This window comes from Candidatus Phytoplasma pruni, assembly GCF_013391955.1.
Classification (GTDB): domain Bacteria; phylum Bacillota_I; class Bacilli_A; order Acholeplasmatales; family Acholeplasmataceae; genus Phytoplasma.
In genome coordinates, this window is sequence record NZ_JABUOH010000030.1 from 1 (window position 1) to 57,374 (window position 57,374).

Consider the following 57,374-nt stretch of genomic DNA (forward strand, 5'->3'; position numbering starts at 1 on the left):
TTAATTTTGGTATAATATAAATAATTTATTTTTATAGAACTTTATTTTCATTAGAAAAGAATAAATTATTTCTTTTTAAAATGAATAATTTTTAATAAAAATAATAATAGATAAAAAAGGTATATATGAGTAACTCAGGCAGACGTTTAGAAGAAACGAAAATTATTAATATAAAAAATTTTACATTGTTTTTGACATTATCTTTTATTTATTCTTTGGTAGATGTTGTTTTTAGCAGTGGTGATTATGACATTAATTTATATGCAACAGGAGTTCACGGTATTGGTGATGCTATTGCTAAAGTTTTAAAAAGTATTTTCAATATTGAAAATCCTTTATTTATTGGTTTTTTTGCAGCTTCTTTTTATGGAATTGTAAACGGAATTTTATTAATTTTAATTTCTTTTCCGAAATTAGATCGTAAATTCAGTATTACCACTCTTTTAAATAGTATTTTTATTTTATTTTTTATACTAACATTAACTTATTTAATTAATGATTTAAATTGTTTGAAACTTAAAAATTTTTTTAATGTTTCCCCTTCAAAAGGTGGCGGTTTTGGTCTTTCTTTAGTGAGAGTTATGATTGTTGCCACCATAGGAGGACTTACTTACGGAACTCTTATCGGAAAAGGCAGTTCTAGTGGTGGAATAGATATTATTTCTAAGTATTTAAACATTTATAAGAAAAAAGATATATCTGCAATCACTTGTATTTTGAATTATTTGATCGCTATTATCTCCACTTTATTAATTTATTTTGGTACCAAAGAATTCCAATGGGAATCTATTATTTTAACTAATTTAGTTAAAATACCTTTAAACACATTTTTCATATATTTAGCTATTAAAAAAACTAAACCTAAAAAAGAAATTAAAAACCAAATTTAAATAATTTATTTTTAAAGAAAGAAAATGATTTAAAAATGAAATATATTTTAAAAGAATTTGAATTATATCTTTCGGATGAAATTATTTTATCTTTTAATACGGTTAAATCTTATCTAACTGATGTTAAACAATATCTAATTTTTATAGAAAATGAATTAAAATTGAAAGATTTTAAAGCAATTAATAAAGAACATGTTTCTTTGTTTTTGTCTCATATAGCCAATAATAAACGTATAGGGAGCAAAACCTTAGCGAGAAAAATTATTGTTATTAAAAAATTTCATCATTTTTTATTATTAGAAAAAAAAATAGATTATGATATTTCTTTAATGTTTAAAATACCTAAAATAGATAAAACCTTACCGGCGGTTTTATCTACGGAAGAGGTGTTTTCCTTTTTAGAACAAGTCAATAAAAATGATTCTATTATTGAAATAAGAAATAAAGCTATTTTTGAATTGATGTATGGTTCAGGTTTGAGAATAACCGAACTGTTAAATTTGACTTTAAATAATCTAGATTTTAAACAATCACAAATTATTATTTTAGGAAAAGGTTCCAAAGAAAGGGTTGTTCCTATTTCCAAATATTCTTCAAAAATAATTAAAGAATATTTGGCCCTTTCACGTAACTTTTTATTAAAAGATAAAAAAAGCAATTTAGTTTTTTTAAATAATAAAGGTGAACGATTATCGAGGCAAGGATGTTATAAAATATTCAAAAAGATTATCAAATCAGTAGGGTTACCATCTAAATCCTCCCCTCATACCTTGAGACACTCTTTCGCCACTCATTTGTTAGAAAATGGCATAGATTTGAGAACCTTACAAAACATTTTAGGTCATGAAGATATTTCTACTACTCAAATTTATACTCACATTAGCCAAAAACGCTTAAAAGAGGTTTATTTTCAATTTCACCCTCGCGCTAAAAAGACCAAAAAAATTCCTCCAGTTAAAAAGACTAAAAAGAAGAATAACTTGGATTAAAAAAATTTACAAAAGGATTTTAAAGTGAAAATGCATTCTTTAAATTTATTATTTTATTCACAATTATTTTTTTTAGAACAAAAAAAAGCTTCTTTAAAAAAAGATTGTCAAACAAACAATTATCAATTTATTAATTATAAATTAGAAAACGATAATTGTTTACAAGTGATTGAACAATTAAAACAAGAACTATTTACGAATTCTTTTTTTTTCAATAAAAAAATTATTTTTATTGAAAATATTTCTTTATTATTTCTTCAAAAAGATATCTCTTTTTGGCTTGATTATATTGAAAAACCTAATCCTAATATTATTATGTATATTACTGCCGAAAAAGATAATTTTCCCGCTCATATTAGAGAAAAAATAAAAAAAACCTTTAACGAAGAAAAAATTATTAATCTTTCTGAAAAAGATTTAATTCCGTACGTTGCAGATCTTTTTAAAAAAGATAATTTTTTTATAGAAAAAAAAATAATTCCCCAATTAATTCAAAAAACTAACGGTAATTTATTCTTATTAAACGAAGAAATTAAAAAAATTAAGTTATATCATCATTCGGATAGAGTTATTTTTGATATGAAATCAATAGATAAATTAGTTTACTCCGAAGAACAAAATATTTTTTCTTTAATTCATTCTATTATTGATATTAAAAACCCTATTGATGGTTTTTTAATTTTTAAAGAAATGATGAAACAAAAAACAGATGTTTTTTTAATTATTCATCAAATTTTGAAAAAACTACAAGATTTTATTATTGTTAAAACTTTAATAAATAAAAAAAAAAGCCCCAAAGAAATAGCTTTTATTTTAAAATTCCCTCCCACTAAAACATATTATTTAATGAAAGAAAGTCAAACCTTGAACGAAGAAAAAATAACTAATTTATTTTTATCTTTATTAGATTTATCGTATCAAATTAAAAAAGGAGTTTTAGATCCTAAAATTAATTTAGAAATGTTTTTTATGAAAAAAATCTTTATATAAGGGCTTGTTTAATCATTTCTAACGAAACATCGCCTTTTCTAATAACTTCCCAAGAAGGAGTAGTTGTATCAATAACTGTGGAAGAAACATTAGAATTTGTTTGTTTATTAGGGTAAATATAATCTACTTGATCTTGATATTTATCAACTATTTCTTCAAAATTATTTAAAGGTGGTTGACCGCTGTCATTAACAGAAGTCACTCTTAAAGGTCCTTCATCTTTTAATATTTTTAAAGCTAATTTATGATTAGGAATTCTGATTCCTATTTTTTTTTCTTTAGTTAATTGATAAAAAGAAGGAGTAGTGTTCACGATTAAAGTAAGAGCTCCTGGCCAAAAAAAAAGACTTATTTTGATAATTTTGAGGTCTATAAGAGCTATCTTTTTAATTTGTTCTAATGAATAAAATAAAATAGCTATCGGTTTATTAAGATCTCTTTTTTTAATTTGATAAATCTTTTTTAAACTTTCTGTATCATTGATTTTAGTACCTATACCATAAACAGTATCAGTAGGGAAAATAATAATTTTATTTTTTTTAGTCATTTTTTAAATTTCTTCTTTTAATTTTTGTTTTTCCATTTCATCAATTAAAGGTTCAATAACTAAATCTATTTTACCTTCCATAAATAAATCTAGTTTTTGAAGTGTTAAACCTATTCTATGATCTGTTACTCTATTGCTGGAATAATCATAAGTTCTTATTTTTTCACTTCTTTCGCCTTTACCGATTAAATTCTTTTTAACATCATTTTTATCTTTTTCTTGTTGAGATTTCATTTGATAAAAGATTCTGTTTTTTAATAATTGAAAAGCTTTATCTTTGTTTTCATGTTGACTTTTAGCCGTTTGAGAAGCCACGCTTAAACCTGTAGGCAAATGAGTCAATCTAACAGCTGATTTAGTAGTATTAACTGATTGACCACCTGGACCACTAGAATTATAAGTATCCACTCTAATATCGTTCCAATTGATATCTAATTCAATATCTTTGGTTTCAGGAATCACTAATACTTTCACAGTTGAAGTATGTGTTCTGCCTTGACTTTCTGTTTCGGGTACTCTTTGAACTCTATGAACACCAGATTCATATTTTAAAAAGGAATAAATATTTTTACCAGAAATCATTAATTCGACTGAACTAATTCCGTTTTTTAAAGTTTGAGTGAAATTAATGATTTCTGTTTTCCATTTTTTATTTTCCGCGTATTTCATATAAGTACGAAATAAATCTGAAGCAAAAAGGTTGGCTTCTCTACCGCCAATGCCACCTTTAATTTCCATAATAACGTTTTTTCCGTCATCTTCATCTTGTGGTAATAATAATTTTTTTAATTCTCGGAGTTTATTTTGAATTTCTTGTTTTAATTCTTCTTTTTCTGTTTTAGCTAAAAGAATTAATTCATTATCTTTTGGTTCTTCTTTTTTGATGATTTGTTCAGTTTTTTTTAATTCTTCTTCTAAATTTAAATATTGATCATAAACAAAAACAATGGTTTGTAATTTATGATATTGTTTTAAAAGTTCAACGTTTTTTAAATTTTCTAAATTATCTGATATTTTTTTTTGTAAATTTAAATAATTTTCTTTTATTAAATTTAATTTATCAAACATTATTTTCTCCTTGCTAGATTATTTCTTTTATAAAAAAAATATCTATTGATGCTGCTTGTTAATTTAGAAAAATTATTCCGGTATTATATCAATTTCTTTAAATAAAAGGTAATCTAAATTTAAATTAAAATGTTTCGTACCAGTCGCTCCTTGACGGTTTTTAGAAATAATTAATTCAGTATGACCTAAATCAGCTAAAGGAACGTCTTTTCTGTCTTTGTTATAATAATGTTTTCGATATAAAAACATCACAATATCGGCATCTTGCTCAATGCTACCAGAATCTCTTAAGTCAGATAAAATAGGTCTTTTATCTTCTCTTTTTTCTACTTCTCGGGAAAGTTGTGATAAAGCTAAAACAGGTATTTTCAATTCTCTAGCCATTTCCTTTAAACTCTTAGAAATATCAGAAACCTCTTCTTGACGGTTGAAAAAACCTTGATTATTAGTTTTATTAGCTTTTCTGATTAATTGCAAGTAATCAATAATAACTATATCCAATTTATCTTGTTTTTTTAATTGTCTACATTGGGATCTAATATCTAAAATATTAGCTGCTGCTGAATCATCAAAATATAAATTTAAATCTTGTAAGGTTTCGATCGAATAATTCACTTGTTTTAATTGTTGTTGATTCAATATCCCTAATTGAATGTTTTTATGAGAGATTTGACTTTTAGCACTGATCATCCTAGAACCTAATTGTTCGTTAGACATCTCTAAACTGAAAATAGCCACAGAAGCCTTACCATTTTTATTTTCTTGAGCAATATTAACCGCTAGATTCATCATTAAACTACTTTTACCCATGGAAGGTCTAGCTGCTAAAATGATCAATTCTTCTGGTTTTAAACCTAAAGTAATTTCATCTAAACCGGCATAACCAGTTTTTAAACCAATAATATTATTATCTCTTTTATTTTCAACAGTGAGTTTTCTCACTTCTCTTAATAGATCTTTTAAGAAGATAAATTTATTACTTTTTTTATTTTTAGAAATTTGAAAGATTTTTTCTTCCGCGCTATTTAAAAATTCTTCATGATGAATTTCAGGATTAATAAGCCCTTCGTGAACAATAGCAGAAGCTGTTTTAATAATGTTTCTTTTTAAAGCCGCTTCATGGACCAAATCAATATAAGTATCTAGATGATTTATAGAAGGAAAAATATTAGTTAATTTAATTAAATAATTCGTGCTACCTTCTATTTTTTGGTTTTTGTTTTTTAATACAAGTGAAACGGTATAAAAATCAATTTGTTGAGATTGTTGGTATAATTCTATCATTGCCATAAAAATAAATTGATGATTAATATTAAAAAATTCTTCTGGTTCTAAACGATCCATCACATTAACTATTTGACTAGAATCTAAAAAAATAATACCTAAAATAGATTGTTCTGCTTCTAAATGATAAGGAAGTTTTATATTTTCATTCATTTTTATTTTCCGTTACATTAATAATAAAGGACGCTGTTATATCTTTTTTCAAAACTACTGAAGCTTTGTAGATTCCTAAAGAGTTGATTTCGCTGTCTAAAACAATTTTTTTCTTGTTAATTAAAATATTGAATTCTTTAAAAAATTCATCCACTATTTGTTTCATAGTGATTTTTCCGTAAATCTTTCCTTTAGGACCAACAGTAATTTTTAAATTAATTTGCTTATTATCAATATCTTTTTTTAATTTATTCATTAAAGCAGTATGTTCTAAATCTTGTTGTTCTTTTAGTTGTTTGTCTTTTTCTATTTGTTTAATGTTTTTATCATTAGCTAAAAGAGCCTTTTTTTCTTTAATTAAAAAATTACCATAACCTAGAGTAACTTCAATAATGTCATTTTTATTACCCTTATTTTTAACATCTTCTAATAAAATTACTTTCATATTTTTAGCCCCTTCTTTATATTCTAACGCTAATATATTTTTTAATGTTCCTACGATGATATCAATATTGCTTTCTTCTATTTGAGTTGCCGCACTATTCATATGACCGCCGCCGCCCATTTGTTCCATAATAATTTGCACGTTAACATTATTATAAGATCTAGCACTAATGCCTATTTCTTTTTCTTGTAAACGACCAACAACAAAAGCGGCATCAATATTTTGAATATTTAACACATTTTCAGCTACTTTCGCTAAAAAGGAACGATTTTCTACTATTTCATCACTTTTAACAATAGCGAATCTATCCATATAAATTTCCATATTAGAGATTAATTGGTTCATTTTTAACATTTTAGAAAATTCTTGTCTAAACCAAAATTTTACTTTATCACTTTCTGCTCCCATAGAAATTAATTGCGAAGCGGCTTCTAAAGTTCTTGAATTAGTACGATAAGTAAAATAGTTAGTATCTATTACCATTCCGCCGTACATAACACTAGCTTCAAAAGGAGTAATATCTATTTTTTGGTTTAAAAAATAGATTAATTCAATTAACATCTCTACCGTGGAAGAAGAGGAAGAATCTATATAAGCAAAAGTGTTAACGATGATTTCATCAGAAGATCTATGATGATCAATAATGATCGTATTAGGTGTTAAAGCTAATAATTCTGGACTGTTAACGATTTCTTTGCTTTGTGTATCTAAAATAACTAATAAAGAATTTTTATTAATGATATTTTTAGCTTTGGCGGTGGTGATAATATGTTTAGATAATTCCGGTTCTTCTTTTAATAAATTTTGATAAATAATTTTAAAATTTTGATCCATCTTTTCTTCGTCTAAAATAATGTAATGTTCGTAATTATCATTAATAGATAAAGCTATTTTATAAAAAGCAATCATTGAACCCAAAGAATCTAGATCAGGATTAATATGACTCATAAAAAAACAATTATTATTTTGTTCTAAAAGATCTCTGATAATTTCTGAGTTCACTCTAGCGGACACTTTGGAATTAGTACTTAAAGAAGATTGAGTCGCACCGAAATATTGAATTTTTTGGTTTTCAATATTAACAACTACTTGGTCTCCGCCTCTTTTTTGTGCCAATTCAATCGCGCTTTGAGCGTAAGAAGCTAATCTATTATAAGGTAAATTATAACAAGCTACACCCATAGAAAGAGTGATTTTTAACTTATATTTATTAGAAATATCACGGATTGTTTTTAAGATAGAAAATTTATCACTCATGATATTTTCTAATTGTTGACGGTTTAATAATAATAAAAATTTATCATCTGATAATTGTTTTAAATAACCTTCATATAATTCTACAAAATCAGATAAAACACTTAAATATTCCGCTTTGATTTGAGATTGTTCCGAAAAGTCCCAATTTTTTAAAGAATCTTCTATATTATCAAAAGATAAAAACACTAAAACAGGTGTTTTTTGGTGATAAAGATTTTTAACCTGTTCTCTTTCGGTAACATTAAACAAATAAAAAAGATTAAATTCTTTATTATATAAACAATCAAAAATTTCCTCACCAATTGTTAAAATAGTTTGGGTTTGGTTGGAGTTTAATAATTCTTTCATTTCAGGGTGTAAATTTTGTAAAGGAGTGTTAATAGTCGGTTTTTTAAAGATTTTATCAGCGTAAGGATTAATCCATTGCATCTCATTAGAAAAAGAATCAATCACGATAATTCCTATCGGTAATTCATTAAAAACTTCTTCACCAATTTGATTAACAAAATAAGATAGTTTGGACCATAAGGAAAGTCTGTTTTGTAATTTTTTAATTTTTAAATGATTTTTAAAATTAAAATAAATGCTAAAAAGGACGAATAAAAATATTATTTGACCTAAAAGGCTAAAAAATAACTTCCAAATATCGCTTTTTATTTCTTTAAATTTTTCTTTAGGATCCACAATTATTTCTTTAATGTGATTATAATCATAAATAGCTAAAATAACGAAGACAGCAATTAAAAGAATAATTAAGAAGTATTTTTTATAATTGAGATTTTTTTTTCTCAATGATTTGAACATAATTTTTTGTAAACTCACTTTTCTATCATAAATTTTATTTTGAAAAATAATTTATTTTTAATGGTAAAAATAATAAATTCTCAATATAAAAAATAAAACAAGCATTATCAACTTGTTTTATTTTTTTTATGATTATTGTATTACAAAAGGCATTAAAGCCATGTGACGAGCTCTTTTGATAGCTATTGCTAAACGTCTTTGCCATTTAGCAGATGTTCCAGTAGTTCTACTTGGTAAAATTTTGCCTCTATTAGTAACAAATTTACTTAATAATTCTACATCTTTAAAATCGATTCTAGTCACTTTGTTTTGAGTAAAGTAACATACTTTACGACGTTTTTTAAAAAATTTCTTTTTACCTGATTGCATAATCTTTTAACACTTCCTTACATTATCGTTATTTAGTTAAATTAAAAAGGGAATCCATCATCTTCATTAATATTAAAGTCTTCTACTGCTGAATTCTGGGAATAATCACCGTCATTATCTTTGTTTTTTCTAGATTCTAAAAACTGAATAGAATCACATTGAATTTCTGTTGTGAATTGTTTTTTATCCGTACCATTGTCAAAAACGCTAGTTCTAATTTTACCTTCAACACCGATTAAAGCGCCTTTAGTAATATATTTAGCTAAATTTTCGGCTTGTTTGTTCCAAACAACACAACGAATAAAATCAGTTTCTCTCACGCCTTCAGAGTTAGTAAAAGTCCTATTAACCGCTAAATTAAAGCGTACTAAAGGAATATCACCGTTAACAAAACGTAATTCTGGATCTTTTGTAATTCTACCTACTAAAACTGCTCTATTAATCATTTTAATTATTATCCTCTAATTTTATTGCCATATATCTCATTATTTCTTCAGATATATTAGCTACACGAGTAAATTCAGCTACAACTGTGCTGTTAGCATCAGCTAATAACCAAACATAATAACCTTTGTTGAATTTTTGAATAGGATAAGCTAATTCTTTTAATCCCATTTCTTTCAATTCTGTAACTTTACCCTCTTTTGTAAAAATACCATTAACGTTATCAATAATTTTTTTTACATTTTTTTCTTCTAAATTAGGTTGTAAAATATACATTACTTCATATTTATTCATGATGATAACCTCCTTTTGGTCTTTTGCGGTCTTGTTTAATTCACAAGACAAGAATTTTAAAGGTTTTTGGATTAAAAAAACCTTTAAAAGAAATACTGATAATATTCTCTAGTATTCCTTAAATTAATCATTGTTATTTTATTTATATAAAAATAAATCATAATATTTTTTTATTAAAACAAAATATGGAAAAATAATATTTTTAACAATGCATAAATATACATTAATTACCTATTTATAATTATTGTATCTATGTTTAATTTTAACAGATAAAAAAATAATTTCAACGTGTAAATGGAATTATTGATCAATTTTTTTAAAAAGAATGTTTTTTTCTCTTAAATAGTAGTTTTTTTAAAAAAATTATTACTTGAAGATCTAAAAAAATAAGAGGTTTTATTAAAAAACCTCTTATTTATCTTGTTTATTCTAAATCTAATTTAATTTGGTCTAATTCTTGCATTAAATCAACAGTTTTAAGAGCTACAGTGACTAATTGAGGCAATAAATAAGAATCTCTTGATTTAAACACCATTGGTTGACCTTGTAGTTTATATTGGAGAGCTTTTTGGGGAATATAATATTTCATAGAACGATATTTGATGTAATCTGAAGGAATATTATCTTTAGTTTTAATATCGATAATTTCGCTTGGTTCACATTTTTCATAATTAAGGTGTAAATCCATTAATTTTTGTCCCACTTGTAATAATTCTTTAGTTTGTTGATCTGTTAAAGGCGGAATAGTAGGTAAATTATTTCTTAAAAAGTTTTTCGCTTTTTCTTGATATTCTGAATGATTTAAAACAGCATACAAAATAGCCATCCATTCTTTATCATTATAAGGTTCTCTAGGGATTATTTCGCTCATAGGGAAACATTTTGTTTGAGGGAAAATATGCAAATCAGGCATTTTATCCACCATTAAGACACTAAAATGTTCGGTGGAAAAACTCACACAAAGAGAAATATTTGTTTTTGCATAATGTTTATGTTGGTTTCCAAGGCTTTTTATAATTGAAGGTTCTAAATAAAGAAATTCTTTTTTAAAAGGGCGGCGCAAAACTTTAGTGATTTTATTTTCGTCAAAAACAATAGGAATATTGTTGATAAGGCGCCTCCTTAAAACATCGTGCCACTTTATAACAGACGGATTTTCTTTCGCTTCTTTGTTTTCGCGACAAACATTATAATAGTCAATAAAAGGTTTCATTTTATTTTTTACTTCATTGACGCTATTTCCATAAACAAAATCGTCTAAACCGCTTACAATTCCGTCATCACGTTGTTTAAAATAAAATTTATCTTTTGTGATAGGAAGTTTATAATTAGGTTGAGGCGCTAATGGTTGCCATTTTTTCGGCGCTTCTTCATCTTTAAAAAACCAATGTCCTTCTTCGTTTAAAGTGATAAGTTTGAAAAAATCACTTTTTTTATAATTGTCTTTAAGATAATTATCTTTGTCTTTGTTAGACGAACCGTCCGGAACTTCAGCATAATACGTTTTATTTTGTTTAACTTTATTTTCAGCATTTTGAAAACATAAAAGCAAAGCCACACCTTGAGTATTACCAGTTTGCGTTTCAGTTTTAAAAATATTTTCGCCTTCTTTGAAAGTATTAGCGCCAATACCAGATTTACCTTTTAAATTAACAATATAAATTTCATCACATTCCTCAGTCAGGCTTCTTCTGAACCCCTCCACTGATTCGTACAAGAATTGATTAGGCAGAACCATCGCTGTCCACCCTTTGCCTGGGTTTTTTTCGTCAGAAGATTGACTGTGATCCAGGCTCCAACGGACAAAACGACGATACATATTATATAAAGAACGTTTGTTGGATTTGTTAGTTTTTTGGATAAAAGTTTCTTGAATGCGTTCATCTACCCAATAATCATTCTTATCATCATCATTTTTAGAAATGTATAATTCTTTTGTTTTACCGACGTCTTCTTTTTGTCCTCCACGCCATGGTGGATTAGTAATTATAATAGTAAAATTAGAGGTTTCCGACCTATTTTGATTAATAATAGCACTTTCTTCCTTTTTAACACTATTATTATTTTTATGATGTTTTAAACTATCGCCCCAATGGACTCTTGTAGAAAGCTTTTCTTGTCCCGCCGCCATCGCTAATCTAAAAATATTAATCAAATAAGGGATAAATTCGATTTCTCTCATATTAACGTTATTTTGATAATAACTTTCTATTAGATGTTCTGGTAAAACCTGTCTGAAAAAATGAACCATAAAAGCCCCGGTGCCGGCTGCTGGATCGATAATTTGTATATTTTCGGCTTTATTCCAGTTGATATCGCTAACATGTTCTAAAATTTTCCATAAATGTTCTATGACCCAACTCGGAGTATGCCACATACCATTTTCAACTGTTAAATCGGGATAAATAGCCTTTAATAAACCGTTATACACTTGTGTAAATAGATGGTCTTGGTCTTTCGTGCTTAAAGAATCCAGTTCTTTACAAAAATCATCAGTAGTTTCTTTGGCTATTGCGTTAACTTGTTGATATATACCTAATTTGGTTAAATAATTATCAAAATCAGCAGATAAAGCGAAATCTACTTTATAAATATTTTTGAAAATAGGAGAAATAGCGACATATTGGGTTAAAACTTCAATAGTTTTTTCTTTGTTTAAAGCCTGTTTATCGTAACTCAAAATTTGACCAAATTCGCGGGAAATTTCTTCAAAATATTTTTTTGTGCTTTTTTGATCAATTAAATTTCTTACTTTGGTGATCATACTTTTCATATTAGAAATCCAAGCTTGCCAAGTAATGTTAGACATTTTGCTAACTTCTAAATAAATTTTACTAGATAAATATTTGATAAGTTTGGCGTTTTTTTGTTTGGCTTCTTCATCGTTTGTTTTTGTTGTTTTTGATGTGCTTTGTAAGAAGTTTGCGTTTGATTTTCTTACGTGTTTATCTGTATTTTTCTCCGCCACATTAGGATTAGTATTAATATCTCTTCCATCAGCTTTTAAAATAGAGGCGTATAATGTAAAGATATTTTCATCAACAGGAATAATATCAATATCATCCATAACTAAAGGCAAAATAATAGTGGCTTTTTTATTGGGATTATTCGGATCTTTTCTTAAAGCTCTACCAACAGCTTGAACAATATCAATATAGGAACTTTTAGCATCAAAAAAAGCGATCGTATCACAACTAGGAATATCTACTCCTTCAGTTAAACAACGACAATTCCATAATAAAAAAGGCGTTTCTTTGGTTAATTTAACTAACTTTTCTTGACGTCTTTTCGGCGACATAATACCTTCAATATAATCAGTTTTTAAATCATAAGAAGTAGAGGAGCTTCCGCCATCCATTTCGTTTAAATGTTTGATGATTATTTCCATTGCTTCCATGGATTTTCTCGCCCGATTAGCGACATGACTACCTACAAAAGAAATGGCTGATTGAGAACCACTTTTTTTCATCGCTTCATAAATACCTATCATATTAGCGACTTTACGTTTTTTCTCGTTCAGATAGTATTTTTCTGCCGCCTCTTTTTCTTCGGGAGTGTTTTCGGGTTGTTTCACTCGTTTATCAATGTTTAAATATTTTAATTGATCTTTTTCAATTAATTTTTTTAAAACATCTTCAGTAGCATCTTTATTGAAACGAGGGATAATAACGTCATAATCTACTAAAATATCTCTTTTAATAGCTTCTCCTAAAGGCAAAGAATAAAAAGTTTTACCATAAATGTCCGCAGTACTCATGTCATAATTATCTTTAATGTGTGTTTTGGAGTTAGGGTTGGGTTCATAAATTTTAACAGTCGCTGTCATGTATAAAGCTTTTTTAGCCTTGATATCGTCATGAAAAGTAAAATTTTTACTTTTGTCATTTGGTACCGTATGATGGGCTTCATCAGAAATCATTAAATCAGCCGCCATTAAAGAACCGTTTTTTTGTTTTTCTGCGATTCTTTCATAAGATTGGTAAGTACAAAAGACAATAACATAACGATTTTCGTCTCTTAATAATTGAAAGTTTTCGGGGTTTAAAAGATGTTCTACATTAACGACAGTCGAAACATTACTATCGTCTGTTTTCCCCTTGGAATTCATCATTTCTTTTTCTTTACTACAAACAGGAATAACATAAGTATCTGGATCATCAAAATAATGCATACTTTGTTCTAATAAATTCAACCAAGGAACGAAATAAAAAACTACTCCTCCTTGGGGCAATAAGGTTTTCATAATGCTTTTGGAAACAAAAGTTTTACCCGTTCCACAAGCCATTTCTAAAATACCACGATCATTGGTTTCATAATGTTTGACAGCCCCTTCTAAAGCCTCTTTTTGATGAGGAAGCAAATCAACAGTCGGATCTTTTTTTAATCTGGTTGGGGCTTTATTTTTTTTATCCTCTAAAAAATTAATTACTTCAGAGCCATCGAAAAACTCAATATTAAGTTGATTTAATTCGCCTTTTAATTGAGCAGTTATTTTTCCTTCACCGAAAACCACTAAAAGACCTAAATCATATTGACGTTCTTCATAAAGATCTAAAAAAGTCGCTACATCTTTGTAATCAATTACTTTAGAAGCGTAGTTTTTCACTTGAACGGCAACTTTTTTATCAAAAGAATCAGCTACAAAATCAATCCCTTTATCATTTTCAGGTTGATGAATATTGGTAAAAGACTTAAAGTTAGGATGAGTTTTTAACCATTCTTTGGTCGCTTGTTCAGCCAAATAACCTTTAGAGCGGTTTTGCGCTGACATCTTTTCTTGTTCCATTTTTTTCATTCTATTATATGACAAATCGTTCACAATTGAAAGGTCCCATTCTTCTTAAATTTCTTTTTTATAAAAATAATTTATATTTTCTAATTATACACAAAAAAAAAAAAAAACAAGTCTTGCGGCTTTTTTAATTGAAAAAAATGACAATAGCCCCTTTTTATGGAATATTTTAATTTTTTAACTTTAAGATGTCATTTTCTTATAAAACGAGATCTAAGTTATAAAATTAGGTCATAGATAAGTTTTAAAAAAGGGTATATAATAATTCCCCAGAGGATGTAGAAAACGTTGGAACCAAATATATATACCAAAACATACCAACAGGATCGTTAAGGAACTCTTTTAACCTCTGAAAAAACAACCAAAACCTTTCCAATAAATGATGAAAAGATTATTTTGATATAAAATATTAAAGTCAACAAAAACATTCAAATAAACGACCAAAAGAACTCCTAATTAAGCAATCAAACCTTCCCATAAAATCAATAAACAAAAAAAGCCGATAAAAAAACAAAAAATATTGACTTATTTTAAATAAAAAGGTATAATAAAGTTAATAGAAAAGGAGAATAGTAAAATTATGACAAACAAACCTCTCAATGTTTTAGATGTAGCTAGTTATATTGTTGAATATGCTAAGAAAAATAAAATTACAGACTTAACTAATATGAAGTTGCAAAAATTAGTTTATTATTCTCACGCTCAATATTTAATTGAAAACAATTACAACCCTTTAATAGATAACCCTATTGAAGCTTGGCCTTATGGACCAGTTATTCCTGATTTATATTTTTATTGTCGTCAATTTAAATATGATCCAGTAGAATCAATTGAATACGAAAATAAAAAGAAATTGAATGAAAATCATATTAAAGTTATTGACAATGTGTTAAATGCATACAGTTCTTGGACTGCCAAACAATTGAGTGAAAAAACTCATTCTGAAACTCCATGGCAAAAAGCCTTTCAAGATGATCGCGATTATAGTCAAAATGTTATCACCAACCAAGCTATTTATTCTTTTTATTTTAAACAATATCAAAAAAAGATGGCTTTAAATAAAAAATAATTGTTTTGAAAAATATTTCATTTTTCTTTTTAATCAATATTTTTTGCAAAAAAACAAAACACGTCTCCAAAAGGAAATTGATAAATGCCAAAACAGAGAATGAAAAATACAATAGGCAAAGAATATGAGGATCAAAAGTTTACTTTTGAGATTAGACCGGAAAAATTTATTAAAGGCGGTCTTTTTTCTTTTGATATTTACGAACCATCTAAACTTTTCAATATTATCATCGAATTGAACAATTATAAGCAATTCACTTGGAAAGAAATTATGAATGACAATTCTTTCCACTTTCATAAGTTAGAAGCCGAAAAAGAGAATAAAGGTTTAATCGAACAAAATTGCGAAGACATGCATAAACAAACCGCCGATCAAGAGGTATATCAAATTAAAATCATAGGCGAAGAAAGATTATTTTTTTATTATTCTAAAGGTATTTGTTATCCTATCGCATATGATGAATTTCATTTAATGTATAAAAATGCAAAAAATAAAAACAAAAAAACAACTATAATTCAAAAAATAATAAGAGAACCTATTGTGAAAATAAAAGCTAATTTAAATTTTAAATATAAGGATATATTTGAATTAATTGATCCTGGACACTATAATGAATATGAAACTTATAGCAAATTTAAACCAAGGATTAAAGAATATTTTGAAGAGGCTAAACAAATAATTGAAAATTCCCAAGCAAAAATGGAACAATTGAATAAAAAGAAAAAAAATTAGAATAATTTTAAGTTAATATTTATATTATTATTGAGTAGATTTTTCAATAATAAAAAATCATTCAAAAACGCAAACAAAAAAATGATATTTATCATAAAATCGAAAAAATTTAAATCCAAAAAAACTCTCTTTTAAAGGGAGTTTTTTCTTAGCACTATTAGAACCATATTAAACACCAAAAAAAAGAGGGATTATTAAAATCCCTCTTTTTGTTTTCTTTTAACATAAAAATATTTATTTTTCTTCTTGAACTAATTGATCTAATTCTTCTTTGTTAATGGTTTCTTGTTTTAATAAAATATCCGCTATTTTATCTAATAAAGCTTTATTTTCTTGTAGAATTTCTTGAGCTTTTTTATAAGAAGTATCAATTATTTTTTTAATTTCTATATCGACTGCTTTTTTATCTGAAAATTCAGAATCTTGAACTTGACCTAAAGGACTCATACCATATTTAGTTACCATTAAACGAGCTTTATTAGTAGCTGATTTGAAATCTGAATAACAACCGTTACTAATATTTTCATCACCAAACATCATTTCTTCGGCTGCTCTGCCGGCTAAAGAACAAATAATGTCGGCTTGAAGGCGTTTTTTAGATTGGAAAAATAATTCTTTTTCTTCCATGAATAAAACATAACCACCCGCATGTCCTCTAGGAACAATGGTGATTTTTTGTATTTTAGGAGCGTCTTTCACTTTTAAAGCGATAACAGCGTGACCAGCCTCATGATAAGCGGTTTCTCTTTTTTCTTCTTCGCTGTATTTACGGGATTTCTTCGCCGGCCCCATCCAAACCCTATCAATGGCTTCTTGTAGTTCATCCATTGTGGTCCATTCTTTTTGGTTTCTCACGGTTAGAATAGAAGCTTCATTTAAAACAGACGCTAATTCCGCTCCACTCATACCAGAGGTTTGTTTGGCTAATTGGTGAAAATTAATATCTGTGGATAATTTTTTATTACGAGCGTGAACTTTTAAAATAGCTTCTCTCGCTTTAACATCTGGTAAACCAACTGTAAATTGACGATCAAATCGTCCCGGTCTTAATAAAGCGGAATCTAGCATATCTAATCTATTGGTCGCCGCCATAACAATAATACCATAACTTTCGGTAAAACCATCCATTTCGGTTAATAATTGGTTAATAGTGCTCCCATCATCATTAGCGATAGAACCTCTTTTTTTACCAATAGTATCTATTTCATCAATAAATAAAACACAAGGCGCGTTTTCTCTAATTTCTTGAAATAATTTTCTCATTCTCGCGGCTCCAACGCCAAAATATTGATTTTTAAAATCGGCTCCTGTGACTGAATAAAAAGGCACTCCCGCTTCACCGGCAACCGCTTTCGCTAATAAGGTTTTACCGGTTCCTGGTGGTCCTGATAATAAGACGCCTTTAGGAATAGAAGCTCCCATATCTTTGTATTTCTTTGGTCTTTTTAAAAAGTCAATCAATTCTTTCATTTCTTCTTGTTCTTCTTCATTACCAGCGACATCTTTAAAGGTAAATAAAGATTTTTGCGAAGAGGAAACTTTAGGATCTTTATCAAGTTTACCTTTAGACGAACGTACAACAGATAAAATATAAAAAATCCAAATGGAAGAAGAAAAGATATGAATTTTACTTAACAAATAATTAAATAAACCGATAAACCAACTTAATAAATTAACATCATAAACATAAGTTTTTTTATCTTTAGGAAAATTATTGATAAAAACACTGATGTTATCTAAATTAACGTTAAATAATAATTGATCGTTTTTATCATAAGCCGCTAATTTATAATAAGTATAAGTTTTATAAAAAGGTTCTCCTTGAGGGTTAATACTGTCTACTTTATTGTATTTAATTTTAAAAACATTTTTATCATAAATTTTTGTTCTCGCTTCTGATAGAGGAATTTCTTTCTCTTTATCTAAATTCCATTTCCCTATATTAAAGTAAGAATTTAAGAAAAATAACCAAGATAAAATAAAACAAAACCATATTTTTTTTAAATGACGACGATAAAATTTTTTTAAACGTAAATGGTTCATTATTTTAAATTCCTTTCTAATTGTTAATGTTTAATTGTTATTGGTTATTAATATGCCATTTTGGTCATAATTAGTAGTTTCTATGATAGCTCCTGTTGCAGGATTATAAGTTGTAATAGTTTTAACATTATTATTTGTATCGTTCCAATATTCAGTTGTTTTAGTTAAATTTCCTGTATTTTCATCAAAATCGTAAACTAAAGAAGGATTGATGCCATCTTTTTTGTATTGTGTCGCTTTAGTAATTTTGTCTTTTACTTTAGGATCATATTCTATAACAGTTTCAATTTTATCTTCATTATCTTGATATTCTGTTTTTCTGACTTTATTTCCTGTTGTTTGATGGAATTCTGAAATTATTAAAGGTTTGGTATCGTCATTCTTTTTAAAAGTAGTTGTTTGGATTTTCTTGTTAGATGTATACAAATGAATAGATTGTATTTTATTCATATCTGTTCGATAATCTGTCTGTTTAGTTTTATGTTTGGTTTGTGAATTGTATTCTTCCACAGTTAAAAAATTAACTCCATCATTTTTGAAAGTTGTTATTTTTGTTTTTCTATTTGCTTTTTGTGGATCATATTCAATGATTTGTTCTTTTCTAATGTTATCTTGTTGATATTTTGTTTCTTTTTTGATATTTTTTGTATTTTCATCATAGTCATAAACTATTAAAGGATTGATACCATCTGGTTTATATTTCGTCCTTTTAGTAATTTTTTCGTCTTTTACATCAGGATCATATTCTATAACAGTTTCAATTTTATCTTCATGATCTTGATATTCTGTTCTTCTGATTTTATTTCCTGTTGTTTGATGGAATTCTGAAATTATTAAAGGTTTGGTATCGTCATTCTTTTTAAAAGTTGTAACTTGTTTTTTATTTTCTGTTCCAGGATAATTTTCAGTAACAGTTTTCTTTTGATTACTATTATCGCGATATTGTGTAATGGTTTGTATTTTTTGGTTCGTATCGTAAACAATAATTTTATCTATTTGAACATTTGTATCTTGATATTCTGTGCGTCGAACAACATTATTTGTGTTTTTATCGTGTTCTAAACATATTAAAGGGTTTTTACCATCAGGTTTGTATCTTGTCGATTGAGTAATTTTGTCTTTTACTTTAGGATCATATTCTATAACAGTTGCAATTTTATCTTCATTATCTTGATATGTTGTCTCTCTTATTTTATTGCCTGTATTTTCATCGTAGTCGTAAACTTTTAAAGTTTTGTTATCATCATTTTCTTTAAAAGTTGTAACTCGTTTTTTATTTTCTGTTCCAGGATAATTCCAGGATAATATTCAGTAAGAGTTTTCTTGTTATTACTATTATCATGATAATCTGTACGTCGAACAACATGGTCTGTGTTTTGATCGTATTCTAAAACTGTTAAAGGGTTTTTACCATCAGGTTTAAATAAAGTGACATTTATTTTTTTACCGTCTTGTTGTGGATTGTAAGCAATAATTTCTTTAATTGACTCATTTTCATTTTGATATGTTGTTTGTTGACTTTTAAATCCTGTTCCTTTATCATACTCTAAAATAACTAAAGGATTTTCTCCATCTGGTTTCAAACTGGTGGTTTTTATTATTATTTCTCTTTCATAATTTTCAGGATCATATTCAGCAATAGTTTTCTTTTTATCACTATCATTTTGATAATCTGTTTGTTTTATTTTTTTCCCTTGTTTTGGTTCATATTCAACAATAATTAAAGGGTTTCCGCTTCCATCATTTTTTAAAGTTGTTCTTTTGATTGCGTTTTTGGTGTTTGTATCGTATTCACAAATTTGACCACTTTCGTTTGTGAATTGAACTTTGATTAATTGGTTGGAATCATATTCTTGAATTGTTCCATCAGGAAATATTTTTTTAATTATATTTTCTGTTACTTTATCATATACAATAACCGTTCCATCTGAAAATTGTCTTTGAACAGTGTTGGGATTTGTATTTGAGGGTTGATTATTAATGTCTTGCTGATTGTTTTCTGTTGAATTGTTCATTGGTGCAGAAGGACTTATTTCTTCATCCTTGGAACGTGTTATTTTCCAAGCGAGAAGGATAGTTACATTTAACAAAACAAAAGCTAATATGACGATAATTATTTTCTTATTTTTATGAATAAATTCTTTTATTTTAGTCATTTTCCTTATTTTTTATTATATAAATTGGTACCTTTCTTTTGTGAAATGTTAGATTGTATATTACATTATGATTTAATGTCGTTTTGTTTCTTTAATCGTTATACCATCGTCTTGATATGTAATTGTTGTAATTTTAGCTTGTGTTGTTGGATCATATTCTTCAACAGATGCAATTTTGTTTTCATTTTGTTTATATCTAGTTATTTTCTTTTTATTTCCTGTATCAGCATCAAAATCTACAACGATTGAAAGTGATGTTCCGTCTGATTTGAAATGTTTTTCTTGTTTTTTTCTTTCTTGGATATTTGGGTTGTATGTATAAAGACATTCAATTAAGTTCGCTTCATCTTGATACTCTCGATATTCTATAATATTGCTCGTATCTTTATCATATATTGACATAATTAAAGGATTTATTCCATCGCCTTTAAATTCAATTTCTTTGATTAATTTATCTGTTGTCGGGTCATATTCTTTAGTTAATTCAATTATATTTTCGTCATCTTTGTATTGTATATATTTTTCTTTTTTACCCTTATCATTAAATTCGGTAACTTTTGAAGGCGTTTCTCCGTCTGCTTTAAAATCAGTTATTTTGTTTAGTAATTGGTCTTGTGAAGGGTTATAATCTATAATTTGTGCAATTTTATCGTTATTTGTGTTATATTTCTTTTGTTGTAGTCGATTTCCTGTGTTTGGGTCAAAAGTTAAAAAAGCTGAAATATTTGTTCCGTTTGCTTTAAATTCAGTGTAATTTATTTTTTTATTTTCTGTTTCTGGATTAAAATTAATAATATTTCTAATTATATTATTTTCATTTTGATATGTTTTTTGTTCCAATTTATTGCCTGTGTTTTCATCGAATGTTAAAACAGTTAAAGGAGTTTTACCATCCGCTTTGAAATTTGTGATTTTTGTTTTTTTATCTTGAATTGCAGGATTATAATCGATAACAAAATTAACACAATTATTTGACGTTTGATAATGTGTTTCTTGTTTTTTATTGCCTGTTATTGGATCAAACTCTAAAACAATTGAATGGTTTATTCCATCGCCTTTAAATATGGTTTCTTTTGTTTTTTGATCTTTTTTTTCAGGATTATAATCAATAACAGCTTCTATTGTATCCGTTGTATCTCTATATTTAGTTTGTCGCAATTTATTTTGGGTTTTTTCATGATAATCTGTCATAACCAAAGGTTTGTCGTTCTCTTCTTGTTTATAATCGATCACTTGTGTCATGAAGTTGTTTGTCGCAGGGTTATAATTTATAATTTGTTCAATTTTATCACTATTATCTCTATATTTAGTTTGTCGCAATTTATTGCCTGTTGTTGGATCAAATTCTAAAACGATTGAATGTTTTATTCCATCCTCCTTCAATAAGGTTTCTTTTGTTTTTTGACCTTTTGTCGCAGGATTATAATCAATAACTTTTTTCTTTTTATCTATGTTTTCGTGAAATTGCGTTTCTTGTTGTATATATCCTGAATTAGAATAATATGTTTTATGAATTGAAGGAGTTAAACCGTCTATTTTGAATTGAGTAAATTGTGTTTTTTTATCTTGATTTGCAGGATCGTAAAGCGTCGTATGTTCTATCTTTGGCGAATTATCTCTATATTTAGTTTGCGAAGTTAAATAACCATGCTGCTCATCGTATTCTAGAACCACTGAAGGACTTATACCATCCGCCTTAAAACTTGTAATTTTTCTTTTTTTATCTTCTTTTGATGGATCATAATCTGTAATAATTTCAATTTTTTCATTATCTTTTCGGTATTCTGTTTGTTTTAATTTATTCCCTGTTGTTTCATCATATTCTAACACAATTGAAGGTTGTGCACCATTCACTTTGAAATGTGTAATTTTCTTTTTTCGATCTGCTTTGCCTGGATTAAAATCAATAATATATTCAATGTTATCGTTCTCTAGACGATAATTTGTTTGTTTTAATTTATTTCCTGTTTTTGAATCAAAATCTGAAACAATTAAAGGTTTTTTGCTACCGTCTGATTTTAAAGTGGTTACTTTAGTTAATAATTTTGTTTGAGGATTGTATTCGCATATTTCACCATTTCTTATAGCGAATTGTTCTTTAATTAATACCTCATTTTCGAATTCTTGAATCGTACCATTAGTAAAAATTTTTTTAATTATTTTTTCAGTATTTCTATCGTATATAATAATTGTTCCATCAGCTTCTTGTTTTTGGATGGTGTTAGATTGTTCTGTTTCCGTCGATGGTTGGTTATTATTTGTTTCTGTTGAATTGTTCATTTCTGCAGACGGACTTATTTCTTCATCCTTGGAATGCGTTATTTTCCAAGCGAGAAGGATAGTTACATTTAACAAAACAAAAGCTAATATACCGATAATTAGTTTCTTATTTTTCTTAATAAATTCTTTATAATTCAAAATCAAAACCCCTTTCTCAATCATTTTCAATTAATAATTTAAAAAAATAAATTATTAAGAATGATTATACACAAAAAAAAAAAAAAACAAGTAGATGCGCTTTTTTACTTGTTTTTTTATTTAATTTAATAGAAATATTGCATTTTGATTAAGCAAAAATTATTTTTTTAATTAAAAAGTTTTAATTTATAAATAATATTAACTTGATATAGTATAAAAAACCTTTTTATTTTTTAAAGAACTTAAAAAAATCAATAAATAACTAATTATTTTTTCTTATCAACTCTCTTTTACTTAATTTTTATCCAACTTTTAACTTTTTTATCAAAGATTTAGCATTGATAAGACAAATCATTAAAGGTTTAATAAGGGTACATCAAAGGATATATAAAACTTCAATAAGGATTTAATAAAGGTTTAATAAGGGTTTATTAAAGATTTATTAAAAAAATAAACATAAAAACTCTCTTTTAATTAAAAAAGTTATTTTTTCATCTCTAAAAAAGACCAATCTTGAAACAAAAAACCTTCTTTATCTTTAAAAATGTATTCTTTTTGATCAAATTAACCTCATTATTGTATTTTTATATTAAAAAAAGGATACAATTTAACCTTTTTTCATGAAAAAACGTTAAATTAGAAGAAAAATTAAGCATTATATGCTTTTTATAACAAAAAACCTTTCAAAAAGATAGAAAAAGTGCAAAAGCGGTTGATAATTGTATAAAAATATTAAAATTTTGCCTTTTTTCAATTGCTTTCAATTAAATATTTAAAAAAGACATCACTTATTCAAAGGTCTCCAAGCGAACTTTATTATTTGTTTAAAAATGACATTAACTCATGCATAATCATTCCAATAAAAAATATCCATTAAACAAAAGAAACATTACTAAAACAAAATAAGTATAAAAAAACAAGCTTTTTGATATAATTATTATTAATGTTTATAAATAAAATTATTTATTTTAATATATTTTAGAAAAGGTTATTATCTCATGAATATGAATCCAAAAAGACTATTTTTTTTCGATATTGATCATACTTTATATTACAATGAACAAAAAGAAATTCTTTCGCAAACTAAAAAACTCTTAATTCGTTTATCTCAAAACCCTAATAATATTTTAGGTATCGCTACCGGAAGAAGTTATCGCGGAACTAGAGTTTTAAAAGAATTAACACCTTTATTTAAGTATTTTGTTGTGTTAAACGGCGCTATCACTTATGAAGGTGATAAAATTATTCAAGATACTCCCATTTCTTCAAAAGATGTGATAGAGTTGAACCAAAAAGCTCTCGAAAAACAAATTTTAGTTGTCAATGTTGAAGCTCAAAAGAAAGGCATTTTAGAACAAAAAGATCCTGATTCTCAACAATTTATGCAAGACATAATTGCTAAAAAAACTAGTAAAGCGTTTAATTTGCTAAATTTAGATAAACCCATATATAAAATGAATTTATCGCATGCCAATCATGAAGTGATTGTTGAATTTTTAAAAGATTTCCCTCAATTACATGCTTATTTTTGGAAAAATGGAGTTGTTAGTTTGAGTGCTAAACAAGTTAATAAAGCTTATGGCATTCAACCAATTCAACAAAAATACCCCGATTATCAATTAATCGGAATAGGAGATGGGTGCAATGATATTGAAATGTTTCAAGCTGCTCATCTTTCTATTGTTATGAATAACACTAAATATCCTTATTTAAAAAAAATAGCTCATTTAATAGCTCCCACTATTGAAGATAATCAATTATATGCTTTTTTCGTTCAACATGGTTTAGTTTAATTTTTGAATAAATAGAGCTTCAAGATTGATATTGTTTGAGAAAAGAATCAACTTGTTTTAAATTAAAAAAAAGAGAGGCTTGGAGTAATGTTTAACGACAATGAAAGAGTTATTATTACCAAAAAATCAAAAACTGATTTAATTTTAACTATTGTATCAATTATTATTTCTATTGCTATTTTTTTTATTTCAGTAAGTTTTTATAAAAACGAAAAAAGAGCTTCGATAGAATTAAAAGAAAAACGAAATGCAAAAATGAAACAACAACAAAAAGCACAAAATGAACAAATGCAAAAACAACACAAAGAAAATATCGATTTACAAAGAGAACAATTTGAATTTCAAAAAACACTTTATGCTCCTTCGCCTGAAGATGAAAAACAACAAGTCAACAAACATTTTGAAATCACGCCAGTTGACAAATTATCCGGTTTCTTATCTATCGACAAATTAGACGGTTTGCAAAAAGAAAAAGAAGCTTTAAAAGAATTCATTTTATACATCAAAAACCCCGCTGAAGCTAAACAATTCGGTTTAAAACCACCCACAGGAGCACTATTTTACGGCGTTCCAGGGACTGGTAAAACAACTTTAGCTCGTACTTTAGCCAAAGAATCAAAATTACCGTATATTGAAATTATTGGTTCTGAATTTTCTAAAAAATATGTTGGCGAAGCCCCTAAATTAGTTAAAAACCTTTTCGCCAAAGCCCGTGATTTAGCTGAAAAAAACAACGGAGTAATTGTTTGTATAGATGAAGCAGAAGGGGCTTTTCGTGATTTAAGTTCTTACGATTCTCATAATGGAAGTCGTACCGATGTTGTCAATCAATTCAAATCTGAAATGACTTCCATGAAGAATAATCCTGATAAACCTATTTTCTTAATTGGTACTACCAACCATATTAACCAAATAGAACCTGCAATCATCGACCGTTTTACTTATAAAATTGAAGTTTTCTTGCCTGAATTAGTTGCTGTTCAAGCTGCTCTTGCCCGCTTAGCTAACAAAATGAAAATAACTGACGAAGCCAAAACCTATTTACAAAACGAAATGGCAACTAAAATCCATCAACACGACGAATTAAGATCTTTCAGAAGTATGGGGAATTACATACAAAAAGCCGGTTATATAGCTTTTTCTAAACCAAAAGAACAGATTGACAAACAAGATCTTGATGAAGCTTTTGACGCTCTAAAGCCGAATAATAATCCAAACAGGCACAACAATTAATTAAAAAAACCTCTCCAAAAGGAATCAAAATCAAAACTACTAATTAACAATCCGATAGAAATAAGGACGTAATAAAACATCAATAAAATGAAATTCTTTTACAACTCCGTAAAAAGGGTCTTTTTTCTATACCAACAATATAGAAATTATCCTTTATCAGATATATCTATTGACTATCAATAACTATACAATCATCCAGATAAATCACTTATCCTTTATCAAAAGGCAGCTTATTTTGTTATAATATTATTACGTTACAAGTATTTATTGTCCATCATCTTTTTTGCAATATTACTCTTTTTAAAATAAAAAAATCATTTTCACAAAGACAAGAAGGTACTCATTTTGTTAGAAAAATCATGGTTAGAAACATTAAATCCCCAACAAAAACAAGCTGTTATTTATACGGAAGGTGCTCTTTATGTTATCGCCGGGGCGGGAACAGGCAAAACTAAAACTTTAACTAGTAGAATAGCTTATTTAATTCAACAATTAAACGTGCCTTATGATCAATTTTTAGCTATTACTTTTACTAATAATGCAGCTAAAGAAATGAAAAATAGGGTACAAAGCATTATCCAAATTCCTAATGCGGCTCTTAATATTTATACTTTTCATGCTTTTGGTTTTCAAGTTTTAAAGCGTTTTATCAATCGTTTGTCATACGGTTATGATTCGCGTTTTAATATTTTAGATGATAACGATTCGAAAAAAATTATTAAAGATGTCGTTAAAGCGCTTAATTTAGATTCCGAAAAATACTTGCCTTCGTTTTTGAAAAAACAAATTTATTTAATTAAAACGAAAAATCCTCATAGAAAAGATGCTCCGCCGATGGATCATCATATTGAAAAAATATATAACGCTTATCAAACTTATTTAAAAAATAATAATTTAATCGATTTTGATGATTTAATCATCTATACTTATGAATTATTCTTAAATTATCCCGAAATTAGAACTTTTTACCAAAATAAGTTTCTGCATGTTTTAGTTGATGAATTCCAAGATACGGATTTCCATCAATACCAAATTTTAAAACTTTTAGCCGAAAAACATCGTAATTTATTCGCTGTAGGAGATCCGGATCAAAATATTTATTCTTTTCGAGGTGCTAGTAAAGAAAATAACGATCTTTTTGTGCAAGATTTTCAAGCTAAAAAAATTATTTTAGAACAGAATTATCGTTCCACTAATAATATTTTAAAAAAAGCGAATTTATTGATTAAAAAAAATCATAATGGTTTTGGTAAAGAATTAAAAAGTTCTTTAGGTGATGGTTCAGAAGTCTTTTTTAACCAATTTTTTAACGCTAATTTGGAAGCTGATTTTGTCATTAAAGAAATTGATCGATTAGTGGCTAAAAACCAATATCGTTATGGAGATATCGCTATTTTATATCGTTATAATACTTTAGAAAGACTCTTTGAAAATAATTTAATGAAAAAAGGGATTCCTTATAAGATATTAGGCAATATCTCTTTTTACCAAAGAAAAGAAATTAAAGATTTAATCGCTTATTTAAAAGTCTTAATGGATACTGATCAAAATTTTTATCTCCAAAGAATCATTAATGTTCCCAGTAGGAAAATAGGTAAAGTGACTTTTCAAAAAATCGAAGAAATCAGTCAAAAACAAAACCTTTCTTTTTTTGAAGCTTTAAACCATTATCCTCCTGATTCCAAAATCATCAAACATATTGTTGCTTTTCAAACTTTAATCCAAAAAATGAAAGATAAACTACAATCCCCTTCTTTTAATAAATTAGAAGAAATAGTGGATTATGTTGATAAAACAGTGGGTTATTCTGATGCTTTAAGAGAAAAACCAGATTCTTTAGAAACTCAAAACGCTCTAGATTATATCCAAGAATTGAAAAATGTTTTTGCTGAAGCGAACACAGAATTTGAAGGAACTGTGTTAGAAAAATTAAACCAATTATTGGACCAAATATCTTTATATAGTCAAGATAAAAGGGATGGTAATGATCAAGTTAAATTAGCTACGGTCCACAAAGTCAAAGGGATGGAATTTAAAGTAGTTTTCATTATTGGTTTTGAAGAGAATATCTTCCCTTTAAACAATAGTAAAGATCCTGACGATACTTTTGATTTAGAAGAAGAAAGGCGTCTGGCTTATGTCGCTATTACAAGAGCGAAAGAACGTTTATATCTGACTAGTGTTGCGCAAAGAATGAAATACGGGCAATTTGTGAAATTAGAAATCTCTTCTTTTGTGAAAGAAATGAATTTTCCTTTAACTAATCCGAATGAGGCTTATTTTAATAAAACTATGAAAATTAGACCCCATAACCCTCATCAGGCTTCTTTATACCAAATAGGTGATAAAGTAGAACATAATGCCTTTGGTCGTGGAACAGTGATAGAAATCAAAATCCCTTTAATCACTATTTCTTTTTTACCTCCTTACGGAATAAAAAAATTAGACATTAAACATCCTTCGTTTAAAAAAGTAGAAAGTTTAGCTTCTGCTTTACAAAAACAGAATCCTCCTTTTGATGAATAAAAAGGTGATAATATCTTTTATGTTAGTAAATAAGGCGCATAAGTAGGGCATGAAAATGAAAATAGGTCTTTTTACAGATTCATATGAACCATTAATTAGTGGTGTTGTGGTTTCTGTTAAATCTTTAAAATTAGGTTTAGAAGCTTTAGGGCATGAAGTCTATATTATCACCCCTAATTCGCCACAAATCAAAGAAGAAAAAGATCCTCATATTATCAGGATCAAAGGTTTGCCAGTTCCTCTGAAAGCTTTAAAAGGCTTTCGTTGGGTAGTTAGTTATAAGAAATATCTGCCTGTATTAAAAGATCTCCATTTGGATATTATTCATCTACACACTGAATTTGGTATCGGTTCTTTAGGTCTTTATACGGCGAAAGAACTTAATTTACCTGTGGTTTATACTTTTCACACGATGTATATTGAATTCATTGAACTCAACCAAAACTTTTGGTTAAAAATGTGGAAAAAAACTATTATCAAATATTTTGATAAATTATTGACGAAATATATTTCTACCGTAAAGGCGGTTATCGTTCCGACGCCTAAAGTGCTGCATTTTTTACAAGAGCGTTATCCTATCGAAAGTAATTATCACGTAATTCCTACTGGTTTTAATTTAAAGCCTTTTTATCAAGAAAACATCTCTTCTGAAGATGTTAGCAGATTAAAAGAAAAACTAGGTTTAAAAGATGATTTTATTTGCCTTTATGTAGGTAGATTATCTGAAGAAAAAGAGATTAATTATTTAATCGAAGGGTTTGCTGCTTTCCATCTTGATCATCCTCCAAGTAAGTTCGTTATTATTGGTGATGGTCCAGATAAAATTAATTTAGTAAAACAAGTGAAAAAGCTCGGTTTAACCGATAAAATAATTTTTTTAGGTTTTGTAGCTTATCAAGAGTTGGGTCTATATTATCAATTAGGCGATGTTTTCCTTAATGCTTCTTTATTTGAAACACAAGGGTTAACTTATATTGAAGCTCTGGCTGCTTCTTTACCTTTATTAGTGCGTTATGATCCTGTGTTGGAAGGCGTTATTAAAGAGGGCGAAAATGGTTTATTTTACCGTACTAAAGAAGAATTAATACAGAAGTTAACTCTTTTATCTCAAGACCCTCAAGAAGGGCAAAAATTAGCTCTTAAAGCTAAAGAGTCAGTCGCCATTTATAGTCAAGAAATGTTTGCTCAAAAAATTATCCAAGTGTATCAACAATCTTTAGTTAATCATCAAAAAGAAATTTCGGAACCAAATAACTCTTAATTATTTGGCCCAAATTTCTTTTTTTTACTATAAAAACGGACTTTTTCCTTAAATTAATGCTTTTTTAACAAAATAAAAATAAAAAAGATTGTTTTTTGGTTTATTTTTGTTATAATAAATATTAATATTATCAAAAAAGATAATTTACTACCATTTCTCGCTCAATGTTTTTGATAATATAAAAAAAGAAAGAAAGAAGGATCAACAGTTTGATTTCACGATTTAGTAAAGATGGCAAGATAGGCTTTAGAAAAAATTATATTAAAATAATGTTTTATACAGTTTTAGCAGTATTAGTTGTTTTATGAAATTATTTTACTTTAATTAAAAAATCAAATGATGATGTTAGCAACAAAAAAGTTTTAAAAGCAGGTATTTTTCCACAATACGCGCCGATCGCTTTTATAAGTATAGAAGGCTCGCCAAATGGTAAATTAACTTTTAATAACAAACAGAATGCTAGTGGTCACGATATATATATTATAGAAGAAATAGCGAAAAAAATGGGTTATGACGAAGTTCAATTGCATGCAGTTGATTTTAGTGCGTTGATCCCTTCAATTAACAATGGAACGTTTGATGTCGCTATTACAGCAATGGGTTTAACTCCAGAAAGACAAGAAATAGCCACACCTAGTATCCCTTATTTGTACCCTGATATGGGAATGTTAGTGCGCAGCGACGATCCAAGATTCTCAGACATACCAAATAAAAGTACTTTAGATAATTTAGATCGATTAGCAGTTGATGCTAATAATAAATTTTACACAAAACCTATTAAAATACATACTATGGGCGGTACGGTTTATCAATCGCACATATTACCCTCAATAAAAGATCATTTATCTCAACAACGTTTTAACAATGAACCTCATTATCAAGCACATCCAATGGAATCTTCTGATGGACCGCAGGACAGTTTCACTTTAGCTCAAGAAGTTTTGAACCGTAATAAAGATGCTTATGTAGTGGAATATGAAGCAATTAGTTATTTGCAATCTCAATTCCCTGAAAAAACTAAAGCTATTAGAATAGTTCCCAACGATCCGTCTTTACAACAACAAGTAGAAGTACCTCCATTCTCTATTTTTATGAAAAAAGACAATACAGAATTAAAAGGAAAAATTGACCAAGCTATTAAAGATCTAGTACATCGTAAAATCGATGGTCAAGATTACAGCATTAAAGAATTAAGAAAAAAACTATCTACTACAACTGAAGAAAATAAAAAAGGAACAATCAAACAAGCTATTAGAGAAATAGAAAATTACCACGAAAACTTGATTAATAAGGCTTTAGATGATGCCAAAGCCAGCAAACCAAAAGAACAATCGTTTATAGGTAAATTCTTCTCTGGTTTAAAATTTTACATAAGAGGAACGATGGCTTCTTTAGTGTTAGCAGTTGATGGTTTGATTATCGGTTTCTTCTTAGCTGTAGTTCTAGTTCAAATCAAAGCTCTAATCCAAGAAAACAATAAAGAAAATAAAAAGAAAAATTGGAGTTATTACGTTAAAAATGGTGTTTCTAAAACATTAGACGGAATGTTTGCTGTTTTCAACGGTGTTCCAATAGCGGCTCAAGTTTTAATGGTTTACTATGTCGCCGGTAGTGACAAATATAAAGATTATTTCTTTAAAATAACTCCATTATATGCAGGTTTAATCGTTATTGCGGTTAATGCTGGTATTAATATGGCAATTGCTATTATGAATAAGATTAAATTTTTAAACCAAGAACAAATCCAAGCCGCTTACGCGTTAGGAATGAATAAACGACAAACATTTAGATATGTTGTTTTTGGACAAGCAATCAGAAGATCTCGTCCCGATATTGCGAAACAATTCATCACCAATGTGAAAGAAACTGCTTTCTTGCAAATTGTGGGTGTTGTGGATATAATGTATATTGCGAAACAAAAAATGTCAATAGATATGGATCCAGTTTTACCTTTCTTCACGGCAAGTGTCATTTACTTAGTGATCATTCTAAGTGCTAATTTTATAATGAAACAATTAGAAAAAAAGAAAGAGGTAAATCATGGAATATCTAGTACAAATTAAAAATTTACAAAAAAAATTCAATAATAACTATATCTTAAAAGATATGAATTTAAATATCAAAGATAAAGAAATTGTTACTATTATCGGTCATTCAGGTTCTGGTAAAACGACTTTTTTGAAATGTTTAAATTTATTAGAAACTCCTGATTCCGGCACTATTACTATTGATAAACAAAATATTTTAGCTGAAAATGTTAATTTAGCCGAATTAAGAGCGAAAGTAGGGATGGTTTTTCAAAATTTCGCTTTATTTGAAGAAAAAACGGTTTTAGAAAATTGTTGCTTAGCTCCTATGAAAGTGGGTAAAAAGACTCGCGAAGAAGCAGAAAAAATAGCGATGGAAAAATTAGCGGAAGTGAATTTAGAAAAATTCGCCCATTATGATGTTAATTTATTATCTGGTGGACAAAAACAAAGAGTCGCGATTGCTCGTGCTTTGTGTATGAAACCACAAATCCTTTTATTGGATGAACCAACCTCCGCTTTAGACCCTGAATCAACTCATGAAGTTTTAACTATTTTGAAAAAACTATCTGATAATAAGAAAATTACTTTAATCATTATTACTCATGAGATGAATTTTGCTAAAAAAGTGTCTGACACTATTTGTTTTTTAGAAAAAGGCGTCATAGTGGAAAAAGGAACTCCCAAAGAAATTTTTGAAACGAATAAATTTCCTAAATCAAAAGCGTTTTTTGAAGGTTTTTAATTTCTGGCAAAAGACAGTATATAAAAAGAAAACTCAATTGTTTGTTAAATATAACAAGCAATTGAGTTTTTTCTCTTTCATAGGTTGTTTTGAAATCATAATGGATAAATGGATAAAATTATTTTTTATGAATATTTTTTTGTTTTAATAATTGGGCGGTTAAATCGGTGGCAATTCTCCCTTGAGAAGTTCTTTTGATATAACCTTCTTTAATTAAAAACGGTTCATGAACTTCTTCGATGGTAAATATTTCCTCTCCGATAGTGGCGGCAATATTTTTAATACCGACTGGACCGCCGTTAAATTTATTCACTAATGTGTTTAAATAATTATAATCTGTTTCGTTTAAACCGTTAGAATCAATTTGTAGTTTTTCTAAGGTTTCTAAGGTGATTTGATGAGTAAGAACTTTATTAGAATAAATTTCAGCAAAATCCCTTACTCTTCTGAATAAACGATTAGCGATTCTAGGCGTTCCTCTGCTTCTTTTCACTAATTCTGCTAAAGCTTTTTCTTCTATTTGGTTACCATACACCGAAGCGGTTCTTTTTAAAATTAATTTTAACTCTTTTTCATTATAATAATTTAATTTTAAAATTAAGCCAAAACGGTCTCTTAAAGGGAAAGAAATATGACCGAATTTAGTGGTCGCTCCTACTAAAGTGAAAGGTGGCAAATCAATACGCACTGTACGTCTTTCGTTTTCTTTACCAATAATAATGTCTAAAACATAATCTTCCATAGCGGCATATAAAATTTCTTCAATATTTTTCGGCAAGCGATGGATTTCATCAATAAATAAAACATCTCCGGGTTGAAGATTGCTTAAAATAGCGGCTAAATCTCCGGCTTTTTCTACCACCGCTCCACTGGTAATTTTAAAATTAACCTGTAATTCGTTAGCTATAATTTTAGCTAAAGTGGTTTTTCCTAAACCAGGCGGACCGTAAAATAAAAGATGATCTAACGATTCTTTTCTTTTTTGGGCAGCTTTAATATAGACGCTTAAAATATTTTTAATATTTGGTTGTCCTGCGTATTGGTTTAGCAATTGCGGTCTTAAAAATTGTTCATCTTTATTATTTATTTTGATTTCTTCGTTGACAATATCTTTAGTGTTCATGTTCTTTTTTTAATCCTTTTATTTATTAATTAAAAGTTTTAAAGCCTCTTTTATCATTAATTCTAAACTTTGGTTAGAATCTATTTTATATATGATATTTTCGACTTGTTTAGCGTTAAAACCTAAATTCATCAAAGCGTCTTTCACATCAGTTTGTTTAGGGTTGAGGACGAAAGTGTTGGCTTGTGTTTTCGGAGTAACTAAATTATTTTGTAAATGGAAAATAATTTGTTGAGCTGTTTTTTTACCAATACCAGGGAATTTCATCAAATAAGCGATGTTATTTTGTTCAATAGCGGTTTGTGTTTCTTGAAAAAATTCTGTATTGGTAATCACAATAGCGCTTTTAGGTCCTATTCCTGGAATAGAAATTAATTTTTTAAAAAAAGCCAGAAATTTCATTTCTGTAAAACCATACAAATCACGGATATTATCTTTAATATAATAATAAAGAAATAATTTTACTTCTTGTTCTATATGGAACAAATAAGGGTTACAAAAATGAATATGATAACCAATGCCATGATTATCAACAATAACGCTATTTTTATTAATTTCCACAATTTTACCTTTAATATAATAATACATTTTTACACCTCGAGCTGCTCTCTATTTGATTATAACATTTTAAATATTATTATCTTATGTTTTAGTGTGTTATAATATATAATAAGTATTAATATTAGGGTAACGAGGATAAAATGAATATGTCTTTTAATCAAAAAAATGTTTCTTCTATAACTGATATTGAAAAAAATAATAAAGATTTTTCTCAAAATAATTTATTATTTGTGTTAAATTATTTGAATAATCTTTTACAAAACCACAATTCCTTTCCTTATGATTATCAGGCCCAAAGTCTGCCTTTTGAACAAGAAATCGATCAACAAACTAAAACATTAAATCAACAAATTTTTCTTAAATTAAAAGATTTAAACATTGATCATCGTAATAACCTATCTTATATTAAAAATAAATTTCAAAGTATTTTATACACTAATTTTATTCAAAAAGATAAAAAAGAACGCAAATACATTAAAGAATTAAGTAAAAAAATTAAAAACAATAATTTTGCTAAAAAAAAAATTAACGCTTCATTTGAACAAAATATTGATTCTCTAAAACAAAAAACACAAACTGATTTAGACAATATTATTTTTTTGGAACAAAAAACAAATACAGAACAAGAAAAAGAACAAAATAATTTTTTACAAAAACATTTAGAAATTTCAGAAAAAACTAAATTCAAAACCAGTGAAACCTATCAATCTTTTCATGAAAAAAATATATTAATTAATAAACAAATTATTGCTTTAAAAAACGGTTTAAACGCTAATTTAGAGAAACTAGAAAGAAATCATAAAAAGAATTTAGTTCACATTAACCAAAAAGAGATTAAGAAAAATAATATTTTTGCGGAAAAAATGCAAAAAATAAATGATCTTTTTCAAAATAAATTAGCGGATCATAATAAAATCTTTGATCAAGAAAAAAACACTTTTGCGCACAATAAACAAACTTTAGAAGAAAAAAAACAGATGCTATTTGCAGAAAAAAAATTAATGATGTTTTTTTTCCTAGAATCAGTACCTAAAACAAAAGAAAAATGTTTTTTATCTTTAATAAAAGAAATGATGCAAAATGAAATCCGTTATTATAAAGATTTAAATATTTGGCGTAAAAAATATTTTTGGTTAAAATTTCTTTACAATAAAGCTTTAAACATTATTGCTTTAGAAAAAAAAATCTTTGTTAAAATTACGGACATGGAGATTTATAACCAACATTTAATTCGTAAACAAGAAAAAGAATTAATTAATCATGAATATCGCCGACAAATTAAAATGCTAGATATTGAATTAAGACAAATAGATGTTAAAAAACATTATGAAATGATTAAAATCGAAAGACAAGAAGAATACGCTAAAAACAAATTAGAATATTTATTTTTACAAAAAAATCAAGAGATACAAAAAAAAATTAACAATTTAGAATTTCAAAGAAAAGTTTTATTTTTAAAACATAAAACGCAACATAAAAAATATTTATTAAAGATGCAGTTAAAAATTGAAAAAATTAAAATTACATCTGAATATTATGCTAAAATAATTCAAAATCATAAACAAATACAACGTTTAAAAGAAGATTTAGAACATCTACATGTTAATCAAGAACATAAAATACATTTTGAAAATATGAACTATAAACAACAACAAGAAAATTTATTATTTCGTATGAAAGTTCAACAAATCAAAATAGAAAATATCATAGAAAAAAGTTTTATTAATCAAAAAAATAATTTAAAAAAATTAATTGCTTTTATTATTCATCTTAATGAAGGTAATAACCGACAAAATGATTTGATCAACATGATGCAAGATAAATTAAATCATTATTTAAACAATAATAAAACGAAAGTCTTATTTGATACAGAAGAATTTGAAGAAGTGAGCTCTTTGTTACAATTTTTTATTGATCAAATTCACGACAAACACTTTGATTCCCATTATCTTTTGCAAAAAGAAATCTATCTTTTTGAAGAGTTATTGATACAAGAAAAAATTGATTTAATCCATGTTATTTTAGAATATTATGATAAAAATATTTCTTTTATTCGTGATTTAGTTCATAATGTCCAATTTCAATATGATAATCCTCATCATAATTTTTTCGCTTTTTTTGATAAAAAAATTAAAATTTCTAATAATCTTTATCAATCATGGAAAGAACAATTAAACGATTGGCAACAAAAAAAGAAGATCAATAACGAACAAAAAGAAAGTCAAATCAACACTTTACGAAAAATACAAAATAAAATATTACAAAAAAAGAATTTTTATCAAAATAAAATGTTTCAACAAATTATTACCATTAATCAAACGTCCGCTAAAAAAACTTTTTTATCCCAAATAGCAAATAAATTCAAAGAAAAAAAGTTTTGGAATTATTGGTGGTCTTTTTGGCATAATTTAACCTTCTTCGTGGATCAATCTCGTCTAGATTATGACTCATTAACCAAAGATAATCGTCATACCTTATCTCAACAAGAATACCATAAGAAAACCTTATTATTAACCTATAATAATAAAATTTCTTTATTAACTGATGTTTTTTTAGATATTGCTAAAGACATTCATTTCTCTCAAATTAAAAATATCCGTTTCTCCGTCCAAGAAGAAGAAAAGAGAATCAAACAAAACATCGAAAAAGAACAACAAGCTATTAATCAACAGTTAGTACAAATGAAAGAAAAAATTACTTTAATTCAAGAAAATTTAGATGATACTTGGAAAGAAATAGAGAATAATTTTATCCAAGAAATGAAACAAATAGAAGAAGAAAAAAAGCTTTTATTTCAAGATATCTTATCCGCTTTTCAAAAAAAATCTGATTTAATGGTTAAAAAAATAAAATTATACCCTATACAAAACAAAATCATCAAACAAAACCAAGAAAAGAAAGAAAAAATTATTTTGGAAACTTATGAAAATAGTCAAAAAACCTTTTTACAAAAAAAGAACTCTATTTTAAAACAAATTAATAAAATTGATAAAAAAACCGTTCGTTTTAGTAAAAAAAAGCTTTTCCGAGGTAAAATAAAATTATTACTCTTAAAAATTTTATGGAGATTAAAATATCAAAAAGACAAATTAGAATTATATAAAAACCATAAAAAAAATAAAAATAATACCAAAAAATATTTTAATCAACAAATTTATTTATACCGAGAGTTAAATCTCTTATTAGGTATATAAACAAGAAGGAAGATGAAGTGGATATTGGATTTCAAATTAGAACTTTAAGGTTAAAAAATAAATTAACACAAAAAGAATTATCTGAAAAAATTAATGTTACTAGCGGTTATATTTCACAAATCGAAAATAATTTAATTTCTCCTTCTTTAAAAACTTTATTTCCTTTGTTAGAAATTTTTAACGTTTCAGTATCAGATTTTTTCAAACAAGAGAAAAATTTATCATTAATCAACACCAAAGAGGATTTTATTAGTGCGCCCAATCATAATTTAAAGCATACTATTTATAATATATTTCCAAAATTAGAAAAAAATAAAATAAAACCTATTATAATAGAAATAGAGCCCCAAGGACAAACAATAATTCAAACAAGAACAATCAATGATGAATTTTGTTATGTTTTAGAAGGTGAAGTGGTTTTAGTTTTAAACAAAAAACATTATTTATTAAAAAAAGACGATACTTTTTATTTATCTATTAATGAAGAATACCATTTATTGAACAATTCTTCAGAAAAGACCAAAATATTAAAAGTAACAGCTTTTTAAAAACAGAGGAAAAAAAATGAAAAAAATTATTATAGCAGGCAATTGGAAATTACACAAAAACAAAGATGAATCTTTGAATTATATTTTTCAAGTGAACGACAAAGTACCTAATAAAAATGAAGTAGAAACAATTATTTTTCCACAAATTACTTTATTAGATGTTTTAACACAAATAGAAGGTAAAAATTTAAGAATTGGTGCTCAAAACGTTTTTTATCAAAATGAAGGCGCCTTTACAGGAGAGATTTCTCCCCAAAATATTAAATCTTTAGGAGTTAAATATGTTTTAATCGGACATAGTGAAAGAAGAATCCTTTCCCAAGAAACAGATGAAATAGTTAATTTAAAACTTTTAGCTGTTTTAGAACAACAAATGCGTTCTGTGGTTTGTTTAGGAGAAAGTTTGGAAGTCAAAGAAAAAAACGAAACTCAAACATATTTAAATAACCAATTAGAAACTATTTTTCAAAATGTAGCCAGAGAGTCTTTAAAAGATATTACTTTAGCTTATGAGCCAATTTGGGCTATTAACACTGGTAAAAGTGCTACCCCAGAAGATGCTAATTACAACATTGGTCAAATAAGAAAGAAAATAGCTGCTATGTATGACGAAGAAGCGGCTCAAAAAGTTAATATTATTTATGGTGGCTCTGTTAATGTTTCTAATGTAGAAGCTTTTTTACAACAAAAAGAAATTAACGGTATTTTAGCCGGTAATAGTTCTTTAAAATATGAAAATTTTTTATTTTTTACAGAAATAGCAAAAAAATATACCCAAGAATAAGATAAATATTTTTTATTAATTGATTTTTGAGAAAGAAGAAATAATTGCGAAAAGAAGGTTTTAAAAATATGTTGCAACCAAAATGGTTAAAAAATCTGAATTCAGAACAATTAAAAGCAGTTACTTATCCTGATCGTTCTTTGTTTGTTCTAGCAGGCCCAGGCACCGGCAAAACCAAAACACTTACTAATAGAATAGCTTACTTACTGGAACAAAAAAACGTTAAGAGTGAAAAGATTTTAGCAATTACTTTTGCTAATAATGCTGCTAAAGAAATGAAAAAAAATCTAAAAAAAACAGTTAATACTGAATTTTATAATTTGACTATTAAAACTTTTAATGCTTTAAGTACCCAAATTTTAAGAAAATATATTGATCAACTTAATTTCGGAATGGACTCCTCTTTTACTATCATTAGTGAAACTGAAGGACAATCCATTATTAAAGAAAATATGAAAAAATTGGGCATTGATAAAGATTCATATAAAGTAGTGGAAATTCAAAGTTATATTGCAAAAATTAAAAAACAACTCACTAAAAAAGAAATTGTTAATAATATCCCGACTAATGAGACGGATGATCTTTTGTTAAAAAAAGAATATAACGAAATAAATTTTATTTCCCCAGAAATGAAACAAATTTATGATGAGTATTGTCATTTTTTAAAAACTAATAATTTAGTCGATTGTGATGATTTAATTATTTATTCTTATCAATTATTAAAAAATAACCCTTCGGTAGCTGCTTTTTATCAGCAAAAATTCACTTATCTTTTGATAGATGAATTTCAAGATATCGATTTAATTCAATATAAATTAATCCAAATGATCGGCAAAAAGAGTGTTATTTTTTTAGCGGGAGATCCAAACCAAACCATTTATCGTTTTAAAGATAAAGATGTTATATGTCATTTATTGTTTGAAAAAGATTTTAACGCTGCTATCCATACTTTAAACGCTAATTATCGATCAACTCAAAATATTTTAAGCAAAGCTAATATGTTAATTGGTCATAATTATGAATCTCAACCAGATCAACCTTTTCAAAAAGAACTTCAAAGTGTTTATGATTCTGGCGAAAAAGTAGTTTATAACGATTTTTTAACTGCTAAACAAGAAGCTAAATATATTACTAAAAAAATTAAAGATTTAATTGAAACAGGTAAATATAATTATAATGATATTTGTGTTTTATACCGTATTAATCATTTAGGGACAGATATTGAAAATCATTTTCTTTTAGACAATATCCCTTATTCCATTAAAAACAGTTATTCTTTTTATCAAAAAAAAGAAATTAAAGATATGATCGCATACATTCGTGTTGCTCTTTCTAATAAACAGAATTTCTTTTTAAAAAGGATCATTAATATACCTAAACGTCAAATAGGCATTAAAACAGTGGAATTTTTAGAAGATATAGCGAATCAACATCATATTTCGTCTTTATTAGAAGCTATTGATTATATCCCACAAGATCACAATAATAAGGCAAAATTTGTTCATTTTAAAAAGACTTTAGAAATGATTCAAGATATTATTTTTAACGATGATACGACTAATTTATCGAATATAATTGAGAAAATAGATGATATTATTGGTTATTCACGTATGTTAAACGAACAAGAAGAAAAATTATCTCATTATAATAATTATGATAAAAAATTAGCCAACCAAGAGAAAAAAGCCAATATCATTCGTCTCCAAGAAATTTTTAGTCAAGAAGACTTAAATCATAAAGGTACTTTTTTAGAAAAACTAAGGATTGTCTTAGATAAAATTTCTTTATTTAATGAAGATGAATTGATTAATGATAAAAATAAAGTGGTTCTTTCTACAATCAAAAAAACTAAAGGATTTGAATTTAAAGTAGTTTTCGCTATTGGTTTTGAAGATAAAATCTTTATGGAAAATTTATTAGATAAAAAGAATGCTGATTCTTCTCCTCCTTCTGAAACTTTAATCAAAGAAGCCAGAAGTTTAGCTTATCTAGCTATCACAAGAGCAAAAGAATTATTATATATTAGCAGTTCAGGTTCTCGTTTCCTTTTAGGGCAACACTTCTTCTTAAAACCAGTCTCTTTTATCCAGGAAATGCAGTTAATTTCTTACTTTAACAAAAAAATTGATAAATACTTCGCTAATAAACATTCTTATCGAATAGGTGATAAATTAATCCATCAAACTTTCGGCCAAGGAGTGTTACTTTCTATTCAAAAAAATATCGCTACCATTTCTTTTGATGAAAACCATGGTGTCAAAAAAATATTAATTAGTCATTCCTCTCTCATGAAAAGCGATAATACGAATTTATCATAAAAAATTAGAATTACCCATACCAAAAAGATCTTAATAAATGATGATTTAATTTAAAAATATCTTTTAAACTGATTAGAATTAGAATAAAAAAGTGATTACCTCAAAAATTAAACAGATGTATTCAAAAACAAGCTAAATTGTTTTTCCCACATAGGAATAAACGGTTTAGCTTGTTTTGTTTTTAAAGGGGTTTTTTAGAAAAAATTCGAGTTCAAAAAACCGGTCTCAGTCATTTTATAAAAGGAGATTTATTTTAGGTTGATAGCAGTAGTTTAACATTTGTCCTCACTGATTTGATTTTTTTATTGTTCATTTATTTATTTTTACTTTCTTTTGCACAATAACCTAAAAAGACCGATAAAAGGTCATTCAAGTACGATTATATTAGCTAAGCTTACTTTTATTACAATAAAACATAAGAAAAGTTGTATAAAGCCGGCGAAAAGATTGCAAAAAAAAAAAAAAAACCGTATAATAGTAACTATGAAAATTATTTTTATAAGAAAGTGGACAAATGAATAAAAGAAAAAATCAAAAAGTAAAATTACCAAAAGAATCTCCTTTTAAAAAATCTTTAACTAATGGCAAAAAAAATTCCTTAGGTAATTATTTAGTTTTAATCATCGCTTGGATGACTGTTATTTTAGGTTCTATAACTAGTTTTTATACTTGGCAAGATAGTCAAACAGGTTTTACTGTCATGGATCTTTTTTATTTCTCAAGACAAAGCAATTTATTAGCTTTAATAGTGGTTATTTTTTCTTTTACTAAAATGAAAAAGAAACCTCTTTATAATTATTTAAGTTTTATCGCTTTAATCGACCTTTTAATTAATGCGTTATTTTTCAATTACTTTTTAGAAGATAAAAATAAATATTATCCGGTCAATTCTAGATATGTTTATTACTTATTTTATTATTTAGAATATATTATTATGCCTATTGTCTTTAGTGTGTTTTATGCTAAAAACAAGCAAAAAAAATTAAAATGGAAAGAAATATGGCTTGTTGCGACTCATCCTTTAATTTATTTCGTTATTTACTATTTAGTTAAACAGCAAAATTTCCAAGATATATTTATTTCTCCAGATGATAAAAAACATTTATCACTTATGTTTGCTAAAATTATTTTTGTTTTTTTATTTTTAAGTTCGGGTATGATTTTCATGCAGAACAAAAAGATGAATAAATGTTTAAAAAGCATTTTGTTCTTTTTAATTTTCTTAATTATTTATTTAACAACTTATGGTTTTTACGATTGGAAACACGCCCAAGAAGAAATGGTTGATTCTCAGACTGTTGGAGCTTTTATCGCCCCTTTGTCTCCTTTTGCTTCTAAAAAATTAAGTGATATTGTTGATAAAAAAGATTTAGGCAAAGATGATTATATAATCGAATTAGGTGGCGGTTCTGGGAATGTGACTCAATATATCTTAGAACGTTACGGACAAGACCTGAAATTGGCAGTGATTGAATATTCTCCCGCTTTTGTGAAACTGTTGAAACAACGTTTTCCTGAAAAAGATTATCCAAATGTAAAAATAATTCAAGGAGATGCGGTTAACTTAATTGATCTTTTGCAAGATAAAAACATTGATATAAATAAAATTAAAGGGATAGTTTCTACCTTGCCTTTGAGTTTATTTAATGACGAAAACATGGCAAAACTGAATAAAGATTTATCTGAAATTATGACAAAAAACAAAGGGATTAAATTTAAAGAATATCGTTTTAAATGTTTATTGAAAGAAATACACCGAATAGATGGCACTACTTCAGAAAAAGATATACATTTAGTGGATAATTTCATTATCCCTATAGATATTTATACTTTAAAAAGTTAACCTATCCAACGCCTTTTGCTAAAATAATTATTTACCCAAAATATCTTGTTCTTCATCCAAAACATTGTTTCATTCTAAAAGTTTAATTATTGTTCTAACAATTCAATAATTAAACTTTTTTCTTTTTCAACATCGCTTCTTTCTCAAGGGTTGAATTATTTTGATAAATATTTGTATATTTTATAGTTTTGACTTATTTATTGTTCTTATTCGGGTTTATTTGGTAAAAATTATCAAAAATGCCGAAAGAACGCCATTAAAGCGTATTTATGTATTATAAAGATTAACTGTAAAAAGAAAAAACATAAGAAAAGTGGCATAAAATAAGCGAAAAGTTTGCAAAAAAACAAAAAAAACGTATAATATAAGAAGTATACGAATATTATGTTAAAGGAAATGAAAAAAAATGAATTATTCTAGCAATAAAAATACATTTAAAAAATCTGTTGGTTCGAAAATAAAAAAATCATTTTTGAATTGTTCTGTTTTAATACTATCTGCTGTAACTGTTGTTTTAGGGATCGTAAGTAGTTGTTATAACATCAGCACTCAAAAAGATTTTAAAATAGTTGATTTTTTTTATTTTTCCAGACAAAGTAATTTATTGGTTTTAATGGTTGTTATTTTCGCTTTTACAAAGGCAAAAAATAAAAATTGGTATTCTACCGCAAGTTTAATCGCTTTGGTCAATATTTTGATAAACGCTTTGGTGTTGAATCACTTTTTAGAAGACAAAAGTAAAATTTATCCGATCAAACAAAAGCATATCTATTACTTGTTTTATTATTTAGAATATGTTATCATGCCGATTTTATTTAGTATTTTTTATTTAAAAAATATTAACACTCAATTACGTTGGAAAAAAATTTGGATTGTTTTTATCCATCCATTAGCTTACTTTATTATTTATGCATTGGCTAACGATAATGCGAAAGTGTTATTCGCTTCTCCAGATGATCAAAAAAACTTAATTTGCTCATTTATTAAAATCGCTTTCGTTTTTGCCCTTTTATCTTCTGCTATTATTTTTACCACTACTAAAAGATTTAACAAATACTTGAAAAGGCTTTTGTTCTTCTTTGTTTTCTTAGTGATTTATTTCACTACTTACAGTTGGTACGACTGGAAACATGCCAAAAAAGTAGTTTTCGGTCCTAAGCAAGAAAAAAACGAATATATTTATACAGGCGCTTTTATTACACCTATTTCTCCTAATGCTGCAAAAAAACTAAGTGATGTTGTGGAGAATCCAGATGATTTGAGACCAGGCGATGTAATACTTGAATTAGGTGGCGGCTCTGGTAATGTGACTCAACATTTAATAGATCGTTATTCTAATAAGAGAGTGAAAATAGTTGTTATTGAAAAATCTACATATTTTGCTAATGTATTGAAAAAACGTTTTGAAAAATATCCAGAAGCAGAAGTTCAAATCATTGAAGGTGATGCAAGCGAATTCAAACTTCTATTGTCGCACTCAACAGACCGAATTAAAGGTATTGTTTCCACTTTGCCTTTAAATTTATTACTTCCAGAAGACATTGTCGATCTTAATGAAGACCTTTACTCTATTATGAAAAACAATAAAATTAAAGGAAAAAGAATTAAATTTAAAGAATATCGTTTTACACACATGTTGCATAGAGATCATGAAATAAGAGGCACTAAGGCAGAGAGTAAAATTTATTTAGTAGATAATTTATTCATTCCTGCCGAAATAAATACTTTATATTATCATTCCAAAAGTAGTCCTAATCCTGAATCGACAGGAACATCGACTGATAATCAAACTCCAAACAATGCCCCTTCCAATGATAGACCGTGGCGGAGCTGGAGAAGAAGGAGATGAAATAAGTATTAAAAATAAAAAAAGACCTTTTAAAGGTCTTTTTTTATGGATAAATATCAAATATATGAGTAAAAGAATTATTCTTTTACCATAATTAAAACTATTATTATGATTTTTGAAATTGACTTTGATAAAGGTTATAATAAAACCCTTGTTTTGCTAATAATTCTTGATGTGTTCCTTGTTCGATAATTACACCATTTTCTAAAACTACTATTATATCAGCATTCACAATTGTAGATAAACGGTGAGCAATAACAAAAGATGTTCTTTCGGACAATAATTTTTGTATAGACTCTTGTAAAATCATTTCAATTCTAGTGTCAATAGTGGACGTAGCTTCATCTAAAATTAAAATAGCTGGATTACGCAAAAGAGTACGTGCTATGGTGAGGAGTTGTTTCTCTCCTTGTGACAAATTAGCTGTTTCTTCGTTAATTACTGTTTGATAACCATCTTTTTTAGCCATAATAAAGTCATGAACGTTAGCTTGTTTAGCTGCTTCCATAACTTGTTCATCAGTAGCGTTTAAATTACCATATCTGATGTTTTCTAAAATAGTACCATTAAATAACCAAGAATCTTGTAAAACTATTCCAATAATATCACGTAAATTTTCTTTTTTCAAATCTTGAATATCTACGCCATCAATTTTAATACTGCCGGAAGTAGCATCATAAAATCTAACTAATAAATTAATTAAAGTTGTTTTACCTGAGCCTGTAGGACCCACAACAGCCACCATTTTATTTTTATCAACCTTTAAATTCATGTTTTTAATAATAGGTTTATCCGCTGAATAATTAAAGGAAACATCAGAAAAATCTACGTATCCTTCTACTTTTTCTAAAGTTAAAGCTTCAGGTTTTTCTTTTTCTTCTGGTTCACCTAAAAATCTAAAAATTCTTCTACCGGCTGCTCTAGTGGATTGTAAAACTACAAAAATTTGACTTAAATCGTTAATAGGATGACCTAAACGCCAAACATACTGGATAAAGCCTTGAAATAAACCTAATTGAATAACTCCAAAACCCATTTTACCTAAGAAATGGTTATTAACTTCTGTTTCTCCGCGCATTAACACGATCCCAACAATAACCACTAAAGAAACCATAATATAAGTAAAACCACTCACAATCGGCATTACTAAACCAGATATAAAGTTGGATTTAAAAATATTTTGTGTTAATTCTGTGTTAATTTCTTCAAATTCTTGAATAACATTTTCTTGTTGATTGAATAAAGCGATTTCTTTATGGCCGGTATATTTTTCTTGTAAAAAACCGACATATTCACCTGTTTTTTCATATCTTTGAATGAAAATATTACGGGATTTTTTATTCATAATGAAAATAACGATTAAAGCAGAAGGAATCATTAAAGACACTAATATACCTAATGGTAAATTAGCCCAAAACATCACAATAATAATTAAAATCATGTTAAAAAAAGCACAAATTAAAGAAATAGTGGATTGTTGTAAACCATTAGCCACCATTTCCACATCATTCGTAATAATGCTCATCACATTTCCGACCGCGTTTTGATCGAAAAATTTGATCGGTAATCTATGAATTTTTTTATGTAAATCTTCGCGTAAATCTTTCACCGAACTATGAATAGCAGTTATCAGTAATTTATTATAAATAAATCGACCTATAGTAGCCATCACATATAATAATAAATTTCCTAACAGAGCAATTCCTAAAGTTTTTAGAAATTTTACTTCATCCATTCCATCATTGTAATGAGTTTTAATATAATCAATGACATATTTTCCTTCATAAATAACCACAGCAGCACTAGTAAGAGCTACTAAAAAAATTAAAAAAATACTGATATAGATCTTGGCTTTAAATTTTTTTAAATAACTGAATAATTGTTTCACAATAAAACCTCTTTTATTTTTTGTGATATTGCAATGTTTTTGTAAATTTCACATCTTTGCATTAATTCTTTATGCGTACCTATATCAACTACTTTACCATGATCTAAAACAATTATTTTATCAGCGTTTAAAACAGAAGTTAATCTTTGCGCTACTATGATAATAATAGAGTCTTTTCTAAAATGAACAAAGTTTTGTCTAATAGCTAAATCTGTTTGATAATCTAAAGCAGAAAAGGAATCATCAAAAATATAAACATCTGGAGTTTTTAAAAAAGTTCGTGTAATGGAAAGTCTTTGTTTTTGTCCACCAGAAAAATTGGAACCTAATTCGCTAACAAATTCTTTTAACTGTTTTTCTTTGCTTTGAATAAAGTCGTATGATTTAGCCATTTTCGCTTTTTCTAACATTTCTACTTCATCAGCGTTTTCTTGACCGAAAGATAAATTACTTTCGATAGTGCCTTTAAATAAAATGTTTTTCTGCGAAACAAAGCCGATTTTATCTCTTAAAGTCGCTACATCATAATTTTTAATATCTATATTATTGATTTTAATAGAACCTGATGTAGGATCCATCAAACGAGGTATTAAATTAATTAAAGTACTTTTACCAGACCCTGTTGAACCTACCACAGCTATTAATTCTGAAGTTTTAGCTTTAAAATTAATATTATCTAAAATAGAAAACGAAGAATTAGGGAAATTAAAGCTGACATTATCAAATTCTAAATCAGTAATTTTTTCTAATGGTTCCACTTGATGAGGATTATTTTGCACAGAAGGTTCCATCGCTAATAAAGTTTCTATTTTTTTAGAAGAAACCACTGTTTTAGGAAACATCATAAATAGGAATAAGAAATTTAAAATAGAGAATAAAATGTGGTATTGCAAGTTAAGCACATTATATAAATCTCCTAATTTCAAACCAGGTTGACGATTTGTTTTCAATAAAAAAGCTCCATAAAAAGCCGTACTTAAAATAGATATATTCAACAATAAATAGAAAAAAGGCTCAATGGATAACATAGAATTAAATAATTTGATAATGACATCCTTATAATTAGAATTCATTTTTGCAAATTTTTCTTCTTCATATTCAGAGCGATTTAACGTTTTAATGATTTTAACGCCAGTGATATTTTCACGAATATTAGCGTTAATATCTTCTAATTGTTTTTGTTGTTTTTTGGATAATTTATAATTTTTAGTCATCACGATAGCTAAAATGATGATAAAAATAGGTACCGCAAAAATAATACTAGTAGAAAGAGGGACAGAAATTTTACAAATTAAGGTTAAACTAATAATTAACATAATCGGCGCCACAATCGCAGCTCTATAAAAAGTAGCGATAAAGTTTACTATTTGATCTACATCAGAAGTACTACGATTCATTAACCTAGAAACACCTAAACTTTGCGTATCTTCTACTGACAAAGTTTGAATTTTTTGGAAGACATCACTGCTTAAATTGTTAAAAACTAAAGAAGATACTTTAGAGGAACAATAATTAACGATTAAATTCCCTAAAATACCAGAAATCACTAAAACAATTAAAATTAAAATAACTTTGGTAAATTCTTCGTCTGATAAGGCTTGCTCAATAACCATTTCACCTATAACAAAAGGTATTCCGATTTCTCCCAAAGCTATCAAAAAAACCGATAAAATATTTAATAATATTATCTTTTTGTATTTAAAAATATATTGAAAAACTAATTTCATATCATTATTACATAATTACTTTCTTAAGATATTAAAAAAAATATATACCTTTATTTTTTAATATATAAATTATAAACCGTATCAATATTTATTTTATCATTTTTTTATTAATCTTTTGTTATAAAAAGCTTGTAAAAAAGCAAAAAAGTTAATTAACACTAAAAAAATTTTAATACAAATCTTTGGGATTAATTAACTTTTTTGACAAATAAAAATGATTATAAAGAACGATGTTCAGGCATATACATGTTATTGTTTTTGCCTTCATGATCTTTAATATTTGCATGTTTATTAAAATGTGTATCATGGCTGATTTGCACTTAAACATGCCGACTGCCAATATTAAATATACAAAAATATTATACAATAATTTAAATCTTTTTTTAATATTTTTTACATCAATTTCATAAGAAAAAGCCATTAATGGAGCGCATTTGAAAGGAGAATGAAAGACGGTTAATAATTAATTGTTTAAAATTGCAAGACAAGTAACAATAAGAGTTCAAAGTTTGATATTATTTGTTTTAAAGATGGTTAAAATGAGGAAAACCAAAGAAAATAATATTTTTTTCATGACGTGATTTTAAAAAAGTTTATTATTTTTAGGGATACTTTTTTTAGAAATCAGTAAAAAAGCAGTTTTTATTGATCTTTTATCCCTTGACGTAATGATATTTATTTAAAAATACACAATAAAGGTTAAAAAATGTTAAACATAAAAACCATCTTCATTAATTTATTGGTAGGGATTTTATTTTGGACACCTATTTTGCTATTTTATCAACACCAAATGATAAAATCTTTTACCCCTGTTAACAAAAATATTCCTATAGAGCCAATTGCCTTAGATTTTGATCCACAAAAAATGATTAATTCTCATAAATTGCCCAAAAGTAAAATTTGGAAAAACTATTTAAAAGGTGTTTCTGCCGTTGAAACAGCCGATCAATATGTTAAAAATTTTGTTTTAGTCAATAAAGAGAGTAATATCAAATATAATGTTTTAGAGAAAAAATTAATTATTAAAAATATCGATGATTTAATCGATAAAAAAATTTATTTCGCTAGAACATATATTAAATTTAACCCTGGTTTTTACAAATTTAGAGATAGTTTTTCCATAGGGATTCATTTTTACCTTCATTTAACTAAATCTGCCCAAAATTGTTATTTAATTATGTTAGAACCAATCGCCGATACCCTTTTATAAAGAAAAAAATAGATGATTTGCATCATCTATTGGGTTTTATCTATTGATCTTTCTTTTTTAAAACTTTTTTCACTATTTCTACCACTAATAAAGGACTCATGGATAACATAAAAATAATGAGAAAATCTTGGCATGATAAATCAGCTAATTGAAAGTTTTCTTTTAAAAAAGGGACGAATAGAATAATCATTTGTAAAAAAACACTAATCAGAAAGAATTTAATTAAAGCCCAGTTGGTCTGAAGTGAAAAAACCGATTTACGTAAATGTCTTAAATTAAAAACATGCACTAATTGCGAAAAAGATAAGACGAAAAAGGCGAAAGTTTGACCGTATTTGGCTGCTTCCTGAGGATGCAGTTTATAACCAATCCAAGCGGCTAAGAAAGTTAATAAACCTAAAAAGAACCCTTCTAACGCTATTTTATAAAACAAAGCAGGCGTTAGTAAGGCATTTTTAATATTGCGTGGTTTTTGTTTCATTAAATCTTTTTCTTTAGGTTCCAACCCTAATCCTAAAGCAACCAAAGAATCGGTAACTAAATTAATCCACAGAATTTGCAAAGCACTAAGAATGATAAAATCATAAGTGAAAAAGAAATGACCCAAACAAGTATTTAATAAAATAACCGTTATTTCACCCATATTACAACTTAAAAGAAAAAGGATACTTTTTTTAATATTTAAAAAAATATTTCTTCCTTCTTCAATAGCGTTTTTAATAGTGTTGAAATTATCATCTGTTAAAACGATATCAGCTGTTTGTTTAGTGATTTCCGTACCATTTACGCCCATAGAAATGCCAATATCAGCTTGTTTGATACTAGGAGCATCATTCACTCCATCACCTGTCATAGCGACAATATGACCTAATTTCTGCCAAGCTTGCACAATTTTTAATTTTTGTTCTGGTTTAGTTCTAGCATAAACTTTAATATAAGGCAGTTTAGTCATTATTTCGCTTTCACTCATTTGTTCCAACATATCTCCGTTAATAGCTAAATCTTGCGGATCTTTTAAAATATGTAAATCTTTAGCGATCTTTTCGGCAGTATATAGATGATCGCCTGTGATCATGATAGGAATAATAGAAGCATTGCGACAGTCTTGAATAGCGGCAAAAATTTCTGGTCTAATAGGGTCTTGTATAGCGACCAAACCTAAAAAAATTATTTTATCGTTCAATTGGGACAATAATTCCTCTAAAGAGGTATCTTCTTGCAACCACTCTTCTTGAAAAAGATCAACATAAGCCACACCTAACACTTTATAACCTTTTTGAGTCATTTGTGTTAATTCATTGTTTATCAGATGCTCATTATTTAACTGTTTTTCCTGTATTTCGCCTTGGTAATCTACATAGTTGGATAAATTACAGATTATTTCTCCAGCCCCCTTAATAATGATATATTTACGGTTTTTTAATTGATAAATAGTAATCATTAATTTATATTTATCATCAAAAGGAAATTCTTTCAGACGTATATTTTCTTCTCTTAACGCATTAACATCTATTTGCCATAAATGCGCCAAATCAATAAATGATTGATCTACAGGATCAGAGATAATATTATTGATCTTGTTATTTGGGTCTTTTTGTGTAGTCGCATTGTTGCATAAGCAACCATATTGAACTAATTTTAAAACATCTTGGGACAGAGGCGCAACACTATTAACCGAAACGGCGTTGTTTAACGTATATAATTGTTTAATATTCATTTTATTATAAGTTAAAGTGCCTGTTTTATCCGTACAAATAACACTCACAGTCCCCAAAATTTCTAAAGTTTTTAAATTTTTCACAATAGCTTTTTGGTTTGCTAGTTTTTTAATCCCTAAAACCATAATAATGGTGATAATAGCTAATAAACCTTCCGGAATAACCGCTACTGCCAAAGCGATAGAAGAAAATAAAAAATGTTTTAGAACCGTTAAATCGATGTTTTTGCCAAAACAATAATGTTTCCATAGGTTTAACGAAAAATTGATGATAATTAAAAAAGCGATAATAACACTCAATAATTTAGATAGATGAGTGATATTTTTTTCTAAAGGAGTTTGGGCGGTTTTATTTATTAAGGTAAATTGAGTAATTTTACCAATCTGAGTTTTCATTCCTATCGCTACAACTACTCCTTTGGCGTTACCATAGACCACGACTGTACTCATGAAAACTATGTTAAAAGCGTGAAATAAACTAAAAGGTTGATCGTTATCTTGATGGTTTTTAGCAACTGATAAAGTTTCACCCGTTAACACTGATTCATTAATTTTTAAATGGTTGGATTGGATTAACCTGATATCCGCCGGAACAATATCCCCAGTTTCTAAAAAAACTATATCTCCTACAACCAATTCTTCTTGCGGAATTAATTGTTTTTGGTTATTTCTTAAAACTTTACTATAAGGTTTGGTTTTGTTTTTGACCATTAATAATGATTTTTGGGCTTTATTTTCATAAATAACACCCAAAAAAGCGTTAATAAGGACAATAATTAAAATTAAAATACCTTCCAAAATTTCTTCTTTTTGGTGAGAAATAAAACCCATTATGAAAGTGATAGCGGAGGCTATTAATAAAAGATAAACGAAAAAATCATTAAATTGTTGTCTGAATGTTTTCCAAAAGGAAATAGCCGCCGGTTTTTGCAAACGATTAAAACCGTCTTTTAAACGTTTTGGTTGAATTTGAGCATTATCTAAACCTTTCTTAAAATCAGTCTTTAATGCTTTTTCTAAGCTGTTGAGCTTTAATTGGTAAAATAAGGATTCCATTGGTGAGGAAATACTTTCTAATAGTAATTTTTCATTTGATAGTCATTTTTTAATTGAATCGTTTTTAACGCATCCAAAAATTTATCGTTATCAACGCACAAAAAAAAGAAGTTAAAAAACTTCTTTTAAAATAGATGGAACTTTTTATAATTCTGGTTGCTCTTCGGAGTTTTGAGCTATTTGTTGCACTGGCTCAATTTTAGACACTTTAATTTTAGTTATCACTAAACCGTCATGAGCTAAACCATCAAACTTCCAGTTATTATAAATAATTTGAATTTTTTCGTTATTTTCAGGAATTCTTTTAAATTTCCCTAACATAAAACCACTTAAAGTTTCGTAGTCATCAATAGGCAAATCTGCTTTTAATTCTTCTTCTATATCGTATAAGTGAGTAGTTCCTTTGATGATATATTCGTGTTCAGAAATTTGGATAATTTCTTGGTTCTGTTTGTCGTATTCATCTTCTATATCGCCCAGAATTTCTTCAATTACATCTTCAATAGTCACAATTCCAGCAGTTCCGCCATATTCATCAACTACAATAGCGATATGGTTTTGTTTTAATTGCATTTCTTTAAATAATTCACTAATGTTTTTAAATTCCATTACGTAATAAGCTTTACGAAGGAAATCTTTAATGTCGAATTGTAGATGGTTTTTATCTACTTCCATCAAGCCTTTAAAAACATCTTTTACGTGAACGATACCGATTATTTTATCAAGACTTTCCTCATAAACAGGGAATCTTGTGTATTTTTCCGAACAAATTAAATCAGTTAACTCTTCGCGAGTAACATCTGATTTGATAGCGATAATTTCTTTTCTATGACGCATTACATCCGAAACTTTGGTTTCATCAAAGTCAAAAATATTTTGGATCATATTATTCTCGCTACTATCGATAATACCTTTACGGTAAGAAGAATTTAGTAAATATCTCAATTCATCTTCAGCCACAGCATCATTTTTTTTATGTGGATCAATTCCTAAAGCATATAAAATAATATTGCTTATCTGGTTCAATAACCAAACAATAGGTTTAGTTATGAAACAAAAAATATTGAAAAGATCTAATAAAAAATATGCTGTTTTTAAAGGAAAGTTTAAAGCTATCCTTTTTGGAGTAATTTCACCAAAAACAATAGAAACAACCACTAAACCGATTGTGAAATAAATTCCTAAATCATTTTTCAAAAGATAACCTTGAACAAAGGTTAAAATATGAATCATTATCTGAATAACAGATAAAAAATGAGTAGGAGTTTCTTTTAATTTTTTTATTTTTAAGGCTTTTTTAGAACCATTTTTAATTTCTAAATTAATTTTACTTTCACTTAAAGTTACTAACGATATTTCGATCGCAGCAAAAAAAGCATTCAACAAAATTAATCCAAAAATCATTAGATAAACGTTGAAATAGTCCACTTTAATTTATAACCTCTTTCTTATTTTTCACACAAGCGAAAAATAGGCTATAAATCGTATTATTTAAATTCTCTGTTAAATCATCATTTTCCATATATCTAAGCAATCAAATCCCCTTTTATTTTCCTTTTTACTTTTAGGAAATAACTGTCTTTATTCTAACATATAATATGACAAATGTCAAAGTATATGTGATTTATCCCAAGAAGGATCTTCTTGGGATAAATGAATTTATTAATAAGCTCTAGCAAATAACACCGTTTGGTTAGCTTTTTTATTGGTTACAGGGCAAATTTCGGTTATTAAAGGTTCGTCTAAAATAACTCGAGCGGTAGCGCCTGTCTCTTTTTTAATAATTTCTTCGGCTTCATTTTCATAAACACTCATTTTAATATATCCTGTTTTTTGCAGATGTTGTTTAAATTCATCATAAGTTTTAGCTTGATAAGTGTTATTTTTAACATGATCAGAAGCTTTTTGATACATTTCTTGGTGAATTTTTTTCAATAGAAGAGGTATTTCTTTTAATAAATCTTTTTCAGCTAGTTTTATTTTAGTAGAATTGTGTCTGATAAAAAGAGTCAATTCTCCGTTTTCTAATTCTTTTTTACCGATTTCTATTCTTAAAGGTATCCCTTTAAGTTCGTGATTACTAAATTTCCAACCTATATTTTTATTTTGTAAATCTATTTCTACTCTATAAGCAGTACTTAATTGTTGGTATAAAAGATGCGCTTTTTTCACTACTTGTTCGTTTTTCATTTGCAAAGGTACAATAACGATTTGTACAGGAGCGATATAAGGCGGCATTACTAAACCTTCGTCATCGCCATGAACCATAATTAAAGCCCCTATTAAGCGAGTAGAAATACCCCAAGAGGTTTGATGAGCGAATTGTTTTTGCAAATTAGCATCTTGAAAAGTGATCTCAAAAGCTTCAGAAAATTTAGTGCCTAAATAATGCGAAGTTCCGGCTTGTAAGGCTTGTCCATCATACATTAAAGCTTCAATAGAATACGTTACTTCCGCACCTTTAAATTTCTCTTTTTCGGTTTTTTTACCAGAAACAAAAGGGATGGCTAACAGTTCTTGACCTAATTTTTTATATAAATTTAAAATATCGAAGCTTTCTTGTAAAGCTTCTTCTTTAGTAGCATGAACTGTATGCCCTTCTTGCCATAAAAACTCTTTACTTCTTAAAAAAAGTTTATTGGTTTTTTCCCAACGAACCACACTACACCATTGATTAAATAATTTAGGCAAATCACGATAAGAAACTATTTTTTTAGCATAATATTGCGAAAATAATACTTCAGAAGTAGGTCTAATAATTAATTTTTCTGGTAGAGTTTTATCGCCTATTTTGCTGATAGTCATCGCTTCAGGAGCGAATCCTTCAATATGTTGCTGTTCTTTTTGAAATAGATTTTCCGTAAAGACTAAAGGAAAATACACGTTTTGATGGTTAGTTTTTTTTAATTCTTGGTTCATAAATTGTTGGATCATTTCCCATAAAGCATAACCGTACGGCAAATAAATAAAAAAACCTTTGACATCCGAATAATCAATTAATTCTGATTTCAAACAAACATCTGTGTACCATTGACTAAAATTTTCATTACGAAAAGACACTTCTTTGACTAATTTTTTAACATTCATAAATCAGAACCCTTATTTATAATTATTTTATTAACATTTACTTATATTAATATTATATAGTTTCCTAACGTTTATATTAATAATTTTTTAAAAATAGCTATTTTATCGGTTTTTTCCCATTCAAATAAATCATCTTGTCTACCAAAATGTCCATCTCTAGCGGTTATTTGAAAAAGAGGTTGTTTTAGTTTTAATTGATTAATAATCCCTTGCGGAGTTAAATCAAAATTTTGTTGAATTGTTTGGATAATTAATGATTCAGGCACTTTATTGGTGTTAAAAGTGTTAATAAATAAACCCACTGGTTGTTCTATTCCGATAGCGTAAGAAATTTGCAATTCACATTTATCACAAACACCAGCGGCCACGATATTTTTAGCTAAATATCTCACCATATAAGCACCACTACGATCTACTTTAGAAGCATCTTTGCCACTAAAACAACCACCACCATGACGCGCTTCCCCGCCGTAAGTATCTTGAATGATTTTTCTTCCTGTTAAACCAGCGTCCGAATCAGGACCACCATTGACGAAACTACCAGATGGATTGACAAAAATCTTGGTTTTTTCGTTCATTAATTGAGGATCAATAACAGGTTTAATAACATGTTCTATAATCGCTTTTTTAATTTCTTCTTGAGTGATATTTTTTTCGTGTTGACAAGAAACCACAATAGCTTCTACATAAAGAGGTTTATTGTTTTCATCATAACAAATAGTTACTTGAGTTTTCCCATCTGGTCTTAAAAAAGGTAAAGTTTTATTTTCCCTTAATTCTGTCAATTTTAAAGCTAAAGCTTTGGCTAAAAAGAAATTCAAAGGCAAAAAGGTGGGTGTTTCGTTGGTGGCATAACCAAACATTAAACCTTGATCGCCAGCACCTTTATTTAAAACCGCTTTATTTATTTCTTCTGATTGTTCGTGCGTTAAATTAACGATAGATAATTCATCATAAGAAAAATTTTCGTTTTTTCGGTCATATCCTATTTGTTGAACAGTTTGTTTAATAATCTTTTCTACTTGTTGAGGAGTTAATGGAGAACTAGTTTTAATTTCGCCCAAAATGATAACTTTTTGGTTAGTGACAACTGTTTCGATAGCCACTTTAGCCTCTTGATCTTCGCTTAAATAAGCGTCTAATAAAGCGTCAGAAATTTGATCCGCTATTTTATCTGGATGACCTTTGGTTACTGCTTCACTACTAAATCTTTTCATTTACTTTCTCCATAAAATTTTTTGTTTAAAACAATAAAAACATATTATACATTAAAAAAAAAGACTTTAAAAGTCTTTTTTAAAATATATTTCAAATTAATGAATTATTATTTTACTTTAACGATATCAACAGCTTGTGTACGGCCGTTAACTTCTTGAATAGTGAATTCAACTTTTTCGCCTTCTTTTAAAGAACGATATCCGTCTGTTCTGTATTCACTGTTGTCTAATTGGATAGATGTGTAATGAAAGAAAATGTCGTCTTTTTTTCCTTCAACTTTAGGTTCGTCAGTAATAAGTTGGATGAAACCATACCCTTTATCAAAACTAAACCACTTTACATTACCCTGAAATCTTTTTTGTTCCATTGTTAAAAACTCCTCTTTATTAAAATTAGTTTAAATTAACCTCTTTTATTATATATTATTTATTAGGAAAGTGAACAAATATTTATAAAAAAGGTTAATAAAATGAAAGAAAAAGTTTTTTTCGCAATTAATTATAACATTTTTTCTTGAATTAGGTTTTATATGATAAAATAATACAAGAGTGCCAAAAGCCCTTATAGTTTAATGGCAAAACACATCAGTGGTAATGATGAAATACAAGTTCGATTCTCGTTAAGGGCACCAATCATTTTGTTTTAAATTTTTCTTATTTTTTTGTTAATATATATGTTGTAGTTTTTTAGAAATTATTTTTTCAAAAAATGACATTCTTGAATTAAAGAACGCGGACGTCGTATAGTGGCTATTATACGTGCTTGCCAAGCATGAGACGGGGGTTCAATTCCCCTCGTCCGCTCCAAAATAATAAAATAACAATTTAGATCAATTAAATCAAAAACATTTTAATTTCATTTTCTTTTCGAAGAAAGTATAATTAAAATGTTTTTTTATAAAGAATAAATAATACACATAAAA

General features: G+C 27.2%; 39 protein-coding genes and 2 tRNA genes. 20 read left to right on the top strand and 21 right to left on the bottom strand.

Annotated features, from left to right (window positions below; translation table 11 throughout):
- Nucleotides 1-125: 125 nt before the first annotated feature.
- The 3 genes from HR065_RS01010 to holA are packed head-to-tail and all read left to right on the top strand — an operon-like array spanning nucleotide 126 to nucleotide 2,869.
- Nucleotides 126-890 (top strand): YitT family protein, encoded by a 765-nt coding sequence (locus HR065_RS01010; RefSeq protein WP_178734064.1) that lies wholly within the window; start codon nucleotides 126-128, stop codon nucleotides 888-890.
- Nucleotides 891-925: 35 nt separating this feature from the next.
- Nucleotides 926-1,879: a site-specific tyrosine recombinase/integron integrase gene (gene xerA, locus HR065_RS01015; protein WP_178734065.1), complete on the top strand. Its 954-nt coding sequence runs from the start codon at nucleotides 926-928 to the stop codon at nucleotides 1,877-1,879.
- Nucleotides 1,880-1,909: 30 nt separating this feature from the next.
- A complete protein-coding gene (gene holA, locus HR065_RS01020; protein ID WP_178734066.1) occupies nucleotides 1,910-2,869 on the top strand; it encodes a DNA polymerase III subunit delta in 960 nt (319 codons plus the stop codon).
- Here holA and HR065_RS01025 read toward each other — a convergent pair.
- The 8 genes from HR065_RS01025 to HR065_RS01060 form a co-directional block, all read right to left on the bottom strand.
- Entirely contained in the window at nucleotides 2,862-3,416 is a 555-nt protein-coding gene (locus tag HR065_RS01025; protein WP_178734067.1) for an L-threonylcarbamoyladenylate synthase, read from the bottom strand. The genes holA and HR065_RS01025 overlap by 8 nt on opposite strands.
- A gap of 3 nt (nucleotides 3,417-3,419) precedes the next feature.
- Nucleotides 3,420-4,484, bottom strand: a complete 1,065-nt coding sequence (gene prfA, locus HR065_RS01030) for a peptide chain release factor 1 (protein WP_178734068.1) — start codon at nucleotides 4,482-4,484, stop codon at nucleotides 3,420-3,422.
- A 72-nt stretch (nucleotides 4,485-4,556) separates the two neighbouring features.
- Entirely contained in the window at nucleotides 4,557-5,921 is a 1,365-nt protein-coding gene (gene dnaB / locus HR065_RS01035; protein ID WP_178734069.1) for a replicative DNA helicase, read from the bottom strand.
- A complete protein-coding gene (gene rplI / locus HR065_RS01040; RefSeq protein ID WP_178734070.1) occupies nucleotides 5,914-8,427 on the bottom strand; it encodes a 50S ribosomal protein L9 in 2,514 nt (837 codons plus the stop codon). Before rplI ends, dnaB begins: the two co-directional genes overlap by 8 nt.
- A 132-nt stretch (nucleotides 8,428-8,559) precedes the next feature.
- The gene (rpsR, locus tag HR065_RS01045; protein WP_178734071.1) at nucleotides 8,560-8,796 is read right to left on the bottom strand and encodes a 30S ribosomal protein S18; all 237 of its coding nucleotides are present in this window, start codon (nucleotides 8,794-8,796) and stop codon (nucleotides 8,560-8,562) included.
- A 41-nt stretch (nucleotides 8,797-8,837) separates the two neighbouring features.
- On the bottom strand, nucleotides 8,838-9,242 hold the full coding sequence (locus HR065_RS01050; protein WP_178734072.1) for a single-stranded DNA-binding protein: 405 nt from the start codon (nucleotides 9,240-9,242) through the stop codon (nucleotides 8,838-8,840).
- A gap of 1 nt (nucleotide 9,243) precedes the next feature.
- Nucleotides 9,244-9,534 carry a 30S ribosomal protein S6 gene (gene rpsF, locus HR065_RS01055; RefSeq protein WP_178734073.1) on the bottom strand — a complete coding sequence of 97 codons (291 nt, stop codon included), beginning with the start codon at nucleotides 9,532-9,534 and terminating at the stop codon, nucleotides 9,244-9,246.
- Nucleotides 9,535-9,958: 424 nt separating this feature from the next.
- Nucleotides 9,959-14,305: a type ISP restriction/modification enzyme gene (locus HR065_RS01060; RefSeq protein WP_218644381.1), complete on the bottom strand. Its 4,347-nt coding sequence runs from the start codon at nucleotides 14,303-14,305 to the stop codon at nucleotides 9,959-9,961.
- Between the two features lie 601 nt (nucleotides 14,306-14,906).
- Between HR065_RS01060 and HR065_RS01065 the strand changes: the two genes are divergently transcribed.
- Both HR065_RS01065 and HR065_RS01070 read left to right on the top strand, forming a co-directional pair.
- Nucleotides 14,907-15,395 carry a Panacea domain-containing protein gene (locus HR065_RS01065; protein WP_178734075.1) on the top strand — a complete coding sequence of 163 codons (489 nt, stop codon included), beginning with the start codon at nucleotides 14,907-14,909 and terminating at the stop codon, nucleotides 15,393-15,395.
- Nucleotides 15,396-15,479: 84 nt separating this feature from the next.
- Nucleotides 15,480-16,127 carry a hypothetical protein gene (locus tag HR065_RS01070; RefSeq protein ID WP_178734076.1) on the top strand — a complete coding sequence of 216 codons (648 nt, stop codon included), beginning with the start codon at nucleotides 15,480-15,482 and terminating at the stop codon, nucleotides 16,125-16,127.
- A 234-nt stretch (nucleotides 16,128-16,361) separates the two neighbouring features.
- On the opposite strand, the gene HR065_RS01075 is transcribed toward HR065_RS01070, so the two are convergent.
- From HR065_RS01075 to HR065_RS01090, 4 genes are all read right to left on the bottom strand, one after another.
- The gene (locus HR065_RS01075) at nucleotides 16,362-18,170 is read right to left on the bottom strand and encodes an ATP-dependent metallopeptidase FtsH/Yme1/Tma family protein (protein ID WP_178734077.1); all 1,809 of its coding nucleotides are present in this window, start codon (nucleotides 18,168-18,170) and stop codon (nucleotides 16,362-16,364) included.
- Between the two features lie 30 nt (nucleotides 18,171-18,200).
- Complete coding sequence (locus HR065_RS03790; RefSeq protein WP_420885485.1) at nucleotides 18,201-19,478, bottom strand: DUF2963 domain-containing protein; 1,278 nt, start codon at nucleotides 19,476-19,478, stop codon at nucleotides 18,201-18,203.
- On the bottom strand, nucleotides 19,397-20,326 hold the full coding sequence (locus HR065_RS01085; RefSeq protein WP_178734079.1) for a DUF2963 domain-containing protein: 930 nt from the start codon (nucleotides 20,324-20,326) through the stop codon (nucleotides 19,397-19,399). Before HR065_RS01085 ends, HR065_RS03790 begins: the two co-directional genes overlap by 82 nt.
- A gap of 72 nt (nucleotides 20,327-20,398) precedes the next feature.
- A complete protein-coding gene (locus tag HR065_RS01090) occupies nucleotides 20,399-22,744 on the bottom strand; it encodes a DUF2963 domain-containing protein (protein WP_178734080.1) in 2,346 nt (781 codons plus the stop codon).
- Between the two features lie 998 nt (nucleotides 22,745-23,742).
- Here HR065_RS01090 and HR065_RS01095 point away from each other — a divergent pair.
- The 6 genes from HR065_RS01095 to HR065_RS01120 all read left to right on the top strand — a co-directional run bounded on the left by HR065_RS01095 (nucleotide 23,743) and on the right by HR065_RS01120 (nucleotide 32,329).
- The gene (locus HR065_RS01095; protein ID WP_178734081.1) at nucleotides 23,743-24,537 is read left to right on the top strand and encodes an HAD-IIB family hydrolase; all 795 of its coding nucleotides are present in this window, start codon (nucleotides 23,743-23,745) and stop codon (nucleotides 24,535-24,537) included.
- A gap of 87 nt (nucleotides 24,538-24,624) precedes the next feature.
- Nucleotides 24,625-25,770: an ATP-binding protein gene (locus HR065_RS01100; protein WP_178734082.1), complete on the top strand. Its 1,146-nt coding sequence runs from the start codon at nucleotides 24,625-24,627 to the stop codon at nucleotides 25,768-25,770.
- 345 nt (nucleotides 25,771-26,115) lie between these two features.
- Entirely contained in the window at nucleotides 26,116-28,296 is a 2,181-nt protein-coding gene (locus HR065_RS01105; RefSeq protein ID WP_178734083.1) for an ATP-dependent helicase, read from the top strand.
- A 49-nt stretch (nucleotides 28,297-28,345) separates the two neighbouring features.
- Nucleotides 28,346-29,557 carry an alpha-monoglucosyldiacylglycerol synthase gene (gene mgs, locus HR065_RS01110; RefSeq protein ID WP_244948329.1) on the top strand — a complete coding sequence of 404 codons (1,212 nt, stop codon included), beginning with the start codon at nucleotides 28,346-28,348 and terminating at the stop codon, nucleotides 29,555-29,557.
- A gap of 410 nt (nucleotides 29,558-29,967) precedes the next feature.
- Complete coding sequence (locus HR065_RS03755) at nucleotides 29,968-31,620, top strand: transporter substrate-binding domain-containing protein (protein ID WP_308704502.1); 1,653 nt, start codon at nucleotides 29,968-29,970, stop codon at nucleotides 31,618-31,620.
- Entirely contained in the window at nucleotides 31,598-32,329 is a 732-nt protein-coding gene (locus tag HR065_RS01120) for an amino acid ABC transporter ATP-binding protein (RefSeq protein WP_178734085.1), read from the top strand. The genes HR065_RS03755 and HR065_RS01120 overlap by 23 nt, the downstream gene beginning before the upstream one ends.
- Before the next feature lie 118 nt (nucleotides 32,330-32,447).
- Here HR065_RS01120 and ruvB read toward each other — a convergent pair whose 3' ends face one another.
- Complete coding sequence (gene ruvB, locus HR065_RS01125) at nucleotides 32,448-33,452, bottom strand: Holliday junction branch migration DNA helicase RuvB (RefSeq protein WP_178734086.1); 1,005 nt, start codon at nucleotides 33,450-33,452, stop codon at nucleotides 32,448-32,450.
- A gap of 18 nt (nucleotides 33,453-33,470) precedes the next feature.
- Nucleotides 33,471-34,040, bottom strand: coding sequence for a Holliday junction branch migration protein RuvA (gene ruvA / locus HR065_RS01130; protein WP_178734087.1), 570 nt, complete (start codon nucleotides 34,038-34,040; stop codon nucleotides 33,471-33,473).
- Between the two features lie 119 nt (nucleotides 34,041-34,159).
- On the opposite strand from ruvA, the gene HR065_RS01135 reads away from it, so the two are divergent.
- From HR065_RS01135 to HR065_RS01160, 6 genes are all read left to right on the top strand, one after another.
- The gene (locus HR065_RS01135) at nucleotides 34,160-37,207 is read left to right on the top strand and encodes a hypothetical protein (RefSeq protein WP_178734088.1); all 3,048 of its coding nucleotides are present in this window, start codon (nucleotides 34,160-34,162) and stop codon (nucleotides 37,205-37,207) included.
- A 17-nt stretch (nucleotides 37,208-37,224) separates the two neighbouring features.
- Nucleotides 37,225-37,755: a helix-turn-helix domain-containing protein gene (locus tag HR065_RS01140; RefSeq protein ID WP_178734089.1), complete on the top strand. Its 531-nt coding sequence runs from the start codon at nucleotides 37,225-37,227 to the stop codon at nucleotides 37,753-37,755.
- Between the two features lie 16 nt (nucleotides 37,756-37,771).
- Nucleotides 37,772-38,539, top strand: a complete 768-nt coding sequence (tpiA, locus tag HR065_RS01145) for a triose-phosphate isomerase (protein ID WP_178734090.1) — start codon at nucleotides 37,772-37,774, stop codon at nucleotides 38,537-38,539.
- Between the two features lie 68 nt (nucleotides 38,540-38,607).
- On the top strand, nucleotides 38,608-40,857 hold the full coding sequence (locus HR065_RS01150; RefSeq protein ID WP_178734091.1) for an ATP-dependent helicase: 2,250 nt from the start codon (nucleotides 38,608-38,610) through the stop codon (nucleotides 40,855-40,857).
- Between the two features lie 514 nt (nucleotides 40,858-41,371).
- The gene (locus HR065_RS01155) at nucleotides 41,372-42,700 is read left to right on the top strand and encodes an rRNA adenine N-6-methyltransferase family protein (protein ID WP_178734092.1); all 1,329 of its coding nucleotides are present in this window, start codon (nucleotides 41,372-41,374) and stop codon (nucleotides 42,698-42,700) included.
- Between the two features lie 406 nt (nucleotides 42,701-43,106).
- Nucleotides 43,107-44,549: an rRNA adenine N-6-methyltransferase family protein gene (locus HR065_RS01160; protein ID WP_178734093.1), complete on the top strand. Its 1,443-nt coding sequence runs from the start codon at nucleotides 43,107-43,109 to the stop codon at nucleotides 44,547-44,549.
- A 106-nt stretch (nucleotides 44,550-44,655) separates the two neighbouring features.
- On the opposite strand, the gene HR065_RS03760 is transcribed toward HR065_RS01160, so the two are convergent.
- Nucleotides 44,656-46,437 carry an ABC transporter ATP-binding protein gene (locus tag HR065_RS03760; protein ID WP_178734094.1) on the bottom strand — a complete coding sequence of 594 codons (1,782 nt, stop codon included), beginning with the start codon at nucleotides 46,435-46,437 and terminating at the stop codon, nucleotides 44,656-44,658.
- Nucleotides 46,434-48,164 carry an ABC transporter ATP-binding protein gene (locus tag HR065_RS01170; RefSeq protein WP_178734095.1) on the bottom strand — a complete coding sequence of 577 codons (1,731 nt, stop codon included), beginning with the start codon at nucleotides 48,162-48,164 and terminating at the stop codon, nucleotides 46,434-46,436. The genes HR065_RS03760 and HR065_RS01170 overlap by 4 nt, the downstream gene beginning before the upstream one ends.
- 706 nt (nucleotides 48,165-48,870) lie before the next feature.
- On the opposite strand from HR065_RS01170, the gene HR065_RS01175 reads away from it, so the two are divergent.
- Complete coding sequence (locus tag HR065_RS01175; protein WP_178734096.1) at nucleotides 48,871-49,374, top strand: hypothetical protein; 504 nt, start codon at nucleotides 48,871-48,873, stop codon at nucleotides 49,372-49,374.
- 40 nt (nucleotides 49,375-49,414) lie between these two features.
- Here HR065_RS01175 and HR065_RS01180 read toward each other — a convergent pair whose 3' ends face one another.
- The 5 genes from HR065_RS01180 to HR065_RS01200 form a co-directional block, all read right to left on the bottom strand.
- Nucleotides 49,415-52,147 (bottom strand): cation-translocating P-type ATPase, encoded by a 2,733-nt coding sequence (locus tag HR065_RS01180; protein WP_178734097.1) that lies wholly within the window; start codon nucleotides 52,145-52,147, stop codon nucleotides 49,415-49,417.
- A 144-nt stretch (nucleotides 52,148-52,291) separates the two neighbouring features.
- Entirely contained in the window at nucleotides 52,292-53,551 is a 1,260-nt protein-coding gene (locus HR065_RS01185) for a hemolysin family protein (protein ID WP_178734098.1), read from the bottom strand.
- Nucleotides 53,552-53,809: 258 nt separating this feature from the next.
- Nucleotides 53,810-55,234, bottom strand: a complete 1,425-nt coding sequence (gene proS, locus HR065_RS01190) for a proline--tRNA ligase (RefSeq protein ID WP_178734099.1) — start codon at nucleotides 55,232-55,234, stop codon at nucleotides 53,810-53,812.
- A gap of 71 nt (nucleotides 55,235-55,305) precedes the next feature.
- The gene (gene metK / locus HR065_RS01195) at nucleotides 55,306-56,451 is read right to left on the bottom strand and encodes a methionine adenosyltransferase (protein WP_178734100.1); all 1,146 of its coding nucleotides are present in this window, start codon (nucleotides 56,449-56,451) and stop codon (nucleotides 55,306-55,308) included.
- 107 nt (nucleotides 56,452-56,558) lie between these two features.
- Nucleotides 56,559-56,819 (bottom strand): cold shock domain-containing protein, encoded by a 261-nt coding sequence (locus HR065_RS01200; RefSeq protein WP_178734101.1) that lies wholly within the window; start codon nucleotides 56,817-56,819, stop codon nucleotides 56,559-56,561.
- A gap of 190 nt (nucleotides 56,820-57,009) precedes the next feature.
- On the opposite strand from HR065_RS01200, the gene HR065_RS01205 reads away from it, so the two are divergent.
- Both HR065_RS01205 and HR065_RS01210 read left to right on the top strand, forming a co-directional pair.
- A tRNA-Thr gene (locus HR065_RS01205) sits at nucleotides 57,010-57,083 on the top strand.
- A 100-nt stretch (nucleotides 57,084-57,183) separates the two neighbouring features.
- Nucleotides 57,184-57,258: transfer RNA gene (locus HR065_RS01210), tRNA-Gly, on the top strand.
- Nucleotides 57,259-57,374 lie beyond the last annotated feature (116 nt).

Bases quoted from the DNA above. Each gene is read 5' to 3' on its own strand.
- xerA (WP_178734065.1), top strand. From the start codon at position 926: ATGAAATATATTTTAAAAGAATTTGAATTATATCTTTCGGATGAAATT.
- HR065_RS01075 (WP_178734077.1), bottom strand. From the start codon at position 18,170: ATGAACCATTTACGTTTAAAAAAATTTTATCGTCGTCATTTAAAAAAA.
- HR065_RS01085 (WP_178734079.1), bottom strand. From the start codon at position 20,326: ATGACTAAAATAAAAGAATTTATTCATAAAAATAAGAAAATAATTATC.
- HR065_RS01150 (WP_178734091.1), top strand. From the start codon at position 38,608: ATGTTGCAACCAAAATGGTTAAAAAATCTGAATTCAGAACAATTAAAA.
- HR065_RS01175 (WP_178734096.1), top strand. From the start codon at position 48,871: ATGTTAAACATAAAAACCATCTTCATTAATTTATTGGTAGGGATTTTA.
- HR065_RS01060 (WP_218644381.1), bottom strand. From the start codon at position 14,305: ATGTCAGCGCAAAACCGCTCTAAAGGTTATTTGGCTGAACAAGCGACC.
- HR065_RS01180 (WP_178734097.1), bottom strand. From the start codon at position 52,147: ATGGAATCCTTATTTTACCAATTAAAGCTCAACAGCTTAGAAAAAGCA.
- HR065_RS01155 (WP_178734092.1), top strand. From the start codon at position 41,372: ATGAATAAAAGAAAAAATCAAAAAGTAAAATTACCAAAAGAATCTCCT.
- tpiA (WP_178734090.1), top strand. From the start codon at position 37,772: ATGAAAAAAATTATTATAGCAGGCAATTGGAAATTACACAAAAACAAA.
- dnaB (WP_178734069.1), bottom strand. From the start codon at position 5,921: ATGAATGAAAATATAAAACTTCCTTATCATTTAGAAGCAGAACAATCT.
- metK (WP_178734100.1), bottom strand. From the start codon at position 56,451: ATGAAAAGATTTAGTAGTGAAGCAGTAACCAAAGGTCATCCAGATAAA.
- HR065_RS01135 (WP_178734088.1), top strand. From the start codon at position 34,160: ATGTCTTTTAATCAAAAAAATGTTTCTTCTATAACTGATATTGAAAAA.
- HR065_RS01200 (WP_178734101.1), bottom strand. From the start codon at position 56,819: ATGGAACAAAAAAGATTTCAGGGTAATGTAAAGTGGTTTAGTTTTGAT.
- HR065_RS01050 (WP_178734072.1), bottom strand. From the start codon at position 9,242: ATGATTAATAGAGCAGTTTTAGTAGGTAGAATTACAAAAGATCCAGAA.
- HR065_RS01070 (WP_178734076.1), top strand. From the start codon at position 15,480: ATGCCAAAACAGAGAATGAAAAATACAATAGGCAAAGAATATGAGGAT.
- HR065_RS01010 (WP_178734064.1), top strand. From the start codon at position 126: ATGAGTAACTCAGGCAGACGTTTAGAAGAAACGAAAATTATTAATATA.
- HR065_RS01095 (WP_178734081.1), top strand. From the start codon at position 23,743: ATGAATATGAATCCAAAAAGACTATTTTTTTTCGATATTGATCATACT.
- rpsF (WP_178734073.1), bottom strand. From the start codon at position 9,534: ATGAATAAATATGAAGTAATGTATATTTTACAACCTAATTTAGAAGAA.
- ruvA (WP_178734087.1), bottom strand. From the start codon at position 34,040: ATGTATTATTATATTAAAGGTAAAATTGTGGAAATTAATAAAAATAGC.
- proS (WP_178734099.1), bottom strand. From the start codon at position 55,234: ATGAATGTTAAAAAATTAGTCAAAGAAGTGTCTTTTCGTAATGAAAAT.
- HR065_RS01100 (WP_178734082.1), top strand. From the start codon at position 24,625: ATGTTTAACGACAATGAAAGAGTTATTATTACCAAAAAATCAAAAACT.
- rplI (WP_178734070.1), bottom strand. From the start codon at position 8,427: ATGTTCAAATCATTGAGAAAAAAAAATCTCAATTATAAAAAATACTTC.
- holA (WP_178734066.1), top strand. From the start codon at position 1,910: ATGCATTCTTTAAATTTATTATTTTATTCACAATTATTTTTTTTAGAA.
- HR065_RS01160 (WP_178734093.1), top strand. From the start codon at position 43,107: ATGAATTATTCTAGCAATAAAAATACATTTAAAAAATCTGTTGGTTCG.
- HR065_RS01120 (WP_178734085.1), top strand. From the start codon at position 31,598: ATGGAATATCTAGTACAAATTAAAAATTTACAAAAAAAATTCAATAAT.
- HR065_RS01065 (WP_178734075.1), top strand. From the start codon at position 14,907: ATGACAAACAAACCTCTCAATGTTTTAGATGTAGCTAGTTATATTGTT.
- HR065_RS01185 (WP_178734098.1), bottom strand. From the start codon at position 53,551: ATGATTTTTGGATTAATTTTGTTGAATGCTTTTTTTGCTGCGATCGAA.
- rpsR (WP_178734071.1), bottom strand. From the start codon at position 8,796: ATGCAATCAGGTAAAAAGAAATTTTTTAAAAAACGTCGTAAAGTATGT.
- HR065_RS01025 (WP_178734067.1), bottom strand. From the start codon at position 3,416: ATGACTAAAAAAAATAAAATTATTATTTTCCCTACTGATACTGTTTAT.
- prfA (WP_178734068.1), bottom strand. From the start codon at position 4,484: ATGTTTGATAAATTAAATTTAATAAAAGAAAATTATTTAAATTTACAA.
- mgs (WP_244948329.1), top strand. From the start codon at position 28,346: ATGAAAATGAAAATAGGTCTTTTTACAGATTCATATGAACCATTAATT.
- HR065_RS01170 (WP_178734095.1), bottom strand. From the start codon at position 48,164: ATGAAATTAGTTTTTCAATATATTTTTAAATACAAAAAGATAATATTA.
- ruvB (WP_178734086.1), bottom strand. From the start codon at position 33,452: ATGAACACTAAAGATATTGTCAACGAAGAAATCAAAATAAATAATAAA.